Raw genomic sequence first — 57,671 nt, 5'->3', positions numbered from 1 at the left:
CGCCTCCGTCTTCCTGTACGCGGGATCCATCGCGCCCGGCTGGGTGAAGCTCACCGACGGCACCCAGAAAGAGGTCACGATCATCGACGCCTTCGAGGCGGTCGGCGCGTGCAAGGCCGGAACGATGAGCGAGGAGGACCTCAAGCGCATCGAGTGCGCGATCGCTCCCGGCGAGGGCGCCTGCGGCGGCATGTACACCGCCAACACCATGGCCTCGATCGCGGAAGCCCTCGGCATGAGCCTGCCGGGCTCGGCCGCACCGCCCAGCGCTGATCGACGCCGGGACTACTTCGCCCATCGCTCGGGCGAAGCGGTCGTGAATATGATCCGTCTGGGCATCACCGCCCGCGACATCATGACGAAGAAGGCCTTCGAGAACGCCATCGCGCTGCTGATGGCCTACGGCGGCTCCACCAACGCGGTGCTGCACCTGCTCGCCATCGCCCGCGAGGCCGAGGTCGACCTGACCCTCGACGACTTCAACCGCATCGGCGCGAAGGTGCCGCACCTCGCAGACATGAAGCCGTTCGGCAAGTACGTGATGGCCGACATCGACCGCCACGGCGGCGTGCCCGTCGTGCTCAAGGCGCTGCTCGATGCGGGCCTGCTGCACGGCGATGCGCTCACCGTCACGGGCAAGACGATGGCGGAGAACCTGGCCGAGCTCGACCCCGACCCGCTCGACGGCGAGGTCGTGCACCAGCTCGACGACCCGATCCACGCGACGGGCGGGCTCACGGTCCTGCACGGCTCTCTCGCGCCCGAGGGCGCCGTGGTGAAGACCGCGGGCTTCGACGCCGAGCTGTTCGAGGGGCCGGCGCGGGTGTTCGACCGCGAGCGCGCCGCGATGGACGCCCTCACCGAGGGCGCGATCTCCAAGGGCGACATCGTGGTGATCCGGTACGAGGGTCCGAAGGGCGGACCCGGTATGCGCGAGATGCTCGCCATCACGGCGGCCATCAAGGGCGCCGGGCTCGGAAAAGATGTACTACTATTGACGGACGGACGATTCTCGGGCGGCACAACCGGCCTCTGCATCGGCCACATCGCACCTGAGGCGACGGACGGAGGTCCGGTCGCCCTGGTCCGCGACGGAGACCTGATTCGGGTCGACATCGCTGCACAAACGCTCGATCTGCTGGTAGATCCCGCTGAGCTCGAGGCCCGACGAGAAAGCTGGGCCCCGCTTCCCCCGCGATACACGCGCGGTGTTCTGGCGAAGTACGCGAAGCTCGTGCGGTCGGCCTCTGAAGGGGCCGTCACCGGTTAGCCCTCACACGGTCCGAAATCGGCCGGATCCCTCGCTGCCGCGAGGATCCCGCCGGTGCGACACCCGCCCGGGTTCCTCCGCGAATCGTCAGGATCCCGCCGCCATCGCCCGATACCTCTATTGAGAAAGCAAGCAATGACCTCGGAATCGAGTGCAATTCCCTCACCAGCCACCGCGGCTCCGCGCGGCGAGCGGATGACCGGCGCCCAGGCTGTCGTGCGCAGCCTCGAAGCGCTCGGCGTCAGCGACGTCTTCGGCCTGCCCGGCGGAGCTGTGCTGCCCCTCTACGACAGTCTCATGGACGCGGATACGCTGCGCCACGTGCTGGTGCGCCACGAACAGGGCGGCGGCCACGCCGCGGAGGGCTTCGCGGCCGCCGGCGGCAAGGTCGGTGTCTGCATCGCCACCTCGGGCCCCGGAGCCACGAACCTCGTCACGGCGATCGCCGACGCCTACATGGACTCGGTGCCGCTGCTCGCGATCACCGGCCAGGTGTTCTCGCACCTCATGGGCACGGACGCCTTCCAGGAGGCGGACATCGTGGGCATCACCATGCCCATCACCAAGCACTCCTTCCTCGTGAAGCGCCCCGAGGAGGTTCCCGCAGCGATCGCGGCGGCCTACCACCTCGCCTCGACAGGTCGCCCGGGCCCCGTGCTCGTCGACATCACGAAGGACGCGCAGGAGGGCGAGTTCGACTTCGTGTGGGATCCCCGCGTCGAGCTCGCCGGCTATCGCCCCATCACCAAGGCCAACAGCAAGCAGATCCAGGCTGCTGCAGACCTCATCGCTGCGGCCGAGCGCCCCGTGTTCTACGTGGGCGGCGGTGTCGGCCGCGCCGGAGCCTCCGAGGAGCTCCTGCAGCTCGCCGAGCTCGTGGGCGCACCGGTCGTGACCACGCTCATGGCGCGCGGCGTGTTCCCGGACTCCCACCCGCAGCACCTCGGCATGCCGGGCATGCACGGTACGGTGCCCGCGGTGCTCGCGCTGCAGGAGTCCGACCTGCTGATCACGCTCGGTGCTCGCTTCGACGACCGGGTCACCGGCAAGGCCGCGCTCTTCGCGCCCGACGCGAAGGTGATCCACGCCGACATCGACCCCGCCGAGATCGGCAAGATCCGCTCGGCCGACGTGCCCATCGTGGGCGATGCCGCCGACGTGATCTCCGATCTCATCGCGGCCGTCTCCACGGCCAAGGTCAGCCGGGAGTTCGCGGACATCACCCCCTGGTGGGATCGCCTGCGCCTGCTGCAGGAGAAGTTCCCGCTCGGCTACCAGGAGAACAGCGACGGGCTGCTCGCGCCGCAGTACGTGATCCAGCGCATCGGCGAGCTGACCGGCCCCGAGGGCGTGTACGCCGCCGGCGTGGGGCAGCACCAGATGTGGGCCGCCCAGTTCATCAAGTACGAGCGCCCCAACGCGTGGCTCAACTCGGGCGGCGCCGGCACGATGGGCTACGCCGTTCCCGCCGCGATGGGAGCCAAGGTCGCCGAGCCCGACCGCACGGTGTGGGCGATCGACGGCGACGGCTGCTTCCAGATGACGAACCAGGAGCTCGCCACCTGCGTGGTGAACAACATCCCCATCAAGGTGGCGGTGATCAACAACTCCTCGCTGGGCATGGTGCGTCAGTGGCAGACCCTCATCTACAACGGTCGCTACTCCAACACCGAGCTCAACACCGGGCACGGCTCGCAGCGCGTGCCCGACTTCGTGAAGCTGGGGGAGGCCTACGGCTGCCTCGCGCTGCGCGTGGAGCGCGAGGATCAGGTCGACGACGCGATCAAGCTGGCGCTCGAGACGAACGATCGCCCCGTCGTCATCGACTTCGTGGTGAGCGCCGACGCGATGGTGTGGCCCATGGTGCGCCAGGGCACCTCCAACAGCGATATCCAGTACGCCCTCGAGCACAGCCCCGAGTGGGGGGAGGAGTAATCATGAGCCGCCACGTACTCAGCCTCCTCGTCGAGGACAAGCCGGGTCTGCTGACCCGTGTCGCCGGGCTCTTCGCCCGCCGCGGCTTCAACATCGAGTCGCTCGCCGTCGGGCCGACCGAGATGCGCGGACTGTCACGCATCACGGTGGTCGTGGACGAGGACGAGGTGCTGCTGGAGCAGGTCACCAAGCAGCTCAACAAGCTCGTCAACGTGATCAAGATCGTGGAGCTCGACGAGTCCACCTCGGTGCAGCGCGAGCACGTGCTCATCAAGGTGCGCGCCGACAACCAGTCGCGCTCGCACGTGCTCGAGGCCGTCACCCTCTTCCGCGCTCGCGTGGTCGACGTCGTGCCCGACGCCCTCACCATCGAGGTGACCGGCGACAGCGGCAAGATCGATGCCTTCCTCAAGGTGCTCGAGCAGTACGGCATCAAGGAGATCGCGCAGTCGGGCCTCATCGCCATGGGGCGCGGCTCCAAGTCGATCACCGAGCGCGTCTTCAAGAATTGACGGCCGGCGAAGCCAGCCGTCATCCTGCGGCCGCGAAGCGGATCGCAGGATCCACAACTGAACAGTCATCCTGCGCGAGCGAAGCGAGTCGCAGGATCTCGATCCAGAACATAACCGAACAAGAATCAGATGAGATTCTGCGACTTCGCGCAGAATGACGTCTTAGAACCACACAACACAAGGAGAACCCAGTGGCAGAGATGTACTACGACGCCGACGCCGACCTCTCGATCATCCAGGGCAAGAAGGTGGCCGTTGTCGGCTACGGCTCCCAGGGTCACGCGCACGCCATGAACCTGCGCGATTCGGGTGTCGAGGTCGTCATCGCGCTCAAGGAGGGCTCGAAGTCGATCCAGAAGGCCGAAGAGGCCGGCTTCGAGGTCAAGACCGTGGCCGACGCGGCCGAGTGGGCCGACCTCATCATGATCCTCGCGCCTGATCAGCACCAGCGCTCGATCTACAACGAGTCGATCAAGAACAAGCTGACCCCGGGCAAGACCCTCGCCTTCGCCCACGGCTTCAACATCCGCTTCGGCTACATCGAGGCGCCCGAGGGCGTCGACGTGATCCTCGTCGCCCCCAAGGCCCCGGGCCACACGGTGCGTCGCGAGTTCGAGGCCGGCCGCGGCATCCCGGACATCATCGCCGTCGAGGTCGACGCCTCGGGCACCGCCTGGGACACCGCGATCTCCTACGCAAAGGCCATCGGCGGCACCCGCGCCGGTGTCATCAAGACCACCTTCACCGAGGAGACCGAGACCGATCTCTTCGGCGAGCAGGCCGTGCTCTGCGGCGGCACCTCGCAGCTCGTGCAGTACGGCTTCGAGACGCTCACCGAGGCCGGCTACCAGCCCGAGATCGCCTACTTCGAGGTGCTGCACGAGCTGAAGCTGATCGTCGACCTCATGTGGGAGGGCGGCATCGCCAAGCAGCGCTGGTCGGTCTCCGACACCGCCGAGTACGGCGACTACGTGTCGGGCCCGCGCGTCATCGACGCCAGCGTCAAGGAGAACATGCAGGCCGTGCTCGCCGACATCCAGTCGGGTGCGTTCGCGAAGCGCTTCATCGAGGATCAGGACAACGGCGGCAAGGAGTTCATCGAGCTCCGCACCAAGGCCGAGCAGCACCCGATCGAGACCACCGGCCGCGAGCTGCGCAAGCTCTTCGCCTGGAAGCAGACCGACGAGGACTACGTCGACGGTTCGGCCGCGCGCTGAGATCGGTTCGACGGTGGTGCCGTCGACGTAGTCGATAGGTCTGTGTCTTCTGCTGAAGACCGCGAGCGGTCTTCACGGGTCGACGGTTCGGCCGCGCGCTGAGATCGGTTCGACGGTGGTGCCGTCGACGTAGTCGGGAGGTCTGTGTCTTCTGCTGAAGACCGCGAGCGGTCTTCACGAGTCGACGGCAGCGCCGCGCACTGATCGAAGCATCGCCTGACGAGAAGGCGCCCGGGGTTCATCCCCGGGCGCCTTTTGCGTGCCCGGAACCCGGTTGCGACGTTGCTATTCAGTGATACTATGTACTGGTAGTAAGTGTCAGTGAGTAGTGGAGGCTCTCGGCGTGAGCAAGCAGATGACGGAGATGCTCAAGGGCGTGCTGGAGGGCGTCGTCCTGGCGCTCCTCGCGGTGCGCCCGGCATACGGCTACGAGATCACCGCGGGTCTGCGCGAGCGGGGGTTCGCCGATATCGCGGAGGGCACGGTCTACGCGCTGCTCGTGCGGATCGAGCAGCGCGGCATGGTCGACGTGGAGAAGGTGCCCTCGGAGAAGGGGCCTCCGCGCAAGGTCTACACGCTCAATGTGCGGGGCCGCGACCGGCTCCGGGAGTTCTGGACGAGCTGGGACTTCCTCGCCGAACGAATCGAAGAGCTCCGCGGAGAGGGAGGATGAAGATGCCTGCAGCATGGATCGAGAAGGTCACGGGATCGCTCGAGCAGAAGAAGCAGTACAAGCAGTACAAGGCGCGCGTGAAGGCGCTGCCCGAGAGCTACCGGGTCTCGGTGGAGGCGCTGGATCGCTACCTGATGACGTTCGGCGGCATCACCTCCGGCGACACGCTCGTGGCGATGCTCGAGGACCTCATCGAACTCTTCGAGCAGAGCGCGGCGAGCGGCACGGCGATCCGGGACATCGTGGGCGAGGATCCGGTGGAGTTCGCCGAGACGTTCCTCGAGAACTACTCGGAGGATCGGTGGATCAGCAAGGAGCGCCGCCGGCTGACGGCCGCCATCGAGCGAGCCGTCTCGATCGAAGAGGCCCCCTGATGTCGGAGCCATCGGGGAGCGACCCCGCGATACGGGTGAGCGGACTGCAGAAGTCGTTCAAGGACCTGCACGTGCTGCGGGGCATCGACCTCGAGGTGGAGCGGGGCGGCATCCTCGCGCTGCTCGGTTCGAACGGAGCGGGCAAGACGACGCTGGTGCGGATCCTCTCGACCCTGCTGCGCGCCGACGGCGGTTCCGCAGAGGTGAACGGATACGATGTCGCCGCGGAGGCCCCGCGCGTGCGCGAGTCGATCAGCCTCACCGGGCAGTTCGCCGCGGTCGACGAGACGCTCAGCGGCCGGGAGAACCTCGTGATGGTCGCACGGCTCAGGCATCAGGACGATCCCCGCACGATCGCGGACGAGCTGCTCGCCCGCTTTTCGCTCACCGACTCCGGGGCGCGGAGGGCCGCCACCTACTCGGGAGGCATGCGCCGTCGCCTGGACATCGCCATGAGCCTCATCGGCGATCCCGCCGTGATCTTCCTCGACGAGCCGACGACGGGCCTCGACCCGCAGGCGCGCGTCGAGGTCTGGCGGGCTGTCGCCGAGCTCGCCCGGGGCGGCACGACGGTGCTGCTCACCACGCAGTATCTCGAGGAGGCCGAGCATCTCGCCGACCGCATCGCGATCCTGCACCGGGGCCGTATCATCGCCGACGGCACGCTCGACGAGCTCGAGCGGCTGCTGCCGCCCGCGAAGATCGAATACGTGGAGAAGCGCCCCACCCTGGAGGAGATCTTCCTCTCGATCGTCGGGGCCGATGGAGGGAGCGCCTCATGACCGCGCACGTTCTCGGCGACACGGCGGTGCTCACGGGCCGGTCTCTGCGCCACGTCCTGCGCAGTCCGGACACCATCATCACCACGGCCATCATGCCGATCGCCTTGCTGCTGCTGTTCGTCTACGTGTTCGGCGGCGCCATCGACACCGGGCAGGGGGCGGGAAGCGGAGGCTACGTGGACTACCTGCTGCCGGGGATCCTGCTCATCACGGTCGCCTCCGGCATCGCGTACACCGCGTTCCGGCTCTTCACCGACATGCAGAGCGGCATCGTCGAGCGGTTCCGATCCATGCCGATCGCCCGCTCCAGCGTGCTGTGGGCGCACGTGCTCACCTCGCTCGTCGCGATCCTCGTGTCGCTCGTGGTCGTCACCGGAGTCGCCCTCCTCATGGGATTCAGGTCGAGCGCCGGGGTGCTCGCGTGGCTCGCGGTGGTGGGCATCCTCGTCCTGTTCACGCTCGCTCTGACGTGGATCGCAGTGATCCCGGGTCTCACCGCGAAGACCGTCGACGGGGCGAGCGCGTTCTCCTATCCGCTGATCTTCCTGCCGTTCCTCAGCTCCGCGTTCGTGCCCACGGGCTCCATGCCCGGACCGGTGCGATGGTTCGCCGAGCATCAGCCGGTGACGGCGATCGTCGAGTCGATCCGCCGACTGCTCGCGGGGCAGCCGGCCGATGCGGGCATCTGGATCGCGCTCGCCTGGTGCATCGGCATCCTGCTCATCGCCTACGCGATCGCGATGGCGATCTACCGGCGCAAGGCGCTCTAGCGCGGTCAGCGCGGGGTGTGGCCCCGAGATCCCGATTCTTGTCGCAGAGGCTCCCCGAAGGCGGCGGAAATCGGGATCTCGGAGAAGAGGAGCGGGTGAAGCGGCGGCGGGATCACGTGCGGCGCTTGGTGCGCGCGGTGGCCTCCGCGGTCCACGGATCCTCGGGCCACGGGTGCTTCGGGTAGCGACCTCGCATCTCGCGGCGCACCTGCTGGTAGGGGCCGTTCCAGAACGACGAGAGGTCGTCGGTGACGGCGAGCGGTCGACGCGCGGGGGAGAGCAGGTGGAAGAGGATCGGCACCCGGCCGTCGACCAGCCGAGGCGTGCGAGCGAGGCCGAAGAGCTCCTGCAGCTTCACCGCGACCACGGGGCGGCCTGCGGGATCGGCATCGCCGTCGTTGCTGCCGCGCGGGGCCGGGTAGTCGATCCGCACGGTCGATCCGGAGGGCACCGCGAGGCGCTCGGGCGCGAGCTCGTCCAGGCGCGCCGCCTCGGGCCACGGCAGCATGCGGCGCAGGGCCGCGGCCGTGTCGACGCGGTGCAGAGACGCATCGGGTCGCAGCCGCGCGAGATCCGGTCCGAGCCAGTCCTCGATTCCGCGCAGCAGCGCTTCCTCGTCCATCGCGGGCCACGGATCGCCGAGCTCTCGATGCAGCAGCGCGAGGCGCGCGCGCAGCGCCGACCCGGAATCCGACCACTCCAGCGCAGCGAGGCCCGACTCTCGCAGGTGGGCGGCGAAGGCCGGACCGGTATCGTCGCCGGTCGGGGCCAACGGCGTCGAGGCGAGGAGGACGGCGCCGAGCCGGCGCTCCTCCCGCACGCGTACGCGGCCCTCTTCGATGCGCGACGAGCGCACGCGGGCGACGAGCGCGTCTCCGATCCTCAGCGCGTCGTCCGCGGAGAGGGGCGCGGCGAGTCGGATCACCGCGCCTGTTCCGTCGGCGATGCGCCCCTCGGCGCGCTGCACCTCCCGCACCGCGATCCACTCGCTTCCGAGGAGCGCGCTGCCCTCGGGCAGGGCCGCGCGCGTACCGCTCGCGAGGAGGTACGCGCGGGATCCCTCGCCGACCCGGCGTGCGATCCACTCGGGGCGGGCCAGAGCTACGACGATGCCGGGGAGGTCGCCGCGCGGTCCGCCGGTCGTGGCGCGTGCGGCGGCGTCCGTCCCACCGGTTGAGCGGAGTGCGTTGTGCCCTGTCCCGCCGGTTGAGCGGAGCGCAGCGGAGTCGAAACCCGGGGTGCCCGGCCCCCCGACCTCCCTCGCCCCGCTTGCGCGCGACACCTGCTCGCCCGCGATGCGTTCGAGCCGCCGGCTCTCGCGGCGCCAGCGCTCCGCCCCCGGTGCACGGCCGGAGCGCAGCTCGCGCAGCAGCCGCGGCAGGTCGGCGCCCGGGTCGCGATGGTCGTCGGAGACCGCTGCGACGACCTCCGCGACCGACCGGGCATCGCCCAGCTCGGCGGCGCCCTGGAGCAGTGCGCGAGCCTCTCGGACGCCCACGGGCAGCCGTGAGACCCGAGTGCCCAGCGGGGTGGGGCGGCCGGCGTCGTCGATCAGCTGCAGTGCGTGCAGCACGGCCACGGCCTCTCGCATGGCCGGGGCCGGAGGGGGCGTCGGCAGGGCGAGCCCCGCTCCTCCCGGCGTGCCCCATGCGGCGAGCAGCAGCGCCGCGTCGGTGAGATCGGCGGAGGCGATCTCGGGGGCAGACTCGGCCGGCATACGGGCGAAGTCGGTCTCCGAGTAGACGCGCACCGCGCGCCCCGGCGCCTGGCGCGCCGCGCGCCCGGCCCGCTGCTCGGCGCTGGCCCGCGAAGCGCTCACCGTGACGAGCCCGGTCATGCTCCGCGCGCGATCGCGCCGCACCTCGCGCGAGAGACCGGAGTCGATCACCAGACGCACGCCCGGCACCGTGAGGGAGCTCTCGGTGAGCGCGGTGCTCACCACGATCCGCGGAGGATCCCCGGCCCCTCGTCCCCGCACCGCGCGATCCTGCTCGCGCGCCGGGATCCGGCCGTGCAGGGGGAGCACTTCGACTCGCTGACGCTCGCTCAGCACAGGCACTTCGACTCGCTGGCGCTCGCTCAGCACAGGCACGTCGACTCGCTGGCGCTCGCTCAGCACAGGCACGTCGACTCGCTGGCGCTCGCGCAGCAGCCGGACCACCTCGTCCACCTCCCGCGCACCCGGAACGAACACGAGCGCGTCGCACCCCTCGGCCCGCTGGGCAGCGGCGGCGACGGCCGCCAGATGCGCCAGATACTCCCGGGTCACCCCGCGCCGGTCGAGGCGCGCGCCGTCGAACGGGGCGTAGTCGACCTGCAGCGGATGCAGCGCCGACGGGATCCCGACGACCGGTGCGGTGCCCGATCCCGAGCCGCCGCCGGCCGATCCGAGCAGCTCCGCGATGCGATCGGCGTCGAGCGTGGCGGACATCGCGACGACCAGGAGGTCGTCCCGCAGTGCACGAAGCTCCGCGACCATGCCGAGCAGCAGGTCGCCGTCGACCGAGCGCTCGTGCACCTCGTCGAGGATGACCGCCCCGACACCCTCGAGCGACGGATCGGCGAGCAGACGGCGCAGCAGCACGCCCGGAGTGAGCGCCTCGATGCGGGTGTCCGAGCCGGTGCGCCGCTCACCGCGCACCGTGAACCCGACCGGGCCGCCCAGCGCGCTCCCATCGAGCTCCGCGATGCGCGTCGCCGCGGCCCGCACGGCGACGCGCCGCGGCTGTGTGAGCAGCACCCGATCCGGTCCGTCCCCGCGCTCCGCGAGGAGGTTCGCCACGAGCGGCGGCACGAAGGTGGTCTTGCCGGTGCCGGGCGGCGCGGTGACGACCATGGCGCCCGATTCCGCAGCGCGGCGCAGCTGCTCGCACTCCTCCGCGACGACGAGGCCCGCGCCGATGCGGTCGAGGTCGAAGCGGGGCGGGGTCACACGACCATCCTAGGAGCGGGCGCTTCGCCCCGCGTGCCCGCCCGTCCGTCCGCGGGGGCCGCGATTACCCTTCGGCCTGCGAGCGGAGGTGCCTCGCGTGAGCCTTGGCGAGCTCCTTCGCGCGATCCCGGGCCTTGTGCAGCGCCGCCTCCTGGCGCTCCAGCTCGCGCACGCGCTGCTGGGTGCGCTTGCGCAGCTCCACGTGCGCGCGCAGCTCCGCCTCCGCCGCCTCGTAGATCTCCTGCGGGGAGAGCTCGGGGACGGGCGGCGCGCCCTCCGGCTGCTCGGGCATTCCCGCAAGCGTGGCCTCGAGGCCGGTGAGCAGCACGTCGGTGGAGAACTCGAGGATCGCGTCGGCGTCCTCCTGCACCGGCTCGGCCGATGGAACGGAAGGCCGGGCAGGGCCTGCGCCGCCTCCGGACGGGTCATCGCCGAAGTAGCTGCCGTTGCGCACGAGGGGTGCGACGTGGGGGAAGAGCGCCGGCGTCACGGCCTCCTCGATGAGGGCCCGTGTCGCCGCGTTCATCTCGCTCCCGGCGAGCACCTCGCGCTCCACCGCGGCGTGCCCGCGCGCGAACGCGGAGAGGAGGATGAGTACCGCGAGCTTCGTCTGAGCCGGTGCCGGGAAGCCGCGCATGGCGCGCAGGCCGAGGTCCGCGGCGCGCAGCTGGCCGGGCATCAGGTGGATGTCGGGGCTGAGCGGGATGTCGAGCACCCAGGGGTGCCTGCGGTACATCCCGAGAAGTTCGCCCAGGAAGGCGCGCATCTCGGCCCGCCAGTCCTCCGCGTCGACCGTCAGGGGCTCCGCGCCCAAGGCGGCATCGAGCATCAGTCGATACAGCTCGTCCTTGGTCGCCACGTAGCGGTAGAGCGCCATGGTGCTGAACTCGAAGGCCTGCGCGACCCGCTGCATCGTGACCGCTGCGAGCCCCTCGGCGTCCGCGATCCCGATCGCGGCGTCGACGATGCGCTCGAGCGTGAGCTCGCGTTTAGGGCCGCGCTGGGGGGCCGCCGCGAGCCCCCATGCGAGCGCGAGCGTGCGCGATACCTCTGCTTCGTCCATGTGCTCCTCCTCGCGTCCACCGTATTCGATCATAACTGTGTGACACATCTACTGTTTATGGTGCATACTGTTTATGAACAAAGCTGTTGCGATTCGCGCGACGGCAGGACGCCGAGGAGGAATGATGACATCCACCATCGAGATCGAGGATCTCGACAAGCGCTACGGCGGAAGAGCCGTGCTCGACGGGCTCTCGCTGGAGATCTCGGGCGGGATCTTCGCGCTGCTCGGGCCCAACGGTGCCGGTAAGACGACGCTCGTCTCGATCCTCACCACACTGCTGCGCCCCGCGGCCGGCAGTGCCAGGATCCTGGGCCACGACGTCGTGCGCGAGGCTGCGACGGTGCGCCGGCTCATCGGCGCCACGGGGCAGTACGCCTCCGTCGACGAGGCGCTCACCGGACGGGAGAACCTCGTGATGATCGCGCGGCTGCTCGGCCATTCGCAGCGGGACGCGCGGCGTCGCGCCGCCGAGCTGCTCGAATCATTCGAACTCACGGAGGCGGCCGATCGGCGGGTGGCGGGCTACTCCGGCGGCATGCGTCGGCGCGTGGACCTCGCCGCCTCGCTCGTCTCGACCCCGGCCGTGCTGTTCCTCGACGAGCCGACCACCGGACTCGACCCCGCGAGCCGAGCGCACCTCTGGGACGACATCGCGGCGCTCGCCGCCGAGGGATGCTGCGTCTTCCTGACGACGCAGATGCTCGACGAGGCGGAGGCTCTGGCCGACCGGGTCGCGATCCTGCAGCACGGCAGGATCGTCGCCGACGGCACGGTGGCGTCGCTGACGGCGCTCGTGGGCGAGGAGACCGCGGTACTGGTGGATCGGGACGGGACGGTGCGGCGCACGTTGGAGGTCTCGGGCACCGCCGCCGGTATCGAGCACGCGCTCGCGGGACTCTCGGAGGACGAGCGGGAACTGCGGCTCGAGCTGCGCAAACCGACGCTGGATGACGCGTTCCTCGCACTCACGGGGCAGCACGGTGATCTCGGCGATGGACGGAACGACGAGCGGCAGGAGGTCGCAGCATGAGTATCACGATGCATCAGGGGACGGGGCCCATCGCGGCGAGCAAGGTCTTCGTCGGGCGCAGCATGCGGCACAGCCTGCGCGACGGCGAGGGGCTGATGATGGCGATCGTGCTGCCCGTCATGCTCATGCTGCTGTTCACCGTCGTGTTCGGAGGCGCGATCGACGCGGGCGGGGAGTACGTCGACTTCGTGCTGCCCGGCATCATCGTGCTCTGCTCGGGTTTCGGGGCGGCCTCGGTCGCGGTGTCGGTCAACCGCGATGTGACGGGAGGCGCGATGCAGCGCTTCCGCAGCCTGCCGACACCCGCGGCGTGCTGCCTCGTAGGGCACGTGGTCGCGAGCGTGCTGCGGAATCTGCTGGCCACCGCGATCGTGGTGGGCGTCGGCCTGCTGCTCGGCTTCCGGCCGGTGGCGGGACCGCTGGAGTGGGTCGCGGCGGCGGCGCTCGTGCTGGCGTGGATTCTCGCGGTCACGGTGGTCTTCGCCGCGATCGGTCTGCTCTCGTCGAGCCCGGAGGCCGCGAACGGCTACGGTTTCGGACTCCTGTTCCTGCCGTACCTGTCGAGCGCCTTCGTGCCGCTCGACACCCTGCCGGACTGGCTGCGCCCGTTCGCGGCCGGGCAGCCCGTCACGCCGCTCACCGACGCGATCCGGGCCCTGCTGCTCGGCGGCGACCCCGGCGGGCAGGCGTGGTTCGCCCTCGCGTGGTGCGCAGGCATCGTCGTGGTCGGCGCCGTCGTCATCGCGTGGCGATTCCCGCGCCGCTGAGAGAGCGGCGGCGCGGGGTGCGGTGGGGCGTCAGCCCGCGGTATCCTCTTCGAGATCTGTGGGATCCTCCGCCGGCTCCGGCTCGACGGCCGGCGCGTCGCCGCTCAGCTCCGCCTCGACCGCGTCGACCTGCTCCTGGGTGTAGCCGCAGTAGTTCACGGCCTCGCGCTGCCAGTAGCTGACCAGACGGTCCTTGCCCGCCTCGTGCGCCGCGGCGACCGTGCCCTCGTAGATCTGGCCGTCCTGCGATTCCTTGTTCACGTCCGGCACCGCGTCGCAGACGTGGAACACCGAGCCGCCCTTCACCCAGAAGACGCGATCCTCCCCGGTGAGCTGCTGCACGATGTTCGTCTCCTCGGCGTACTGCTCCTGCGAAGGGGACTGATAGGAGATGCCGAAGGCCGCGGCGATGAGCAGCACCACGATGCCGACGCCGCCGGCGAGGGCCTTCTGCTTGCCGTCCATGTTCTTGTTGAGGAAGATCAGGATGATGAGCGGGAGGAAGGCGATGATCGCCACGATCGCGCCCAGCTGGTTCTGCACGAAGAAGCGCACCCGATCCCGCTTCGAGGCGGGATCGAGCCGATTCGCCTGCTTCCAGCACAGCGATCCGGCCACCGACAGCACGCCGGTCACCACGATCGCGCCGATGAGCAGCCACATGTTCACGGGCACCTGCTTGAGCACCCAGAAGATCGCGAACACCTCGATGCCGATCGCGACGATCCAGGCGGCCCACGAGATCCAGCGCAGCCGGGTCGCCTTCGCCTTGGCCTCCGGCTCCGGCGTCCACACCGGCTCGTCGCCGTCGTGCTCACCGGCTTTCCCGCGGGCCTGAGACGAAGTCTTCGAGCTCTCGACGCGGACGACCTTCTTCTTCGGCGATTCGGCCATATTCGCTCCTTGCGCATTCGATCCTGGCGTTCAGCATAGGGCGTCCCGCGCGCTCGCGCGCCACCGATCCTCTCCGGGGTCTCCGAGCCGGGTGTCGCTAGGGTGGAAACATGCGAAAGAAGACTGCCCGCGAGGCGCGCGAGAGCGCACTCGCGAGCGGCTGGACGGTGGAGGCGGATCCGGATCCCGCCGCAGCTGTCGCGGGCATCGCCGATGCCCCGGCCGACCCCCACCCGGACGCCGTGGACGCCCCCGGACCCCTCGATGACGCGACATCCGAGGGGGATCCTCGCCCGCAGATGAGCAACGGGGCGCTCGTGCTGCTGGGCGTCTTCGGCGGGCTGTACCTGCTCTATTCCTGGATCTGGTTGAGCTGGGCGCGGTACTACGCCGGAATCAACGCCGAGCTCACCGCGGCGAGCGGCTCGCTGGGCGGCGTGCTGCAGCAGATCGTGTTCTGGGCGGCGCCGCTCGCGCCGCTGCTGTGGTTCCTCGCGGCGCTGCTGCTGAACCGCGGGGCCGGCACGCGCCGCTTGGCGCTCTGGATCGTGATCGGAGCGGTCGTCCTGCTGCCCCTGCCCGTATTCGCGGGGGGTGGTGCCTGATGGCACGACGGATCTTGGCATGGGGCATCGGGGTGCTGCTGACCGGCCTCTACGCCTCGACGGTGGTCGCGGGCGTCGGCAACCTCGTGCTGCTGCCGCAGATGGCATCTGCGATGGGGCTGGGGATCACTCCGAGCGGCTGGTTCTGGCTGGGATTCGGAGTGCTGATGCCGGTGGTGGTGTACGTGCTCTCGCTCGTGATCGGCAGGGGGCGCTCGGCCGCGCTGCGGCTGCTGGTGATCGCTGCGGGTCTGGGCGTGGTCGCCGTGGTGCAGCTCGAGGTGATGCACCTCGTGCCCCAGTCCGGTTTCTTCGCATGACGGTACCGGCGTCTCGGTACCGCTGCGCGGGGTAGACTGAAATCCCGGTGCCGTGCGCCGGGTCATTTTTGCCGCTGACTCCGAAGGAACCGTTTGATGTCTGCGCCGGTCGTGCTGATCGCCGAACAACTCTCGCCCGCCACCATCGCCGCACTCGGCCCGGACTTCGAGGTGGTGAACGTCGACGGTACCGACCGCGACGCTCTGCGCTCGGCGCTCGCGACCGCAGACGCAGTGCTCGTGCGCTCCGCCACGCAGATCGACGCTGAGGCGCTGAGCTGGGCGCCGCAGCTGAAGATCGTCGCCCGCGCGGGTGTCGGCCTCGACAACGTCGACATCAAGGCCGCGACCCAGGCCGGCGTCATGGTCGTCAACGCGCCCACGTCGAACATCATCAGTGCGGCCGAGCTCACCGTCTCCCACATCCTCGGGCTCGCGCGGCACCTGCCGCGCGCGCACGCCTCGCTGTCCGCGGGGGAGTGGAAGCGCTCCTCCTTCACCGGCATCGAGCTCTACGAGAAGACGATCGGCATCATCGGCCTCGGCCGCATCGGTGCGCTCGTGGCCGAGCGCCTGCGCGGCTTCGGCGTCGAACTCGTCGCCTACGACCCCTACATCACCGCGACACGGGCCCAGCAGCTCGGTGTGCAGCTCGTCACGCTCGAGGAGCTCGTCGAGCGAGCCGACTTCCTCACGATCCACATGCCCCGGACTCCTGAGACCCTCGGCATGATCGGTGCGGAGCAGCTGCGGGCTATGAAGAACACCGCGTACGTGGTGAACGTGGCGCGCGGCGGCCTGATCGACGAGGCGGCGCTCGCCGAGGCGCTCGCGACCGGCGAGATCGCCGGTGCTGCGCTCGACGTCTTCGTGCAGGAGCCCCCGGCCGACACCTCGCTCACCGGCCTGCCGAACGTCAACGTCACCCCGCACCTCGGCGCCTCCACGGAAGAGGCCCAGGAGAAGGCCGGCGTCTCGGTCGCGAAGTCGGTGCGACTCGCGCTCGCCGGAGATCTCGTGCCGGATGCCGTGAACGTGGCCGGCGGCGTCATCGACGAGTACGTGCGCCCGGGGCTGCCGCTCACCGAGAAGCTCGGCCAGGTCTTCGCGGGTCTCGCGGACGGCCCGCTCGCCTCGCTCGACATCGAGGTGCACGGCGAGCTGGCCGAGCGCAACGTCGAGGCGCTGCGCCTCGCTGCGCTCAAGGGCATCTTCTCGAAGGTCGTCAGCGAACCGGTCTCCTACGTCAACGCACCCCTGCTCGCCGAGCAGCGCAATGTCGAGGTGCGCTTCAGCGTCGACGAGTTCTCCGAGAGCTACCGCAACGTCGTCACGATCCGCGGCTCCCTGACCGACGGCACCCAGGTCTCGGTCTCGGGCACGCTCACCGGCCCGAAGCAGATCGAGAAGATCGTCGAGGTCAACGGCTACGAGGTCGAGCTCCCCATCCCCGAGCACCTCATCGTCTTCAGCTACACCGATCGTCCGGGCATCGTCGCCGTCTACGGCAGCCTGCTCGGCGAGGCCGGCGTGAACATCGCCGGGCTGCAGATCGCCCGGGACGAGAAGAAGGGCACCGCGCTCTCGGTGCTCTCCGTCGATGCGCCGGTCGAGGAATCGATCATCGGCAGCCTGCGGGAGGCCATCGGCGCCGAGCGCCTCGTGACGATCGACGTCGACGCGCTGTAAGTAACGTGCCGCACTGAGGGCCCTGCTTCCGTTCGGAGGCGGGGCCCTCAGCGCGTCTCCGCGCCGATCGCCGTGAGTGCTGGGGCTCCGTGGGTTCAGTCGTCGAGCCTCGCGAGCACGTCGACGGCTGCGCGGGTGTACTCGCCGATCCACCGGTCGTGAATGCGCTTGATCGGCAGCGGCGCGAGAGCCAGCCTGCGCGTCTTCCCGACCCGCCTTCCGGTCAGGAGCTCCGCCCGCTCCAGCACGCGGATGTGCTGGAGCACGGTCGTGCGATCGAGCTCGGGGAAGGCGTCGCAGACGTCTCCGGTGCTGCGGGGTTCGGTGCGCAGCAGGTCGAGGATCCGGCGACGGGTGGAGTTCGCGAGGGCCTTGAAGACGGCGTCATCGCGGGAATCATCCGAAGTCGTTCCCTTTTCCTCGCTCATGTGATAAAAATATCACATGAATGCGAATGCGGGCGCCGCTGACGCGCCACTCGAGGAGCTGTCGTTCACCGTGACCGGCCACGTCTCGAAGACGCCGCACGAGGTCTTCGAGGCCGTGGCTGATCCCGAGCAGCTGTCCCGGTACTTCACGACCGGGGGAGCGCGGGGGCGGCTCGAGTCGGGGGCCGAAGTCTCGTGGGACTTCGACGATTTCCCCGGCCGTTTCCCGGTCGAGGTCGTCGAGGCGGTGCCCGACGAGAGGATCGTCATCCGATGGGCGGGCGACGAGTCTGCGACCGCGTCGACGACGGAGACGACGTTCCTGTTCGAACCGGTCGACGGCGGATCGCGAACGCTCGTGACCATCACCGAGAAGTCGTGGAAGCCGACGACGAAGGGGGCAGCGGGCGCTTTCGGCAACTGCATGGGGTGGACCGGAATGCTCGCGGCGATGAAGGCCTGGCTGGAGCACGGGATCAACCTGCGCGAGGGCTTCTACAAGTAAGGGGTGAGCATGCCTGCCGAAGTGGTCGAAGTGGAGTTCCTCGCCTTGATCGAGCACGGCCGGCGCTTCTTCACCCGCAAGGGAGTCGAGTTCGCCTTCGGCGAGCGTCTCGCCGGAGTCTGGGAGGACGACGGTCCGAGCAGCCACGCGGCGGTCGTGCCGCTGGAGGATCTGGAGCGCGAGTTCCCGAAGCACCTCGACGGTCCGGATGCGGGCTGGGTGCGTGGGCTCGTCTTCCGCGCGCTCGCGGGAGACGACCCGGCACGGCTGCGCGAGGAGGCGATCGCCGAGTACACCTCTCGTCACGGTCGAGCGCCGCGCGCGCAGAAATGGCAGGTGCGTCGAGGGGCTCCGGACCAGCGCTGACTGCGATCCCGCTGTGAGTGCGTCCCACCGCCGACGCCGCGTTCTCGGGGTTTGCCGGGGGCCAGTGGTAGTCTGATCGTGCGGGTGCACACCCGCGTCAACGAAGAATCGAGCGCGTCGACTGGCGGGCTGGTCTTCGGTGGTGGATCCCTCTGCGGTGCAGAGTGGCCTTCTACTGAACATCAGCGCCCGTGCGTCGCAAGAGTGCAGCGGGGCTGCCTGTCGCGCGCTCACGTATGTGAAGGAGATCCCGTGGAGGGTCCTGAAATCAAGTTCGCCGAGGCCGTGCTCGACAACGGCAAGTTCGGCAAGCGCACCATCCGCTTCGAAACCGGCCGCCTCGCGCAGCAGGCGCAGGGCGCGGTCGCCGCGTACCTCGACGAGGAGACGATGCTCCTCTCGGCCACCAGCGCGTCGAAGAACCCGAAGGATCACTTCGACTTCTTCCCGCTGACCGTCGACGTCGAAGAGCGCTCGTACGCCGCGGGCAAGATCCCCGGCTCGTTCTTCCGCCGCGAGGGCCGCCCCTCGACCGAGGCGATCCTCGTCTGCCGTCTCATCGACCGTCCGCTGCGTCCGTCGTTCGTCGACGGCCTGCGCAACGAGGTCCAGATCGTCGTCACCGTGCTGTCGATCGCCCCGGGCGAGTTCTACGACGCGCTCGCGATCAACGCTGCCAGCGCATCGACCCAGATCTCGGGTCTGCCGTTCTCCGGCCCGATCGCGGGTGTGCGCCTCGCGCTCATCGGCGACCAGTGGGTCGCGTTCCCCAACGAGGCGCAGCTCAAGGAGGCCGTCTTCGACCTGATGGTCGCCGGCCGCGTGGTCGTCGATAAGAACGGTGCCGAGGACGTCGCGATCATGATGGTCGAGGCGGAGGCCACCGAGGACTCGTGGAACCTCATCAAGGCCGGCGCCACCAAGCCCGACGAGGCAGTGGTCGCGCAGGGCCTCGAGGCCGCGAAGCCGTTCCTCTCGCAGCTCGTCAAGGCGCAGGAGCAGCTGGCCGCGCAGTCGGCCAAGGAGATCCAGGAGTACCCGGTCTTCCTGCCCTACACCGACGAGGTCTACGCAGCCGTCGCCGAGCTGGCAGAGGCCGAGCTCGCGGGGATCTACCAGATCGCCGATAAGCAGGAGCGTCAGGACGCCGACGACGCGCTGAAGGCGCGCGTCAAGGAGGCCATCGCCGCCAAGGTCGCGGAGGGTGCGCTCGACGCGTCCGCCGAGGGCCAGGTCTCGGGCGCCTACAAGTCGGTGACGAAGAAGATCGTGCGCGGTCGCATCCTCACCGAGGGCGCCCGCATCGACGGCCGCGGCCTGCGCGACATCCGCGCGCTCGATGCCGAGGTCCAGGTGATCCCGCGCGTGCACGGCTCCGCCATCTTCCAGCGCGGAGAGACCCAGATCCTGGGCGTCTCCACGCTGAACATGCTGAAGATGGAGCAGCAGATCGACTCGCTGTCGCCCACGACCAGCAAGCGCTACATGCACCACTACAACTTCCCGCCCTACTCGACCGGTGAGACCGGCCGTGTCGGCAGCCCGAAGCGTCGCGAGATCGGCCACGGCTTCCTCGCCGAGCGCGCGCTCGTGCCGGTGCTGCCGGCGCGCGAGGAGTTCCCCTACGCCATCCGCCAGGTGTCCGAGGCGCTGAGCTCCAACGGCTCGACCTCGATGGGCTCCGTGTGCGCGTCGACCCTGTCGCTGCTCAACGCCGGTGTGCCGCTCCGCGCGGCAGTCGCCGGCATCGCGATGGGCCTCGTCAGCGACGAGGTCGACGGTGAGACCCGCTACGCGACGCTCACCGACATCCTGGGCGCCGAGGACGCGCTGGGCGACATGGACTTCAAGGTCGCGGGCACCTCGGAGTTCGTGACCGCGCTGCAGCTGGATACCAAGCTCGACGGTATCCCGTCGGACGTGCTGGCCGGTGCGCTGTCGCAGGCCAAGGAGGCGCGCACGACGATCCTCGACGTGCTCGGCCAGGCGATCGACGCTCCCGACGAGATGGCGCCGACCGCGCCCCGCGTCATCAGCGTGCAGATCCCCGTCGACAAGATCGGCGAGCTGATCGGCCCCAAGGGCAAGACGATCAACGGCATCCAGGACGAGACCGGCGCCGACATCTCGATCGACGACGACGGCACCGTGTACATCGGCGCGGTCGACGGCCCCTCGGCCGAGGCTGCTCGCGCGCAGGTCAACGCGATCGCCAACCCGCAGAACCCCGAGGTCGGCGAGCAGTACCTCGGCACCGTGGTGAAGAACGCCGCTTTCGGCGCCTTCGTCTCGCTGCTGCCCGGCAAGGACGGCCTGCTGCACATCAGCGAGGTGCGCAAGCTCGCCGGTGGCAAGCGCATCGAGAGCGTGGACGACGTGCTCTCGATCGGCCAGAAGATCCTCGTGAAGATCACGAAGGTCGACGACCGCGGCAAGCTCTCGCTCGAGCCCGTGCTCGAGGAGGCGGCTGCCGAGGAGGCTCCCGCCGCCGAGGCCGTGCCGGCTGAGGCCGCTGCCGAGTAACCGGCTCTGATCCCGATTCGGGATCCGCGAGCGCCCGTTCTCCCGCTCCGGGAGGGCGGGCGCTCTGCTGTGTGCGGCCCGTGCCGGGGGGGGGCTTACGCCCGGCCGATTGAGCTTGTCGCCTGCTCCGCCGATTGAGCCTGTCGAAATCAAGGGCTGTTCGCGCTGATTGAGCTTGTCGAAATCAAGGGCTGTTCCCGCTGATCGAGCTTGTCGAAATCAAGGGCTGTTCCCGCTGATCGAGCCTGTCGAAATCAAGGGCTATTGGTCTCGTGGTGGTGGTGATGCTTCGCGCACAGGCGCCGGAAATCGGTCAACTTTCTTGAGTTATCCCTAGGTGTTTTCCCTGCTCAACTGGGAAAATTGGGTATGTCCTTCTTCTCCGAGATCACGGCCGGTATCGCGGCGATCCGCGCGCTGACCGGCGAGGTATCGGACACGGCACTGCTGCCGGCCGCAGTTGCCCGCCTCGACGACGCGGGTGCCGTGGAACTGCTGCAACTCGCCTCGACTGTGGGGCAGATGGCGGAACGGCTGCGAGTGGTCGCCGCGGGCGTGGTCGCGCAGCGCTCCACCAGGGAGGCCGGACATGCCGGGCTCGCGCAATCCCAGGGGCACCGCAACGCGGTCGCCCTGGTGCAGCAGGTTACCGGGATGAGCCGCAGCGAAGCCGCGAGGCAAGTCCGCGTCGGCACCACCCTCTACGACAGCGCGGGTGCCGGTGCTGCCTGCGCCGGTGCTGCGGGTGCTGATGCCGGCGCCGGTGAGCTTGAGGCTTCCGTCACCTCGGCGGGCCGCACAGACACCGCGAACGCGGAGCAGTGCACAGGCGCGGCGCCGGGAACAGTCGCACCGTGGCATGCGTGCTTGGGACGTGCGCTGTTGAATGGAGCGATCTCCGCTGCACAGCACGACGCGATCCTGCGCGGACTCGGGCGGCCGCCGGAGCACAGGTGTGGACCGCAGGCAGCCGCGCAATCAGCGCAATCAGCGCAATCCGTGCAATCCGTGCAGCCTGTCGAGCATGATTGCGTTCGGGAAGCCCTGGAAGACGCAGCGCGGTGGTCGGCGGCGGCCGATCGGCTGGTCTCAGAAGCGAGTCATCGCACGGTGGAGGATCTTGCACAGGCGTCGAGATTCGTGCGGGATCAGCTCGACCCCGAGGGAGCCGAAGCACGCTATCTCGCCCGGTACGAGCAGAGGTCATTCCGAATATGGATCGATCGGGACGGACTGCATCGTGGGTCCTTGGTGTGCGACGATCTATCAGCGGCGCGGTTGCGTGCAATCTTCGACTCGGCATTGCGTCCGCGTCGTGGAGGCCCCAGCTTCGTGACCGCGGAGGAGCAGACTCGGGCGAAGGCCCTGATCGAGGATCCGCGGTCGAACGAACAACTCGCGCACGACCTGATTCTCGATCTCATCGAGGCGGGCAGCCTTGCGACGCCCGAGACGGTCTACGGAACGCGGCAAGCCGGTGTGCGTCTCGTGCGGCTCGGAGAATCCGACGGCACCCCTGCCGCCGGACGCTTTGAGGACACTCCCGCGACGGTGCCGAGCGGGGTCGTGGACCAGCAAGTCTGCGCCAGCGGGATCGTGCCGGTGACGATCGATCGTGCGGGGCGTCCGTTGGACGTGGGGCGGGAGCAGCGGCTCTACACGTCCCGGCAGCGCATCGCGCTCGCGGTCCGGGACGGGGGCTGCCGGTGGCCCGGCTGCGACCGGCCTCCTGCCTATTGCGAGGCGCATCACATCGACGAGTGGCAGAAGGATCAGGGCCGCACCGATCTCGACCGGGGTGTGCTGCTGTGCCGCTTCCACCACATGCAACTCCACGCGAACAGCTGGCGCATCACCCGCACCGGCGATGGCACGAGCGCCCGCGACGGCACTGGTGTTGGCTTCGGCGACGGCGATGCCGGCTCTGGGCTTGGGCCTGACTCTGGCTGCTTCATGCTCCACGACCCCGACGGCAGGGCAATACCAATGCGACCCCGACTCGAACTCCGATACGCGTGGGGCGACCTCGGGCCACCCCGGCAGCGCTTCAGGCTTGTCGCATGACTGCCGGGGGAGGAGTCTGTCAGTCGGCTGCTCGCTGCTGCTCGCTGCTGCTCGCTGCTGCTCGCTGCTGCTCGCTGCTGTTCTCAGCTGTTCTCAGCTGCTTCTGCTTGGGCGGCTGGGGTGCAGCGGCGACCGAGCCCGGTCCGTGCGGCAGTAGGCTGGTGGGATGCTCGATCCGATTCTCCTGCCCCTCGATCTGCCCGACCTCGAAGTCGATCTGAGCGGCGGTCTCGTGCGCCGCACGGTGCATCCGAGCGGGCTGCGAGTGCTCACCGAGCGCATGCCCGGCTCCCGCAGCGCCTCCATCGGCTTCTGGGTGGGGGTCGGCTCCCGCGACGAACAGGCCGAGCGCGGCGACGCCCCGGGCAGCCTGGGCTCCACCCACTTCCTCGAGCACCTGCTCTTCAAGGGCACCCCCACACGCGACGCGTACACGATCGCCACGAGCTTCGACCGCATCGGCGCCGAGCACAACGCGCTCACCGCCAAGGAGTACACCTGCTACTACGCGAAGGTGCGCGACGCCGACCTCGACGGCGCCGTGACGGTGCTCGCCGACATGGTCACCAACTCCACCCTCGACACCGCCGAGTTCGAGAACGAGCGGGGCGTGATCCTCGAAGAGCTCGCGATGGCCGCCGACGACCTCGCCGATGTCGCCAACGAACGATTCTTCGAGGCCGTGCTCGGCGAGCACCCCCTCGGCCGTCCCATCGGGGGCAACCCCGAGACCATCCGGGCCGCCCACCGCGACGACGTGAACCACCACTACCGCGAACGCTACGACCCCTCGACCCTCGTCGTCACCGCGGCCGGAGCGATCGATCACGACCGCCTGGTGGATCAGGTGCTCGCCGTGCTGAACCTCTCACCCGAGGAGCGCTGGCATACGGACCGGGGCGCAGCTCCCGAACGCAGGGTGCAGCTGGTCGGTGCCGAACCGTCGGTCACGGCCTCGGGCGACGCAGCAGCCGCAGCAAGCACAGCAGGGCCGGCAGGATCGCTCGGGGCGACCGGGCCCCGCGTCCACCTCACGGAGCGCCCGTCCGAGCAGGTCAACCTCATGATCGGCACCGAGGGCCTGTGCTCCGGCGACCCGCGCCGCTTCGCCTTCGGCATCATGAACTCGGTGCTCGGCGGCGGCATGTCGAGCCGGCTCTTCCAGGAGATCCGGGAGAAGCGCGGTCTCGCGTACACGGCCTACTCCTTCGGAGCGAGCTACTCCGACGGGGGCGTCTTCGGCATGTACGCCGGCACCGCCCCCGAGAAGGCGGCCGAGGTCGCCGAGCTCAGCCGGCTCGAACTGCAGAAGCTGGCCGACGGCGGCATCACCGAGGAGGAGCACGAGCGGGCGCTGGGCCAGATCGCGGGATCGTCGGCGCTGGCGCTCGAGGACTCCGATACGCGCATGGGCCGGCTGGCCCGCGCCGAGCTGGGCAGCGGAGAGCTCTACGACCTCGACACCTCGCTCGAGCGTTTCGAGGCTGCGACGGCTGAGGAGATCCGAGACATCGCGGCGCTGTTCGCCGCGCGCCCGCTCACCGTGGTCGCGGTCGGCGAGGTCGAACGCGCGGGGCTCGGAGCATGACCGCCGGCGGTAGTCTGGAGGGCATGTCGACAACGGTTGCGGTGGCGGGCGCTCGAGGGCGCCTGGGAAGCCTGGTCTGCGAGGTGGTGGAGGAGCACCCCGACTTCGAGTTGGTGGCGCGGTTGAACCGCGCCTCCGACCCGGAAGACGGGGCAGCGGCGAGGATCCTCGTCGACGTCAGCCATCCCGATGCCTCGCCCGGCATCGTCGATCGCGCGCTCGGCCGCGGGCAGCGGGTGATCGTCGGAACGAGCGGATGGTCGGCGGACCGCCTCGAACAGCTGCGCGAGCGCGTCGCGGCGACACCGGGAGCCGGTGCCATCGTGGTGCCCAACTTCTCACTGGGATCGGTGCTCGGCACGGCGCTGGCCAGCATGGCCGCTCCCTACTTCGACGCGATCGAGGTGATCGAGGCGCACCATCCCGGCAAGGTGGACTCTCCGAGCGGCACGGCCGTGCGCACCGCCGAGCTGATGGCGGAGGCGAGGGGAGGCCGCCCGGTGGAGGCGCCGTTCGCCGAGCAGCCGGCGCGGGGCCAGCTGGTGGCCGGGATCCCGGTGCACAGCCTGCGCCTGGCCGGCGTCATCGCCAAGCAGGAGGTGCGCTTCGGCGGAGCGGGGGAGGTGCTCACGGTCACCCACGACACCCACTCGAACGAGTCGTACCGGGCCGGTATCCGCGCCGCACTCGACGCCGCGGTGACCGCCGAGGGGCTCACGGTCGGGCTCGATCGCGTACTGGGGATCGGCGCGTGAGCCCACGCCTGCGCGCCATCATCGGCGTCGCCATCATGAGCGCGCTGCTCGTGCTGTACTTCGTGTTCGCCGGCATCCGCGCGTTCGCCCTGCTCGCCTCGGCTCAGCCGGTACCGGTGATCATGGGCGCCGCGATGCTGATCCTGCCCCTGATCGGCGTCTGGGCGCTGCTGCGGGAGCTGCAGTTCGGGCGCAGCGCCACCCGGCTCGCCGACAGGCTCGCAGCCGAGGGTCTCCTGCCCGATGAGCCGGTCGCGACGCATCCCTCCGGACGCCCCATGCGCGAGGATGCCGACGCCGCGTTTCCCCGCTATCGCGACGAGACCGAGGCGGATCCCGAGTCGTGGCGGGCATGGATGCGCCTGGGAATCGTGTACGACGCGTGCGGGGACCGGAAGCGGGCGAGAGCGGCGATCCGACAAGCAATCTCTCGAGAACGCAACGATGTTGGTGATCCCCCGGAGACCGGTTAGGGAAATCTGGAGTTCAGGCCTACAATCGTCGGCGGACGACAGCGGGTCGGGGCCCGGATGACCCCGTGGAGATACTCGCTGCCGAAATGCGCGAACACGCCATGATGCGTGGGAAAGCAGCGGGAAACACATGGCCAAATACGACCTCACAGCTCCCGATCCGGCGACACGCACGCTGGACTCGGTGACCGGTATCAGCAAGAAGGGTCTTCCCTCGGGCACCGTCGGGGTGCTCGGCGCCCTCGTCATCGGACTCTCCGTCTGCGCCCCGGCGTACACGCTGACCGCCGCGGTCGGCCCGGCCGCGAGCGAGGTCGGCTACCAGACTCCCGCCATCTTTCTCATGGGCTTCATCCCCATGCTCCTCGTCGCGCTCGGCTACCGCGCGCTGAACTCCGCGATGCCCGACTCCGGCACCTCCTTCACCTGGGCGGTCAGGGCCTTCGGCCCGTGGGTCGGCTGGATGGCCGGATGGGGCCTCATCGCGGCCACGGTGCTCGTGCTCTCGAACCTCGCGGGCATCGCGGTCGAGTTCCTGTTCCAGTCGATCAGCATCATGGTCGGCAACCCGGCGATCGCCGAGATCGCCGAGAACAAGTTCATCAACATCCTCGTCTGCCTCGGCTTCATGGCGATCGCGACGTTCATCTCCTATCGCGGCATGACCTCGACCAAGGTGTTCCAGTACGTCACCGTGCTCTTCCAGATGGCGGTTCTCGTGTGGTTCATCGTGGCGATGTTCGTCGGTGCGGCCGATCCGGCGAACACCGAGGGCCGCACGCCCGAGCTCTCGTGGTTCAACCCGCTCGAGGTCGACAGCTTCAGCGCGTTCGCCGCGGGCATCGCCGTGTCGATCTTCGTCTACTGGGGCTGGGACACCGTGCTCACCATGGGTGAGGAGACGAAGCCGTCGAAGGGTCGTCTCTCGACCGAGAGCAAGGCCGCGATGATCCTCGTCGGCATTCTCGTGGTGCTGTACGTCGGCACCGCCGCCGCGACCGTCGGCTACGCCGGTCTGGGCGACGGCCCGACCGGCCTCAACAATCCCGACATCGCCGAGAACGTGTTCGCCGCGCTCGCACACCCGGTCATGGGGCCCGCCGCGATCCTGCTGTCGCTCGCGATCCTCGTGAGCGCGATGGCCTCGATCAACTCGACCGCGATCTCGCCCGCGCGCACGCTGCTCGCGATGTCGCACTACCGCGCGCTGCCGCAGTCGATCAAGCGGATCCACCCCAAGTACAAGTCGCCGTACGTCGCCCTGCTGTGGTCGTCGCTCGTCGCCTCCGTCTTCTACGCCGTCATGCGCTTCATCAGCGAGGACGTGCTCTGGGACACGATCACCGCGCTCGGCATGATGGTCTGCTTCTACTACGGCATCACCGCTCTTGCGAGCCCGTGGTACTTCCGCAAGACCGCGCCCAAGGAGGGCGTGGGATCGGTGATCTCCAAGATCGTGCTGCCCGCCATCGGCGGCATCCTGCTGCTCATCGTCTTCGTGCAGACCACGATCGACAGCATGGACCCGGGCTTCGGATCCGGCAGCAACATCGGCGGCATCGGGCTCGTGGGCATCATCGGCGTCGTGGTGCTGGGCCTCGGCGTGGTGCTCATGGTCATCCAGTCGCGGGTGTCGCCCGACTTCTTCAAGGGCAAGGTGCTCGCGAAGGCGGACGCCAGCAACGACACCTCCGCGATCGAGGTGTTCGACGACGGGCTCGGCAGCTGAGGGCGATCCCGGTTCCGCGCATCGCGCCGCGCTCGGTGCGCCGTGCGCATCGCGCCGCGTCCGCGGAGCCGGGCCTCCGCCTCGATCGGCGCAGCGCAGCGCGCCGGGATCCCGCCTCCGGCCCCCACGCTGATTGAACGAAAGGCCATTCCGTCTGGTTCAATGATCTCGTGTCCGGGCTCCGGCTCGAGTGCGAGGCCCGCGGACACTGGATGCGAGGCGAGGTGAACCAGTGCTGATATTCCGGATACCGCAGTCGGATCGCTCCGTCGCGACCGCGGCCTACCTCTTCGCGGGCGCGCTGTTCGCAGCGCTCAACGTGACGGTGTTCCGCGTCGGTGAGAACCCGCGGATCGACGTGCTGGTGACCGCGGTGCTCGCGACGCTGGTCGGTTGCGGGGTGCTCATCCGCGGCCGGCGGTTCTCGGTGACCGCGGCCGGAGTACTGATGACGCTCGTGACGGTGTTCGTCGTGCCGACGGTGGCGTTCACGCCGACCGAGGTCAGGGCCCTGAACTTCGGTCTGCTCTTCTTCCCGTTCTTCATCTACGTCGTCTGGTTCCTCCCGATGCGGGTGGCGCGGCTGCTGGGCTATACCTGGTTGCTGCTCTACGTCGTGATCGTCGTCGTGCGGTTCGGCGAGCCCATGTATCCGGCGCTGACCACGCTTGCGCTGACCGGCGGGGTGCTGGGTGAACTGGTCGGCCGCTTCAAACGTCGCCTCGAGCACGCGTCGATCACCGACCCGCTGTGCGATGTGTGGAACAAGCGAGGCTTCGAACGGCTGCTGCCCAGGGCCATCTCGAGCGCGGAGCGCACCGGGCGTCCGCTCTCGCTGCTCTATCTGGATCTCGACGAGTTCAAGACGATCAATGATCGGCTCGGGCACGGCGAGGGGGATCGTGTGCTGCGGGAGTTCTCGCTCGCGATGCAGGAGCGCGTGCGGCAGGAGGACGTCTTCGCGCGCTTCGGCGGAGACGAGTTCGCGCTGCTGCTCGTCGACTGCGATGCCGAGCAGGCGCAGCTCACGGGGGAGCGGCTGCAGCGCGAGGTCGATGCGACTCCCTGGTCCTTCGGCATCTCCGAGTGGAACTCCGGCGAACGTCCGGAGGAGTTCATCTCGCGGGCCGACATGCGGATGCTGAACGAGAAGCAGGAGCGCCGAGGTGCCGCGCGCGGGTGATCGCCGGGCCGGCCGGGCCCGCCGCGCGGGTGACCGGTCGAATCCGCTCGCGGGCCTGAGCCGGTTGCCCGGGCTTCGGAGGTAGACTCGGGGCGTGACTGCGAACCCGATCCCGACCCCCTACGAGGACCTGCTGCGCGAGGTCTACGAGCACGGCACCCCCAAGTCGGATCGCACCGGCACGGGCACGCGCAGCCTCTTCGGGAGGCAGCTGCGGTACGACCTCTCCGAGTCCTTCCCGCTTATCACGACGAAGCGGGTGCACTTCAAATCGGTGGCCGTCGAACTGCTGTGGTTCCTGCGCGGCGAGGGCAACATCTCGTACCTCGAGGAGCACGGCGTCACGATCTGGGACGAGTGGGCCGACGAGAACGGGGATCTCGGCCCCGTCTACGGCGTGCAGTGGCGCTCGTGGCCCGCGCCGAACGGCGAGCACATCGATCAGATCGCGAATGTGATCGAGCAGCTGCGCAGCAACCCCGATTCGCGGCGCATCATCGTGTCGGCGTGGAATGTCGCCGAGCTCGATGAGATGGCGCTCGCCCCGTGCCACGCCTTCTTCCAGTTCTACGTCGCCGATGGCAAGCTGTCGTGCCAGCTCTACCAGCGCTCCGCCGACATGTTCCTCGGGGTGCCGTTCAACATCGCCAGCTACGCCCTGCTCACGCTCATGGTCGCGCAGCAGACGGGACTCGAGCCCGGCGAGTTCGTGTGGACCGGCGGAGACTGCCACGTCTACGACAACCACGTCGAGCAGGTCGAGCGTCAGCTCGCCCGCGACCCCTTCCCGTATCCGCGCATCGAGATCCGCAAGGCCGATTCGATCTTCGACTACACGCTCGAGGACTTCGAGGTGGTCGACTACCAGCATCACCCGGGCATCAAGGCCCCGGTGGCGGTGTGAGGATCGCCGGTTGAGCGAGCGGAGCGAGTCGACACCGGGCACGCCTCGCATCGGGATGATCTGGGCCGAGGCCCGGGGCATCGGCGGTCGCGGCGCGATCGGCCGCGGGGGAGAGATGCCCTGGCATCTGCCCGAGGATCTCGCGCACTTCCGTCGCACGACGACGGGTGCACCCGTGCTCATGGGGCGCCGCACCTGGGAGTCGCTGCCCGAGCGCTTCCGGCCGCTGCCGGGCCGCGAGAACGTGGTGGTGACGCGGGATCCCGAGTTCGACGCGCCCGGGGCGACCGTGGCGCACTCCCTCGACGAGGCGCTGGCCGCGGTGCGGGATCACGGTGCGGAGCTCGGCTGGATCATGGGAGGCGGGCAGCTGTACCGCGCTGCGATGCCGTTGGCCGACGAACTCGTGGTGACGCGCATCGAGCTCGACGTGCCCGACGCCGACACCTTCGCCCCGGAGATCCCCTCCGACTTCACCCTCCGGGAGGAGACCGGACCGGAGACGTCTTCGACGGGCCTGCGCTACACCTTCCAGCGCTGGGTGCGGAGGTCTCCTGGCAACAGAGGCTGAGCGGAGCCGATGGGGAAGAGAGCGCTTCGGGGCCGCGTGGCGCGCCAGCGACGCGCGAGGGGTCCCCGTTCGAGCGAACGCCGTCGGCTCTGCTCGGCCGGAGAGCGCCCGAAACCGCCAAGGTCAGCGGAGTCCGGTAGCCTAGTGAGGTGGCAATCCAGGAAAACCCCTTCGGTCAGGTACTCGTCGCACTCGTCACTCCGTTCCAGGCGGACGGCGAGGTCGATTGGACCGCGACCGAGAAGCACATCGACGACTGCATCGCGAGCGGTGCCGACGGCATCGTGGTCACCGGTACCACCGGTGAGACCTCCACGCTCACCGACCCCGAGAAGATCAAGCTCGTCGAGGTCGCGAAATCGGTGTCGAGCGGTCGCGCGAAGGTGATCACGGGCGGCGGATCCAACGAGACCGCGCACGCGATCGAGCTGTACCGGGCCAGCGAGAAGGCCGGGGCCGACGGCGTGATGATCGTCACCCCGTACTACAACAAGCCGACCCAGGCGGGCCTGCTCACGCACTTCCGCATGGTCGCCGACGCCACCGAGCTGCCCGTCATCCTCTACGACATCCCCGGCCGTACGGGCGTGCCGATCAAGTACGAGACGATCCTGCGTCTCGCGAAGCACCCGAACATCCTGGCGGTGAAGGACGCCAAGGGCGACTTCAGCGAGGTGAGCCGGGTGCTCAACCAGACCGATCTCCTGTACTTCTCGGGCGACGACGCGAACGTGCTGCCGCACCTCTCGATCGGGGCCACCGGCCTCATCGGCGTGACGGCGAACATCGCTGCGGCGCCCTACCGCGCCATCATCGACGCCGTCAACGTGGGCGACCTGCACACGGCCCGCGACATGCATCAGCGGCTCGAGCCGCTCGTGCGCGCCGTCATGACCCACGTGCCCGGCACGGTGGCGGCGAAGTACATCCTGCACGGCCTGGGCCGCATCGGCAGCCCGCGCGTGCGCCTGCCCCTCGTCGGCCCGGAGGAGTGGGAGGCGGCCCTCATCGAGGACGAACTCGCGCTCGTGACCGACGTGCCGGGCATCGACCTCTCGAACTTCAGGCCGGACCGCAATGCGGCTGCCGGCGGTGCCCTGCCCAAGATCGCAGGCACTACCCGCTAACGAAGCGGCCCCCTGAGCCTGTCGAAAGGGGGCGACAGATAGCCGCTCCCCTCGACAGGCTCGGGGAGCGGACAAGGAACACATGACGAACCCCCCTTACGCACCTCCCGCTCTCGAGCAGGGAACCCTTCGCATCACGCCGCTCGGCGGTCTCGGCGAGGTCGGTCGCAACATGACCGTCTACGAGATCGACGGCAAGCTGCTGATCGTCGACTGCGGCGTCTTCTTCCCCGAGGTGCAGCACCCGGGCGTCGACCTGATCCTGCCCGACATCACCAAGATCGAGGATCGCCTCGGCGACATCGTCGCCGTCGTGCTCACGCACGGCCACGAGGACCACATCGGCGGTGTGCCGTACCTGCTCAAGCTGCGCGAGGACATTCCGCTCGTCGGCTCCAAGCTCACGCTCGCCTTCGTCGAGGCGAAGCTCAAGGAGCACCGCATCCGCCCGGTGACCCGGGTGGTCGCCGAGGACGATCGGGTGCAGTACGGACCGTTCGACCTCGAGTTCATCGCGGTGAACCACTCGATCCCCGACGCGCTGGCCGTGGCGATCCGCACCGACGCCGGCCTGGTGATCGGCACGGGCGACTTCAAGATGGATCAGCTGCCCCTCGACGGCCGCATCACCGACCTGCGCGCGTTCGCGCGGCTCGGCGAGGAGGGCGTCGACCTCTTCATGACCGACTCGACGAACGCCGACGTGCCGGGCTTCACCCCGCTCGAGAAGAACATCGGGCCGGTCATCGAGCAGGTCATCGCGAAGACGCCGGGCAAGGTCGTCGTCGCGAGCTTCTCGAGCCACGTGCACCGCGTGCAGCAGGTGCTCGACGCGGCGCACGCGAACGGGCGGCGCGTGGTGCTGCTGGGCCGCTCGATGGTGCGCAACATGAAGATCGCGGCCGATCTCGGATACCTGGAGGTTCCGGAGGGCGTGCTGGTCGACCTCAAGAAGAGCGGCGACATCCCAGACCATCGCATCGTGTACATGTCGACCGGGTCGCAGGGCGAGCCGATGGCCGTGCTCAGCCGCATGGTCAACCGCGAGCACCAGGTCGAGGTGGGCGCGGGCGACACCGTGATCCTCGCCTCGAGCCTCATCCCGGGCAACGAGACCTCCGTCTACCGCGTGATCGACGGCCTCATCAAGCTGGGTGCCAACGTGGTGCACAAGGGCAACGCGAAGGTGCACGTCTCCGGTCACGCCGCGGCGGGCGAACTGCTCTACTGCTACAACATCGTGCGCCCGAAGAACGTCATGCCCATCCACGGCGAGTACCGCATGCTGGTGGCGAACGCCGCGCTCGCGATCGAGACGGGCGTGCCGCAGAACCGCACCGTCATCGCCGAGAACGGCACCGTCGTCGATCTCGTCGACGGGGTCGCCCGTGCGGTGGGGCAGCTCGACACCGAGTTCATCTACGTCGACGGCAAGAGCGTCGGCCGGGTCACCGACGACGATCTGCGGGATCGCCGCACGCTCGCTGAGGAGGGCTTCATCTCGGTGATCACCGTGGTGGAGACGACGCTCGGCCAGATCGTGTCGGGTCCCGAGATCCACGCGAAGGGCGTGGCGGAGGACGAGAGCGTCTTCGACAAGATCAAGCCGCAGATCGCGAGCGCCCTCGAGGACGCGATGAAGGACGGCATGACGGATCATCACCAGCTGCAGCAGATCGTGCGTCGCACGATCGGCCGCTGGGTGGGCACCAAGCTGCGCCGCAAGGCGATGATCGTACCCGTAGTGGTGGTGGTGTAAGGCGTGGTGGGATCCCTCGCGGATACCTCCTCGGCCGGTGCCGTGGCGCGCCTCGCGAGCGAGGCCGAGCGGACCGGCTGGGACGCGCTCGTCGCGGCGAATCCGGGCGGGGGCGAGGTCTGGATGGGCGAGTCCTATCTCGGCGTGAAGCGCGAGCAGGGGCGATACCGCGACTATCGCGTGGTCGTGGAGCGGCCGGGGCGTCCATCCGTGGCCGTCGGCGTGCTCGCGAAGCGCGTCCCGCTGCTCGGGGAATGGTGGCATCTGCCCGCCGGGCCGGCCGGAGAGGACACGGCGGCGGTACTCGAGGCGGCCTCGGCGGTCGCGGGTCTCGCGCGTTCGCGGGGAGCATTCCTGCTGAAGATCGAACCGCGGTTGGGGCTGGACGCCCGGGACGCGATTCGCGCTGCCGGATATCGCGATACCGTGCGGATCATCCCCAACCCGTCGACCGTGCTCGTCGGTCTCGGAGAGCCGGGCCGCTCGGATGAGGAGCTGCTCGCGAGCCTCGGGAAGAAGGCCCGCAACTCGATCAACCGCGCGCGCCGCGACGGCATCGAGGTGTCGCGCGTGCCCGCCACCGATGAGAACTGCGCGACGCTGTACCGCCTGCTGCGGGAGACCGCCGAGGGCCGGTTCGTGCTGCGCTCCGAGGCGTACTACCGGGCGTTCTGGCAGCGCTTCGAGGCTGACGGATCCGGCCGGATGTTCCTCGCGCACCGCGCCGGTGCTGACGGAGCACCCGAGCTGATCGCGGGCGCCTATGCGATGGCGCTCGGCGACAAGACCACCTACAAGGACGGCGCATCGGTGCGCGCCAAGTCGGCGTACGGCGCTTCGCACGCGCTGCAGTGGGAGGTGCTCCGCTGGGCCGCCGAGCGCGGCGCGCGGGTGCACGACCTCTGCGGGGCCCCGCCCTCGGATCGTGCGGACGACCGCGACCATCCGCTGCACGGCGTGGGCCAGTTCAAGCGCTCCTTCGCCCCCGAGATCACCGACTACGCCGGAGCCTTCGACCTCCCGCTGAAGCCGCGGGCCTACGCCTTCTGGGTGAAACTGGGGGACCGCCTCGCGCGCCGCTGGTCGCTGGCGGTCAGAAAGGACCCGTACTACTGATGGCCGCGGGAATCATGCGCGCGAGCGCGGTGATGGCATCGGGCACGATGGTGTCGCGCATCCTCGGGCTCGTAAAGGCCGTGCTGCTCGCGTACGCGATCGGCTCGGTCGGCGCCGTCTCAGCAGACGCCTTCGCCAACGGCAATCTGCTTCCGAACACCCTGTACATGATCCTGCTCGGCGGCATGCTGAACGCCGTGCTCGTGCCGCAGATCGTGCGGGCCGCCCAGAACTCCGACGGCGGCAGCGGCTATATCAACAAGATCCTCACGCTGATCTCGGCGGTGCTGTTCGGCATCACGGTGCTCGCGATGCTCGCGGCCCCCTGGATCGTGCATCTGACGGCGATTCCGTGGGACGCGGATCAGCGTGCGCTCGCGACGGCGTTCGCCTACTGGTGCCTGCCGCAGATCGTGTTCTACGGCCTCTACACGGTGCTGGGCGAGGTGCTCAACGCACGTAGCGTGTTCGGCCCGTTCACCTGGGCGCCCGTGCTCAACAACGTGATCGGGATCGCGGGCATCGTCGTCTTCATCGCGATGTTCGGCGCTGATCCCGAGGGCGAGCGCACGGTCTTCGAGTGGGATCCCCTCTCCATCGGCGTGCTCGCGGGCAGCGCGACGCTCGGCGTCATAGCGCAGGCGCTGATCCTCTTCGTCTCCTGGCGTAAAGCGGGCATCCACTATCGCCCCGATTTCAAATGGAAGGGCATGGGCCTCGGGCGTACAGCCCGAATCGCCGGCTGGAGCCTCGCGACGATCACCGTGATGCAGCTCGGCGGACTCGTGACGAACAACATCGTCGCGATCGGGACCGGTCACGGTCCTTCGACGAGCGCCATGCAGAACGTCTGGCTCATCTTCATGATGCCGCACTCGGTGATCGCGGTGTCACTGGCAACGGCCTACTTCACGCGGCTCTCGGAGTGGGGGCAGACGGGCCGCATGACGGAGTTCGTCGCGGACTTCTCGGCGTCGGCAAGGCAGATCGCGCTCGTCATGGTGCTCGCGGCGGCCGCGATCTTCGCCGCGGCGCCCTTCGTCGCCCGCATCATCAACTTCGGCGCGACGCAGTTGCAGGTCGACCAGTTCTCCCAGGCGCTGCAGGCCTACGTGGTGAGCCTCGCCGCCTACAGCTTCCTCTTCGTCGTGCAGCGCGCCTTCTACGCGCTCTCCGACACGCGCACGCCCTTCGTGTTCACGACGATCCAGATGGGCATCGTGATCGCGCTCTCGCTGCTGCTGATCTTCGCACCCGAGGCGATGATCGGCATGCTGTTCGCCCTCGTCTGGTCATTCGCGACGATCGTGCAGGCGCTGCTCGCGACCTGGCTGCTGCGCCGCAAGATCGGATCGATCGACGGGCGCAGGATCGCGCAGAGCCTCGTGCGCTACGTGCTCGCGGCGATCCCGGCCCTCGTCGCAGGCCTGCTCGTGACCTGGCTGCTGCGGTCGGCGGTCCCCGGGTTCGACGCCGTGCTCGCGATCCCCTTCGCCGTTGCGGTCGCCGCGGTGGTCGGCGCGGTGTACGTGATCCTGCTCGGCCTGCTGCGCTCCCCGGAGCTCGCCGAGCTCACCGGCTTCATCTCACGCAAACTCGGAAGGAACCGCTCGTGACCTCCCTCTCGGTCGTCCCCTGCACGGATCGCGCTCTCTGGGACGCGACGGTGAGGGATCTCGGCGGTCACCCGCTGCAACTGTGGGGGTGGGGCGACCTCAAGTCGGCCCACCGCTGGAGCGCCGAGCGAGTGCTCGTGCGCAACGGCTCCGGATCCGACGCCCCCGTCGTCGCGGCCTGCCAGCTGCTCACGCGCTCGCTGCCCGGCCCGCTGGGCGGATTCGTGTACGCCCCGCGCGGTCCGGTGCTCGTGCGGAGCCAGGAGGATCCGGAGCGCCCCGCCGCCTCGCCGACGCCCGCGGAGGTGGCGAACGCCGTGGCCGACCACGTGCACGGCTCTCGGCGTGCCGTCGCGGTCTCGATCGAGCCCGATGAGGACGCGGGGGAGTTCCCGCTCGGCGATCGGTGGCGCGAGGCGGGGACGCCCGTGCTGCCGGCGCGAACGCTGATCCTCGACCTGCGGCGCACGGAGGACGAACTGCTCGCCGACATGTCGAAGAAGCACCGGCAGTACGTGCGCAAGGCGGGGCGCGAGGAATCGCTGTCGATCCGGCCGGTCGAGACCCTCGAGCAGCTGGACGCGTGCCTCGATGTGTACCGGGAGACGAGCGAGCGCGCCGACTTCGGGCTGCACGAGGACTCCTACTACCACGACGCCTTCACCATGCTGGGGGAGGACTCGCCGGTCTGGGCCGCGTACGTCGAGGACCAGCCCGTGGCGTTCCTGTTCATGGCGAAATCGTCCCGCACCGCGTTCGAGCTCTACGGAGGCATGAACGACACGGGGCAGCGGCTGCGCGCCAACTACGCGCTGAAGTGGCACGTGATCCGGCACATGAAGTCCATCGGGATCGAGCGCTACGACTTCGGCGGGCTCATCAACGACGGCGTCACGACGTTCAAGAAGGGATGGGCCTCGCACGAGAACCTGCTCGCGGGGTCGTGGGATCGCCCCGGCCCGGGGTACCGGATCTGGACCGAAGGGATGCCCCTCGTCAAGCGTGTCGTGCGCAAGCTGCGTCGACGCTGAGCGGTTCCGCTTCCGCCGCCGATTGAGCGGAGCTCGGGGAGCTTGGGGAGCCGAGATCGAGTGACTTCGGAGCTGCGGTTTCGACTCGCTCGTTCCTCGCTCGCTCAACCGGCGGATCGTCGAAACCCGCGCCGGTTCTGCTGGTTGAGCGAGCGAAGCGAGTCGAAACCCGCGCCGGTCCCATGCGCGTCATCCCGCTGCCCCGCGAGCGGATTCCGGGATTCCGGGATTCCGCCCCGATCCTCCTGATTCCGCGGGGGCCGGAGCGTCACCTCGCGAATGTCCGAGGTCGAAAGTACCCTCGTAATATGGCCAGCAAAGCTTCGTCGCGCGAAAAATCGGGCAAGACCACGGCACGGGGTTCCCGTTCCGCGGGCACCCGTGCGACCGCGAGAACAAAAGTGCTCGCCGAGCCCGAGCCCACCGAGGGCGTGCTGGTGCGCGCCTGGAACGGTCTCGCGCACGGAGTCGGCGGTGCGGCGCGCGCCTTCCGGCTCGAACCCCTCGCTCCCGAGGACCGCCGCGATGGCGTTCCCATGCTGCTGATGCTGCTCGCCGTGATCGGCGCGGTGGTCGAGTGGTTCTTCATCGGTCAGCCCGTGGCGGTGCAGCTCGATGCGTGGACCTTCGGCGGCCTCTTCGGACGCGTCGCGTTCGGCCTGCCCATCATCATGGTCGGCTTCGCGCTGTGGCTCTTCAACCATCCCTCGAGCGTCAACGACAACCGCCGCATCGCGATCGGCCTGTTCCTCGCGATCACGAGCATCGCCGGGCTCTCGCACATCTACGGCGGGCAGCCGATCCCGCGCGCCGGCATGCCGGCTCTCGCAGAGGCCGGCGGACTGCTCGGCTGGATGATCGGGGCTCCGCTGCTCTTCCTCACCGTGTGGGTGGCCACACCGGTGCTGTCGCTGCTGCTGGCGATGTCGGTGCTGATCATCACGAAGACGCCCCCGGGGCGCATCATGCGTCGACTGCGAGAGGCGTACGATTTCCTCTTCGGAGTGGTCGACGGGGAGACCGGCGATGCCGCGAAGGCTGAAGCACCTGAAGCCAAGAAGTCGCGCCGCTCGCGGAAGAAGGAGCAGGATACGCTCTTCGACCTCGAGGACCAGGAGGGGGACGGCTCCTCCGTGCCCTGGTGGCGACGCACCGACACGGGTCGCGAGGAGGATCCGGACTATGCGGGCGACCGCGCCGGACTCGACTCCGCGCTCGGGGGCTCGGCCGCCGATGCGGATGCCGACGGGGCCTTCGAGTCGGCGCTCGCCCCTGAGGCATCGACCGATGTCTTCCCCTCAGACCTCTTCGACGAGCTCGACCAGGCGGAGGCCGCGGTGCAGGCTGCCGGCGGTTCGCGCGCCTCGGGACTGAGCGACGATTCGTGGGATGACTACGCGGCGGCCGCCGATGAAGGGGCAGCTGCCCCGGTCGAGGCCGCACCCACGGTGCCCTTCGCAGTCGCACCGCCGCACGACCCCGCGGCGAGCCGCGCCGAATACCGCCTGCCCGACCAGTCGGCGCTCGCGGCGGGCGACGCGCCCAAGACCCACACCGATGCGAACGACCAGATCATGGCGGCGATCGCCCGGGTGTTCGAGGAGTTCCGGGTCGATGCCAAGGTGTCGGGATTCTCGCGCGGCCCGACCGTCACGCAGTACGAGGTGGAGCTCGGCCCGGGCGTGAAGGTGGAGAAGGTCACGGCGCTCTCCAAGAATCTCTCGTACGCGGTGGCCTCGAACGAGGTGCGCATCCTCTCGCCGATTCCCGGCAAGAGCGCCATCGGCATCGAGATCCCGAATAAGGACCGCGAGAACGTGGCCCTCGGCGACGTGCTGCGCTCGAACAAGGCTCAGCGCAGCCCCCACCCCATGACGATCGGCGTCGGCAAGGACGTCAAGGGCGGTTTCGTCGTGGCGAACCTCGCGAAGATGCCGCACTTGCTCGTGGCGGGAGCCACGGGTTCGGGCAAGTCGAGCTTCATCAACTCGATGATCACGAGCATCCTCATGCGGGCGACGCCGGCCGAGGTGCGCATGGTGCTCGTCGACCCGAAGCGGGTAGAACTCACGGTCTATCAGGGCGTCCCGCACCTGATCACGCCCATCATCACGAACCCCAAGAAGGCGGCGGAGGCGCTGCAGTGGGTCGTGAAGGAGATGGACATGCGATACGACGATCTGGCGAGCTTCGGGTTCCGCCACATCGACGACTTCAACGAGGCGGTGCGCTCGGGATCGATCGTGCTGCCCGAGGGCAGTCAGCGTGTGCTCAAGCCGTACCCCTACCTGCTGGTGGTGGTCGACGAGCTCGCGGATCTCATGCTCGTCGCGCCGCGCGATGTCGAGGACTCGATCCAGCGCATCACGCAGCTCGCCCGCGCCGCCGGCATCCACCTGGTGCTCGCCACCCAGCGCCCCTCGGTCAACGTGGTCACCGGTGTCATCAAGTCGAACGTGCCGAGCCGCTACGCCTTCGCCGTGGCCTCGGGCACCGACTCGCGAGTCATCCTCGACGAGGTGGGCGCCGAGCGGCTGATCGGACAGGGCGATGGCCTCCTGCTGCTCAACGGGGAATCGACGCCCATGCGCGTGCAGGGCGCCTGGGTGGGCGAGGCCGAGATCGCCCAGGTGGTCACGCACGTAAAGGCCCAGGCGCAGCCCGAGTACCGGGCCGATGTGGCGCAGGCCGCCGAGAAGAAGGAGATCGACGAGGACATCGGCGACGACCTCGAGGTGCTGCTCGCCGCGATCGATCTCGTGGTCACCTCCCAGTTCGGGTCGACCTCGATGCTGCAGCGCAAACTGCGCGTCGGCTTCGCGAAAGCGGGCCGCCTGATGGACCTCATGGAGTCCCGCGATATCGTCGGGCCTTCGGAGGGGTCCAAGGCGCGCGACGTGCTCGTGACGCCCGAGCAACTGCCGGAGGTGATCGCCCGGATCAAGGGTGGGTCGTCGACGAACTCCGCTCCGGCCGCATTCGCCGTGCCGGCTGCGCCCGCCGCACCGGCTGCGCCTGCGCAACCGGTGACGCAGGTGCTGCCGCAGCCGCCGGCGTCCGCGGACGCAGTCGGGGCCGCGGGGGATTCCGCGACCGATGTGATCGAGCCGCTGACCGAGTCGGACGGCTTCGGCGACGCGCGCTACGACGATCCGATCGCTCAGTATCAGGCAGGCCTTGAAGACGTCGAGGGCGATGACGACGAAGACGCGTGGCAGCTGACGGGGCGCGATTGAACCGTCTCTGACCAGCGGTATGCGGCCGGCAGCGCCGACCACCAACACCGATCATCAGCACTGATGAGCAGCGCTGATGAGCAGCGCTGATGAGCAGCACTGATGAGCAGCACCGAGGAGCAGCATGACCGTTCTGGAAGAGCAGCCCGAGTTCCGCGAGCCGGAACCCTCGGATGCCGCTGAGGTCCCGCATTCGTCTTCGACATGGATGTGGAGCGTGACCGGTGCACTCGCGGTACTGGTGCTCGGCGGGGCCGGAATCGCGGTCGCGGTCGATGCGCAGAACAACAATCCTGCAGAGGTGCGAGACGTCGCCCTGCAGTACATCGCAGCCGTTGCGGGCGGAGAACTCGATGTCGCCGAGTCGCTCTTCTCGGGTTCGACCACGGGGGCGTCCGACGTGGCGCTCGCGGAGGACGTCCTCGGCTCGGCGGAGCACATCGGGGACACCGAGTTGCGCAGGCTCCGCGTCGACTTCGACGGGGGCCGAGCCGCGGGCGATGTCCGGTTCGAATTGGACGGCACCGAATACACCGATCGTGTACAGCTGCGTCGGGACGATGACGGCGAGTGGCGGGTGACCGGCGGGCTTCGCTACGAGGTGTTCCTGGACTCCGACTCCAGCGGCGCCCTCGCGTTCCGCGGCATGGACGGAGCCTTCCCGAGCGGCACCGACGCGCTCGCGGTGTATGCGGGAAGCTACACGTTCGTGTCGCACAACAGGTACTTCACGACGAGCGAATACGCCGAGTTCGTCGTCGCCTCGCCCGACAACTCGATCTACGCCCCCGACTGGCTGCGCCCGGGGCCGGGCTACGAGGCGGAGGTGCAGCGGCAGATCGCGGAGTCTTTCGAGGAGTGCGCTGCAGCCGCGTCCCTGTCCGCGATGAGGCACTGCGGCATCGATGCGCCGGAACCCGACTCGCGGTTCGCGGATCCGTCAGGGGTGGAGGTGCGCGCCGAGATGACGCGCTCACCGACGGCGTTCGTGGATCCGAGCTCCGTCTCGTGGGCGATGCTCGACGATCGGGGTGCGTTCACGATCACGTACTCGGGCCGCGACGACGAGGGCAATCGCATCAGCCGCGAACGGACGGCTTCGGCGCAGGACGCCGACCTGTGGATCACCGCGGTGAGCGACGGCATCGAGGTCGAGATCCAGAGCTACTAGCACCCGCCGGGACGACCCGCTCAAGTAGGCTGCTGATATGACCGGCTCCGAGCAACCCGCCGCCGCGCCCAGCAACTGGAACGCGCCCAACATCATCACGGTCGCGCGTATCGTCGCGACGCCGTTCTTCGTATGGATGCTGCTCGCCGACGACGGCGCGAACGGGCCCTGGCGCTGGGTCGCCGCGGTGTTCTTCGTCGTGGCCATCGCCACCGACGCGTGGGACGGATATCTCGCCCGCTCCCGCGGCCTCATCACCGATCTGGGCAAGCTGCTCGATCCGATCGCCGATAAGTTCCTCACCGGCTCGGCGCTCGTGGGGCTTTCGATCCTCGGCGAACTGCCGTGGTGGGTGACCATCGTCGTGCTGGTTCGCGAGATCGGCATCACGATCCACCGCCTCATGATCGCTCACGACGTGGTGGTCGCCGCGGCGTGGATGGGCAAGCTGAAGACGGTCGCGCAGTCGGTCGCCATCACGCTGGCCCTCCTGCCGCTCGCGAGTGTGCTCGGGCCGATCGCTCCGGTTGCCTACTGGGTGAACGTCGTGACGATGACCGTCGCCGTGCTGCTCACGATCCTGAGCGGCATCGATTACGTCCTCGGCTTCGTTCGGGCCCGGAGGAGCGCCCGGTGATGTCCGGCGCTGCCGAGGCCGCCGAGGTGCCACGGGTCGCAGATCGGGCTGCGGCTGCGGGAGCGATCGAGTGGGCCGCTGCGCGCGGACTCCGTATCGCGGTCGCGGAGTCGCTGACGGGAGGGCTGCTCGCAGATGCTCTGGTAAAGATTCCCGGCGCATCGCGGTCGTTGTCCGGCGGGATCGTCGCCTACGACACCTGGTTGAAGCACTCGCTGCTGGGCGTCGATCTCGAGTTGCTGCGGGAGAAGGGGCCCGTGGACGAACTGGTGGCGAAGCAGATGGCAGCCGGCGTGCGCGCGGCTTGCGCGGTACCGGCGGAGGAGGGTGCATCGCCGAAGCCCGCGGATATCGGCGTCTCCACGACGGGAGTGGCCGGCCCCGATCCGGATCCCCAGACGGGACAGCCCGCCGGAACGGTCTGGGTCGCGGTGAGCGCGGGCGAGCGAACGCGTGCGAAGCGTTTTGCCTTCTCGGGGGACCGGGCCTCGATCCGAGAGGCCACCGTGCGAGCCGCTTTAGAACTCCTGGCGGCCGAAACCTCGGAACTCACTAAAATCTGAGTCAACCTGGCTCAGGTTCAGCGAAGTTTCAGGAATAGACCCGCTAATCTCGGGGTTACTCCCAGTGACACCGATCAAACTGGAACGGTGTTCCCGCAGCGGCAATCCGCTTGCAAGCGGGTATGGTGGAGGCACGACCCCGGTCGTGCGAGTGAAGGAGGGCCCACATGGTGCTGATGCGTCAGGAAATCGGCGACGTGCTGCGTGACTTCCGTCTGCAGAAGGGCCGCACGCTGCGTCAGGTCGCTGGAGAGGCGAGCGTTGCACTCGGATACCTGAGTGAGGTCGAGCGCGGACAGAAGGAAGCGTCGAGCGAGATTCTCGCTGCGGTCGCCGATGCGCTCGATACCCCGCTCTCCGTGATCATGGGTGAGGTGAGCGAACGTCTTGCGGTGGTCGAGGGACTCTCGATACCGCTGACCGATCGTGTGCCCGACACGGTTCCGGCCGATCTGGTCTCGGGCTATGCGCCCGAGCTGGTGTCGTAGCCCGGTGCGACGAGCAGGCTTCCGCGCGGCGTTCGCGCGGTCCGAGCGCCCGGCCCGCAAGGGCCGGGCGCTCCGCCGTTTGCGAGAGCTGACCGTATCGTGAGGCTGAGCGAATTTCGGCGTGCGTGCGTTGCGGAGTTCGGGGAGGACTATGCCGGTGTGCTGCTGCGGGATCACTGGCTCGCGGCGCTCGGTGGTACGGCGAACGAGGCGCTCGAGCGGGGCATTGCGGCGCGCGCGGTCTGGGAGGCGCTCTGCGTCGATCTCGGCGTGCCGGAGCAGCGACGCTACGGACGCGGCCTGCGCGACCCTCAGAACTGATCCGGCTGCTCGCGACATGCGCGGCCGTAGTGGAAATGCAGCGCATTTCCGTAGGCCGCGAGATCGCCGCACACGGCGGCGAAATGGGGGCTGGTCGCGACACGCGTGGCCGTCGGGGAAATGCAGCGCATTTCCGTAGGCCGCGAAATCGCCGCACACGGCGGCGAATGGGGGCTGGTCGCGACACGCGACTCCTTCTTCTTCGAATATGTGTTCGAAAGGTGCTATCTTCGTGCACAGGTGAGTTGAACTGCTCTCTCATCCACAGATTGACCGCTCGGCCCGTCAGTGTCAGTGGTTCCTTCTAGGGTGTGAAGCAGTCGGCCATCGATGCCTTGTCCGCCCCGTTTCGGAGTCAGGACAGTCGGTAGGCAGCAACCCAGCGGCGCGGGCCGCGCACACAAGAAGGAGCAGGACCATGGCAGCACCCAAGGATCGCGAGAAGGCGCTCGAGGCTGCGCTCGCGCAGATCGACAAGAACTTCGGCAAGGGCGCGATCATGCGCATGGGAAGCCAGGAGCGGGCTCCGGTCGAGGTCATTCCGACCGGCTCGGTCGCGCTGGATGTCGCGCTGGGCATCGGAGGCCTGCCGCGGGGGCGCATCGTCGAGATCTACGGCCCCGAGTCGTCGGGCAAGACCACGCTCACGCTGCACGCCATCGCGAACGCGCAGCGCGCGGGCGGCATCGCCGCGTTCATCGATGCCGAGCACGCGCTCGATCCGGAGTACGCGCAGAAGCTGGGCGTCGACATCGATGCGCTGCTGGTCGCGCAGCCCGACACGGGCGAGCAGGCGCTCGAGATCGCAGACATGCTCATCCGCTCCGGCTCGGTCGACCTGGTCGTCATCGACTCCGTGGCGGCGCTCGTGCCGAAGGCCGAGATCGACGGTGAGATGGGCGACAGCCACGTCGGTCTGCAGGCCCGACTCATGTCGCAGGCGCTGCGCAAGATCACCGGCAGCCTCAACGCCACGAAGACCACGTGCATCTTCATCAACCAGTTGCGCGAGAAGGTCGGCGTGTTCTTCGGCAGCCCCGAGACCACCTCCGGCGGCAAGGCGCTCAAGTTCTACGCCTCGGTGCGGCTCGACATCCGCCGTATCCAGACCCTGAAGGACGGCACCGACGCCGTGGGCAACCGCACCCGCGTCAAGGTGGTCAAGAACAAGATGGCTCCGCCCTTCAAACAGGCCGAGTTCGATATCCTCTACGGAATCGGTATCTCGCGCGAGGGCTCACTCATCGACTACGGGGTGGAGCACGGCTTCATCAAGAAGAGCGGGGCCTGGTTCACCTACGACGGCGACCAGCTCGGGCAGGGTATGGAGAACGCCCGTCGCTTCCTCATCCAGCACCCCGACGTCGCGTTGGAGATCGAGGAGAAGATCCTTACGAAGCTCGGCGTGAACGGACGCAGCGAGGAGACGGCTCAGGCAGAGGCGCCGGTTGCTCCGGTCGTCGAGGCCCCGCAGCGCGCGAGCGCCTAGGGCCATGGCGGTTCGGTTTCTGCCGGATCCCGGCGAGCGACCCGCTGAGGCGGTTCAGGATCGCGGCGACCTCGCCGAGGTGATCGAACTGCGCGCGCTGCTGGCGCGACGCGAGTGGAGTGCTCGGGCCGAGAGCGCGGTTGTCTCGGGGGAGTCATCAGGTATCTCGGGAGAATCCCCGGGTGTCTCGGGGGAGTCCTCGGGTGTTCCGTGCGACTCGTCCGATATCCCGGGGGAATCCGTGGATGCCTCGGGCGAGGCGCCGAGTGTCCCCGGCCTCCGCGGGACCGCTTCGATCGCGGGACCGTGGGGAGAGACGCCGGGCTCGCCCGCGCAGCTGGATGACGCGGGCTCCTCCGCGACTGAGCGGGAGGGGCCTTCCGCCAACGAGGACGGGGTGCGCATTCTGGCGCGGCGAGCGAGATCGAGCGGTGAGCTCCGCGACGAGCTGCTGCGTCTGGAGCACGATCCGCACGAGGTGGAGAACGTCATCGCGGAGTTCGAGGGCAACCACTACCTCGACGACCTCGGGCTCGCCCGGGCGGTGACCGAGAAGCTGCGCGACACCAAACGCGCGAGTCGATCCCAGATCCGGCTCAAGCTGCGGGACCGCAAGCTGCCTGACGCGGTCATCGATGAGGCCGTGGGTGAACTCGACACCGACGAGGAGTTCGCGATCCTGCGCGAGACCGCGCAGGATCGCGCGCGCAAGCTGACCGGCCTCGACCGTCAAACGGCGGAACGGCGACTGCTCGGGTTCCTCGCCCGGCGCGGCTGGTCGGGAGAACCGGCGATGCGCGCAGCACGAGATGCGCTCGACGGCGCCTCCCGGGGAGGCGGCGCGAGCGGTGGGGTGCGCTTCCGCTAGGCACCGCCCTCGGGTCCACCGGGACTCTGCCTGACTCATCAGCCGCGCCGGGGATACTCCGGGGTTCCTATCGAGCCGCCGTTCGTGCCTGTGCCCGCCTGCGCGGTCGCCTGCGCGGTCGCCCGCCCGTCTGCGCGGTCGGCTCCGGTCGGCGCTCGGCCGGATCGCGCGTCGGTAAACTGGAGCGCATGAGTCTCGCTACCGCCGAACCCACCGTGATCGCGCCGTCGCCCGCTGCGCTGCGACCCGATGGCAGTCCACGGAGCTACACCGTGCGCACGCTCGGCTGCCAGATGAACGTGCATGACTCCGAGCGCATGTCGGGCTCCCTCGAGGCCGCCGGCTATGTGCCGGCCGACGATCCCGAGCGCGCCGACGTCGTCGTCATCAACACCTGCGCCGTGCGCGAGAACGCGGCCAACAAGCTCTACGGCAACCTCGGCTACCTCGCAGGCGTGAAGCGCGAGCGCGAGGGCATGCAGATCGCGGTCGGCGGCTGCCTCGCGCAGAAGGACCAGGGCACCATCGTGGAAAAGGCCCCCTGGGTCGATGTGGTCTTCGGGACTCACAATATGGGTTCGCTGCCCCAGCTGCTCGAGCGCGCCAGACACAACGCCGAAGCTCAGGTGGAGATCCTCGAGGCGCTCGAGATCTTCCCCTCCACGCTGCCCACGAAGCGCGACTCGGCCTCGAGCGGCTGGGTGTCGATCTCGGTCGGGTGCAACAACACCTGCACCTTCTGCATCGTGCCCTCGCTGCGCGGCAAGGAGAAGGATCGTCGCCCGGGCGATGTCCTGGCCGAGGTGCAGGCGCTCGTCGACGACGGCGCCATCGAGGTGACCCTCCTGGGCCAGAACGTCAACACCTACGGCGTCGAGTTCGGCGACCGGCAGGCCTTCGGCAAACTGCTGCGCGCCATGGGCGAGATCGAGGGGCTGGAGCGAGTGCGCTTCACGAGCCCGCACCCCGCCGCGTTCACCGAGGACGTGATCGCAGCGATGGCCGAGACCCCCAACGTCATGCCGCAGCTGCACATGCCGCTGCAGTCGGGCTCGGACACGATCCTCAAGGCGATGCGCCGCTCCTACCGCTCCAAGAAGTTCCTCGGCATCCTCGACGCCGTGCGGGAGCGGATCCCGCACGCCGCCATCACCACCGACATCATCGTCGGTTTCCCCGGCGAGACCGACGAGGATTTCGAGGACACCCTGCGCGTGGTCGAGCAGTCGCGCTTCTCGAGCGCCTTCACCTTCCAGTACTCCATCCGTCCGGGTACGCCCGCGGCCACCATGGAGGATCAGATCCCGAAGGCGATCGTGCAGGAGCGCTACGAACGGCTGATGGCGCTGCAGGAGCGTATCTCGCTCGAGGAGAATCAGGCGCAGATCGGCCGCACCATCGAGGTGCTCGTGTCGGTCGGCGAGGGGAAGAAGGACGCCGAGACTCGTCGCCTCTCGGGCCGGGCGGAGGACAACCGCCTGGTGCACTTCGCGGTGCCGGAGGGCGCCGAGGAGCCGCGGCCGGGAGACGTCGTGACCGTCGAGGTCACCGCTGCGGCCCCGCACTTCCTGATCGCCGACACCCCGGCCGCGCACGCCGACGCCGGAACTGACCAGCCGGGCGTCTACGCCGTGCGCCGCACGCGGGCGGGCGACGCCTGGGATCGCCGGCAGGCCGACAGCTGCGGCGTTCCCTCGCCCGCAGCGCCCGGCGCGCCGAAGTCCGTCGGGCTCGGCATGCCGACCATCCGCACCATCACCGCGCGCTGACGTGACCCGATCAGCGACCCCGGGCGCGCCCGACCCCCGCCTGTGGGTGATCGTCGGTGCGACGGGCACGGGCAAATCGGCGCTGTCCCTCGATCTCGCCGAGGAGCTCGCCTCTGCCGGTCGGCGGGTGGAGATCGTCAATGCCGATGCGATGCAGCTGTATCGGGGGATGGACATCGGAACGGCGAAGCTCCCACCGGGGGAGCGGCGCGGGATCCCGCACCACCTCTTCGACGTGCTCGATCCGGGCGAGGAGGCCGCGGTCGCCTGGTACCAGTCGCTCGCGCGATCGGTGATCGAGCGCCTCAACGCGAGCGGCTCGGACGTGATCCTGGTCGGCGGCTCGGGGCTCTACGTGTCGAGCGTGCTCTTCGACTTCCGATTCCCTCCGCGCGACGATGCGCTGCGAGCCCATCTCGAGGCGGAGCTCGCAGCAGACGGGGTCGCGTCGCTGCTCGAACGGCTGCGTGCGCTGAGCCCTGAGACCGCGAGCGCCGTCGATGCCCGCAATCCGCGTCGTGTGGTGCGCGCCCTCGAAGTGGCGCTGCTCGGCGGCGATGCGCGGGTGACGCTGCCCGAGGACCCGCGACTGTGGCGTCCTGACACCAGCATCCTCGGCGTGCAATGCGAGCGCGCGACGCTCGTCGAGCGGCTCGATCGGCGCGTCGAGCGGATGTGGGCCGATGGGTTGCTCGACGAGGTGCGCGGGCTGATCCCGAACGGCATCGCGGAGGGGAAGACCGCGAGCCGCGCCATCGGATACGCGCAGGCGCTCGCGCAGCTCGAGGGCCGCATGACGGAGGCCGACGCGATCGCGGAGACGCAGGCGCTCACCCGTCGCTACGCGCGGCGCCAGGTCAGCTGGTTCAAACGCTACCCGGGGGTCGAGTGGCTCGACGTGCCGGCGGCCGGGCGGACCGGGCTGTGAAGCAGGTCGGAGCGGGCTTCGGGATCCGCGAGTTCGACGCCGCGGATACGGACGCGGTGGTGGCGCTGTGGGAGTCCTGCGGTCTGACGCGCCCGTGGAACGATCCTCGCGCCGACATCGCCCGCAAGCTGCGCGTGCAGCCGGAGCTCTTCCTCGTGGCCGAGAGCGCCGCCGGCGCTGACGGTTCCGCCGGCACCGTGATCGGCTCGGTAATGGCCGGGTACGACGGGCACCGCGGCTGGCTCTACTACCTCGCGAGCGCCCCGGAACGGCGCGGCGAGGGTGTCGGCCGGGCACTGGTCGCCGAGGCCGAGCGTCGCCTCGTCGCAATGGGGTGCCCGAAGGTGCAGCTCATGGTGCGGACCGAGAACGACGCGGTCGTCGCGTTCTACGACGGGCTCGGATACGAGGTCTCGGACGTTCTGGTGAGCGGCAAGCGGCTCATCCAGGATTGACGCGGGAGCGTTCCGCGCGCCCGTAGACTGGAGGAATGACCACGCTCTCCTTCACCAAGGGCCACGGCACGGGAAACGACTTCGTGCTCTTCACCGACCCGGAGGGGGAGCGCGCCCTCACGCCCGAGCAGATCCGCTTCCTCTGCGACCGCCGCTTCGGCATCGGCGCCGACGGGGTGATCCGAGCCGTGCGCTCCCGCGCCATCCCCGGGGGTGCCGCGATCCTCGAAGAGGAACCCGAGGCCGAGTGGTTCATGGACTACTGGAACGCCGACGGCACCCCCGCTGAGATGTGCGGCAACGGGATCCGCGTCTACGCGCACTACCTCATCTCGGAGGGACTCGTGGCACCCGAGCGTCGGGACACGCTGCCCATCGGCACTCGCGCCGGGGTGAAGGACGTGCTCGCGGGCGTCTCCGGCTACACGGTGGATCTCGGCCGCTGGCGGCTCGCGCAGGAGCGGCTCGTGGCCGCGCACGGTCTCGACGTCGCGCGCCCCGGGCTCGGGATCGACCTCGGCAACCCGCACGTGGTCACCGCGCTCGCGCACGTCGGCGAACTCGAGGGCCTCGACCTGCATCGGGCGCCGGCACTCGATCCCGCGCCCGCCGCGGGGGCGAACGTCGAGTTCGTGGTGCCGGAGGATCCGCTCGTGAAAGACGGGGTCGCCCGGATCCGCATGCGCGTGCACGAGCGGGGGGTGGGTGAGACGCTCTCCTGCGGCACGGGTACCGCGGCCGCCGCTCTCGCCTTCCGCCACTGGGGCGGGGAGGGTATGCCGAACCACTGGAGCGTCGAGGTTCCGGGCGGCCGCCTCGCCGTGCGCATGTTCCCCACCGAGGAGGGCGAGCACGTGTCGCTGAACGGTCCCGCGGAGCTCGTCTACTCCGGGGAGATCGAACTGCCGTAAGCGGCGGGGAGGGGCGCACGCGGGATGACGAGGGTTCCGCAGGCGCGCGGAAGACGTCCGGCGGCCCGCTCCCGGCGTCGGGAGCGGGTCACGCGGACCTCTTCGTCCCAGATCCGCGCCCCGACGGCACCGCAGCCTACGACAGATCCGTGACGACCACGCGGGCGATCTTCGGATCCTTGAGCGAGGCGTAGCCCTCGTTGATCTCGGAGAGCGAGATCTCCTTAGAGACCAGCGAATCGAGCTCGAAGCGGCCCTCGAGATACAGCCTCGCGTACAGCGGAATGTCCCGCTTCGCGTTGGTGGATCCCATGTAGACCCCCTCGATGCGCTTCTTGCCGGTGAGCATTCCGATCGACGAGATCGAGAGCGCCGCAGTGGGGTCGAGCACGCCGATGAGATAGAGGCCGCCGCCGGGCGCCACCATCTCGAGGGCCTGCTCGGTCACCTGCGCGATGCCCACGAAGTCGAAGACGGCGTCGGCGCCGACTCCGGTGATCGCGCGCACCTCGGCGACCGGATCCGCCTGCGCGGAGTTGATCACGTGCGTCGCCCCGAAGCTCTTCGCCCGGTCGAGCTTGTCGTCCGCGATGTCGACGGCGATGATCGTGGCGGCGCCCGCGGTGACCGCGCCGTTGATCGCGTTGAGGCCGACCCCGCCGAGGCCGATCACCACGACCGTGTCGGAGGGCTGCACGTTCGCCGTGTTCAGCACGGCTCCGGCTCCCGTCACCACGCCGCAGCCGAGGAGCGCCGCCTGGGGCCACGGCATCTCCTCGGGAACGGGGGCGAGCTGGTTCTCGTGCAGCAGGATCTGCTGGGCGAAGCCGCCGATCGCCATGCCCTGAGCCACCGGGGTGCCGTTCTCGGTGATGCGGGGTGCCTCGCCTTCGCCGCGCAGCGTGGCGTCGGGGTCGAGACAGATCGTGGTCTTGCCCGCGATGCAGTTCGCGCAGAGTCCGCAGTACTGCACCAGGCACGCGACGACGTGGTCGCCGACCTGGAACTGCGTCACACCCGGCCCGACTTTCGTCACGACACCCGCGGCCTCGTGGCCCAGCACCATCGGGGCGGCGTAGCCGAGGTCGTGGTTCGCGGCGAGCTCATCGGAGTGGCAGAGGCCCGACGCCTTGACCTCGACGAGAACCTCGCGGCCCGTCGGCTCGGCGAGGTCGACCTCGGCGACCTCGAAGCCCTTGCCCAGCTCTCTCACGATCGAAGCTTTCACCGGTTCGTTCCTTTCTTCGGGGTCCGTCGCCCGTTGGTCGACGGGGTCATGAGCGCCCGCTGCCGTACATCCACGGCGGCATGAGCGTGAAGAGGTGCTGCGCCAGGGTCTCCTCGTCGGCAGCGACCGTGCCGAGGAGCCAGGCGGCGATGAGATTGGTGGCAGCGCCTGCGACGTAGGTGGACGCGAGGTCGGAGCGGATGCCGGCGGGCGGCGAGCAGAACAGATCGATGTGCCGCCGGAGAGCCCGTTCGATCGCGACCGCGGTGTCCTCGCCGATCCCGGTCGTGCCCGCGACCGAGAACGCCAGTCGGTAGAGATCGCGATTGGCTGCGAAGTGGCTGACGAGGTCGCGCTGCGACTGCAGCATCGCCGCCCGCGGGTCGGAGACGAGATCCGCCTCGGCAGCCCGGGCGATCGCGTCGAAGTGGAGCTGCTGCAGCCGGAGCGCGAAGTCGGCGAGATCCGCGAAGTGCACGTAGAACGCCGATCGGCTCACGCCGGCCTGCTGCACGAGCGAACTGACCGAGATCGGCAGGCCCTGCAGGCCCATGCGCTCCGCGGCCGCGAAGAGGTCGTTGCGCACGCGCTCGGCCCGGGGATCGCTCGAGCGCCTCGTGCGCCGACGCGCGCCTTCCTGCGGTGCTTCCTCGCCCATGGCCACAGGCTAGCAGCTTCGTGGACAGGTGTCTACGAAATCCAGAACGCCCCGATCCGCCCCGATCCGCCCTGCCCTGTCCCGATCGGCCCCGGGTCGGCCCGGATCCGCCCCGCCCCGCTCTTCGCGCGTCAGTAGTTGCTGCCTCGCCAGTGGCGGTTTCTAGTGGTCAGGGCAACAGTATGTTTTCGATGACTTCGGCTGGTTTTGCGAACTTGAGTCGTTTGCGGGGCCGGTTGTTCATCTCCCACTCAACATAGTCGAGGTCTTCTTGGCTGTAGACGCTCAGATCGGCGCCTTTGGGGAAATACTGGCGGAGCAGCCCGTTCGTGTTCTCGTTCGTGGGGCGCTGCCAGGGCGAGCGCGGGTCGCAGAAGTACACGTCGATGTCCGCGTCTATCGCGATCCGCGCGTGGTCCGACATCTCTGTGCCCTGGTCCCACGTCAGAGTCCTGCGGAGCACGTCGGGGAGGGCTTTCATCTTCCGAATCAATCCCTCGGTGAGGGCCTCGACCCGGTTCTTCGCAGGATCCATCCACACCAGCAACAGATAGTTCGAGTGACGCTCCACGACCGTCCCGATCGCGCTCTTGCCGTCTTTCCCGATGATCAGATCGCCTTCCCAATGCCCGGGAACAGCCCGGTCGGCAACTTCCGCGGGACGCTCAGTGATATTCACCATGTTCGGGATCCTGCCCCGTCTCATCCCAGACTGACGTCGGGGATGACGCAGGGTCCGCCCGGTCCGCAAACATTGCTCGATCTCACGCTTCAGTCCGCCCCTGGGGAGCAAGTAGATCGCCTGGTAGATCGTTTCGGGGGACACATGCATCTCCGGCCGGTCGGGGAACTCTCGCCGTAACCGGCCGGCGATCTGTTCTGGTGAACGCTTCAGATCCAACTCTGCCTGCACTCGTTCACGCAACGGACCCGAAACCGCCAACTTACTCACTTTCGGACGCCTTGCCCGCTCGTACGCATACGCCTGTGCCCGCGTCGCACGATATGTCCCCCAGTCGTTCATGTTCCGCCGCAACTCCCGCGAGATCGTCGACGGAGAACGGCCCAACGCGCGCGCGATCGCTCGCACCCCCAGATTCGCCCGCTGACCGGCCTGGATCTCGATACGTTCCTCGAACGTCAACGAACTCACCCGGGCAGACACCCGCGGACGCACACCCCCGTGTTCTCGAAAGTGGAGCCGGACCGTCGACGCACCCCACCCCACCACCAGGGCGATCTCTTCCGCCACCAAACCCTTCGCGCGAAGATCCCACACCAGGTTCACCTCATCGGGCTTCATCTCATTCGAATACTTCACCACTGCAACCACCCCTCAATCCTCAGGCGTTGCACCCACCGCAAGAACCCGCCGCAGGTTTGGTGACAACTACTGGCGCGCGAAGGAGGTTCTTGGGGGAGGGGGCGGTTGCGGGTGGCGCCGTTCCGTCGCTCCGCGTGCGGGGAGGCGCGAGGGCGCCCCGCGCCTGACCGAACGGGACGCGCGTTCGCTCTGAAGCAGGCTGGCCCCTCGGGGATCCCGTTTGCAATGCGGCAATAAGTTTGTATTATGGTGTTGTTCGGTAAGGACGTACCAACGATGAAGTGGGAATCATGACACGCAACGAGGCGCGCAGGGCGGTGATATGCCCCTGCCATGACGTCACGGTCGGAGATATCGAAGACGCGATCGCTCATGGACACACGGATCCCGAGACGGTCAAGCGCGCGACTGCCGTCTACATGGGGGCCTGCCAGGGGAAATTCTGCTCACCGCTGGTGCAGCGGCTCTTGGCCGAGCGCGGTGTCGAGCGGGTCGGTGCGCAGCGGCGCCCCGCCGCACGGGTCCCCGTGGTGCCCGTCGCCCTCGGCGCGCTCGTGCTCGGGGACGAGGAGGTCGCCCAGCTCGGCGGGCCGTCGGAGCAGCCCGGCGTCGAACAGCGGGCGGGGGACAACTGATGCCGCTTCCTGGAGTCTCCACGGAGTCGCTGCGGGCCGGCTACGACACGGTCATCGTCGGCGCCGGTGTGCAGGGTGTCGCGATCGCCTACGAGCTCGCGCGCCGCGGTCACACCGACGTGCTCGTGATCGATCGTTCCTGGCCCGGCGGCGGCGCGAGCGGACGCAACGGAGAACTGATCCGATCGGCTTTCGCCTCGCGCGAGTGGTGCGAGCTCTTCGAACTCTCGAGGCAGAAGTGGCTCGGCCTCTCGCAGGAGCTCGACATGAACGTGCTGTTCAACCGCACCGGCTACGCGGTCGTGGCCTCTACCGAGGCGCAGTGGGAGCAGTGCCGCGTGGACCACGGCTTTCAAGCGGGCCTCGGGATCCGCACCGAGCTGCTCGACGAACGGGACGCGCGACGAGTGCTGCCCGCCGCGAATCCCGAGCTCGTCCGCGGAGCGGTGCTCCAGGAGCAGGCCGGTTTCGCGCATCATGACTCGGTGGTCGCGGGATACCTCGAGAACGCGGCCAGACTCGGCGCGCAGATCGTGGCGGGCGAAACCGTGGTCGGTCTGCTGCGGCGGGATGACGCGGTGGTCGGAATCCGCACAGCGAGCGGCCGGGAGGTGCGTTCGCGCCTCGTCGTGAACGCCGCAGGCGGGCAAGCGCTCGAGATCAACGCCATGGCGGGGCTCGAAATGCCGCTCGTCGCTGCGCGGCTGGAGATGATCGTGACCCAGCCGGTGCGACCCTTTCTGAAACCCGGCGTGGCCGCCCTGGACCTTCTGGGCTACTGCCACCAGACCGGTCGCGGCGAGTTCGTCGGCGGGACGGAACTGGCGCGCGTCGACGAGAGCACCAGCCTCAACGGCACCTGGGCGATGCTGCAGGACATCGCGACGAAGTTCGTGCGCCTCTTCCCGATGCTCGCCGGTGTTCGACTGCTGCGGCACTGGGCAGGAACGGTGAGTCAGACCCCGGATCTCGCGCCAGTGCTCGGCCCGGTGCCGGGCATCCCGGGTTTCCTGCTCAGCGTGGGCTGGGTCTACGGGTTCATGGGGGCGCCGGGTGCGGCTGAACTGCTCGCGGAGCACATCATCTCGGGGGAGACCGACCCGCGCATGGCGCCCTTCAGCATCGAACGCACGCGAACGGGTGAGTGGATCCGAGAAGGATCGCTCGTCGTCGATGCGGATCTGGAGGACGAGGCACGATGAGCACCGATCCGGAGCTGAGCTTCACATTCGAGGGTCGCCGCGTCGAGGCGCGCCCAGGTCAGTCGATCGCCGGTGCGCTGCACGCGACCGGCGTTCGAACGATATCCCGCGGGATCAAATACCACCGACCGCGCGGGTACACCTGCGGGTTCGGAGCCTGCGGCGACTGCCCGCTCAAGATCGACGGCATGCCCGCAACGGTCTCCTGCACGACCCCGGCGCGCGGCGGTGAGGTCGTACAGCGCGAGGTCGGTCTTCCGAACAGCGGCTTCGACCTGCTGCGTGCGGCCGACCTGATGCGTCCGTATCTGAGAGCAGGCTTCCAGTTCTCGTTGTTCGCGCGACAGCCGCGGCTGTCGAAACTCGCGGGCTCCCTGCTCGGCGTGCTCGCGGGTGCCGGTCGCGCCCCGAGCGCGGAGGCGATCGAACGGGCGTCGGCCACTCGCATCGTCGATCGCGAAGCGGACGTGCTCGTGATCGGGGGCGGTGCGAGCGGGCTGACCGCCGCGATTGCCGCGGCTGACGCCGGAGCACGGGTGGTGCTCATCGATCAGGAGCTCATCGGCGGCCGCAGCCGGGTGCGAACGGAGCCCGTGCGGGTCGGAACTGCCGAATCGCGGGCATCGGATCTCGTGGAGGGACTGCTGCACCGGGCCCGCGACCACGCGGGCATCGAGATGCTGCGAGGATCGGCGATCGGGATCATCGACGGGCTCGTGCCCGTCGTCGACGCCGACGGCCCGCTGCGCTACGATCTGCGACCGACCACGGTCGTGATCGCGACCGGGAGCTACGAGACTCCGCTCCTCGTCGAGGGGCACGACCTCCCCGGTGTCATGCTCGCGGACGGCGCGCTGCGTCTTGCTGCGATCGAGGGCGTCCGGCCCGGCAGACGGGCGGTCGTCGTGGACGGCGATCCTCGCTCCTCCGCCGTCGCCGAGGAGCTCCGTCGTCACGGAGTCGAGGTCGTCGCGACGGTACCGGTCGCGGACGTTCGCCGGGTGACGGGCTGGTCGCGCGCCTCGGGGGTGAGCGTCGCGGCTGGGGCCGACGGAGCAGACGGAGCCGACGGAACTCACGGAGCCGGTACGGTATCGCGGCGGCGTCGCATCCGAGCGGACCTCGTCTGCATGGTGGGTCCGCGCCGCGCCGCCGAGGAACTGGCCCTCCACGCGGCATACGGAGAAGCCGGCTCGCACGAGGAGGTGCTCACGGATGCCGCGGCCGTCGCCGGAGCGCGGCCCGGCGGCGAACGCGTCTCCATCGTCGGATCGGCGAGCGGTGACGCATCCTACTCGCTCGACGAGGCCGCGGCCGCGGGCGCTCGCCTCGCTGCGGTGGCGTTGCGCAGCGTCCGCGGATCGACGAGCCACGGCCCATCCCCACGAACTTCCGAGTAACCACAACGATCTCCACCACAGCGGAGTGAAGAAGGAGAACACCCATGAACACCATCGGCAGAACACTCTCGGCGACCGCCCTCGTAGCGGCCGGCGCCCTCGTTCTCACGTCGTGCGCGGGCAGCGGCGAGGACGGCGGAGGAGGTGGCAGCACCACCATGACCGTCGTCTCCTACGGCGGGCCGTACCAGGAGGCGCAATCCGCCGCATTCTTCCAGCCGTTCTCGGAGGAGAGCGGGATCGAGGTCGTCGAGGACAGCCCCACCGACTACGCCCAGCTGCGCAGCATGGTCGAGAGCGGTCGGCCCACCTGGGACCTGGTGCTGGTCGCGAACGACTTCGGCACGACCGCCGACGCCGAGTACCTGGAGCCCATCGACTACAGCGTCGTCGATGCGGACCAGCTGATCGCGGGCGCTGCGCAGGAGTATCGCGTAGCCGCGGACATCGAGGCGACGGTCCTCGCCTACCGTGCGGATGAGTACGACGCCGGGCCCGGCTCCTGGGAGGACCTGTTCGACACGGAGCGATTCCCGGGCAAGCGCATGTTCAACAAGCTCGTCTCGGGCGGTGTGCTCGAAGCGGCGCTCCTCGCCGACGGCGTGGCTCAGGAGGACCTCTTCCCCCTCGACGTCGACCGGGCGCTCGCGAAGCTCGACACGATCAAGGACGACATCGTCTGGTGGGAGACCTCGGCTCAGTCGCAGCAGTTGCTGGCGTCGGGCGAGGCATCGATGGGCCTCGCCTGGGTCGGTCGTGCGGTCGACGCCGGCAAGGAGGCACCGGTCGGCATCAGCTGGGACGCGTGGCTGCAGGTCGACGCCTACTGGGTGATTCCGAAGGGAGCGCCGAACGCGGAGAACGCGCAGCAGGCGCTCGGCTTCCTGCTGCAGGAGGAGCCGCAGCTCGAGTTCGGCCGGCTCTCGGACTACGGTCCGGTGCATGCCGCCGCGGCCGAGAACCCGGAACTGCAAGAGAACGAGAACCGTCCGACCAACCACCTCGACACGCAGATCGCCATCGACGACGAGTGGTGGGGCGAGCACCAGCAGCAGACTGATCGGAAATTCCAGGAATGGTTGCTCAGCTGACGGTGCGGCGGTCCGCGGAAGCGCGGTGGGCGGGCTGGATACTGCTGCTCCCCGCCGCGCTCCTGCTCGCGCTCTTCTTCGTCGTTCCCCTGGGGCTGATGGTCCAGACGAGTCTGCGTGACGGTCTCGGCACGTACCGCGAGATCTTCACCTCGCCGATCTACGGGCTGGTGCTGGGCAACACGCTGCGCACCGCCGTGCTCACCACGCTGTTCTGCCTGCTGCTCGCGTATCCCTACGCGTACGTGCTCACCCGAGTCGGGTCCCGTATGAGGCTCCTCATGCTGGGCATCGTGCTGCTGCCGTTCTGGACGAGTCTGCTCGTGCGTAGCTTCGCCTGGGTCGGGCTGCTGCAGGACTCAGGGATCCTGAACGGAGCGCTCCGCGCGCTCGGGATCATCGACGAACCGCTGCAGCTGATCCGCACCCCGCTGGGGGTGCTCATCGGCATGGTTCACGTGCTGCTGCCGTACATGGTGCTGCCCCTCGTCACCACGATGGGCCAGATCGACCCGTCCGTGCTGCGTGCCGCGGGGAGCCTGGGCGCGGGCCCGTTCCGCCGGTTCTTCCGTGTGTTCCTGCCGCTCAGCCTGCCTGGAGTGCTCTCGGGCAGCGTGCTCGTGCTGGTGCTCTCGCTCGGGTTCTACATCACCCCGGCCCTGCTGGGCGACGCGCGCGACGCGATGATCGGCGAAACCATCGTGCAGGAGGTCACCCGCTACG

General features: G+C 68.9%; 53 protein-coding genes (2 of these 53 running past the window's edge). 46 read left to right on the top strand and 7 right to left on the bottom strand.

Going from position 1 to position 57,671, the window contains the following annotated elements; all coding sequences use genetic code 11:
* The 8 genes from ilvD to AMS65_RS08050 form a co-directional block, all read left to right on the top strand.
* Window positions 1-1,270, top strand: the 3' portion of a protein-coding gene (gene ilvD / locus AMS65_RS08085; protein ID WP_053383630.1) for a dihydroxy-acid dehydratase. It extends 425 nt beyond the left edge of the window; only the last 1,270 of its 1,695 coding nucleotides appear in the window; its start codon lies beyond the left edge, outside the window; the stop codon is at window positions 1,268-1,270.
* A gap of 195 nt (window positions 1,271-1,465) precedes the next feature.
* Window positions 1,466-3,205: an acetolactate synthase large subunit gene (locus tag AMS65_RS08080; protein ID WP_394324721.1), complete on the top strand. Its 1,740-nt coding sequence runs from the start codon at window positions 1,466-1,468 to the stop codon at window positions 3,203-3,205.
* A 2-nt stretch (window positions 3,206-3,207) separates the two neighbouring features.
* The gene (ilvN, locus tag AMS65_RS08075; protein ID WP_053383628.1) at window positions 3,208-3,717 is read left to right on the top strand and encodes an acetolactate synthase small subunit; all 510 of its coding nucleotides are present in this window, start codon (window positions 3,208-3,210) and stop codon (window positions 3,715-3,717) included.
* Window positions 3,718-3,917: 200 nt separating this feature from the next.
* Window positions 3,918-4,934 carry a ketol-acid reductoisomerase gene (gene ilvC / locus AMS65_RS08070; protein ID WP_394324722.1) on the top strand — a complete coding sequence of 339 codons (1,017 nt, stop codon included), beginning with the start codon at window positions 3,918-3,920 and terminating at the stop codon, window positions 4,932-4,934.
* Window positions 4,935-5,277: 343 nt separating this feature from the next.
* Entirely contained in the window at window positions 5,278-5,607 is a 330-nt protein-coding gene (locus AMS65_RS08065) for a PadR family transcriptional regulator (protein WP_053383685.1), read from the top strand.
* A 2-nt stretch (window positions 5,608-5,609) separates the two neighbouring features.
* The gene (locus AMS65_RS08060) at window positions 5,610-5,981 is read left to right on the top strand and encodes a DUF1048 domain-containing protein (protein WP_053383626.1); all 372 of its coding nucleotides are present in this window, start codon (window positions 5,610-5,612) and stop codon (window positions 5,979-5,981) included.
* Window positions 5,981-6,763 carry an ABC transporter ATP-binding protein gene (locus tag AMS65_RS08055; protein ID WP_053383625.1) on the top strand — a complete coding sequence of 261 codons (783 nt, stop codon included), beginning with the start codon at window positions 5,981-5,983 and terminating at the stop codon, window positions 6,761-6,763. Before AMS65_RS08060 ends, AMS65_RS08055 begins: the two co-directional genes overlap by 1 nt.
* The gene (locus AMS65_RS08050) at window positions 6,760-7,533 is read left to right on the top strand and encodes an ABC transporter permease (RefSeq protein WP_053383624.1); all 774 of its coding nucleotides are present in this window, start codon (window positions 6,760-6,762) and stop codon (window positions 7,531-7,533) included. The genes AMS65_RS08055 and AMS65_RS08050 overlap by 4 nt, the downstream gene beginning before the upstream one ends.
* 112 nt (window positions 7,534-7,645) lie before the next feature.
* Here the strand turns inward: AMS65_RS08050 and AMS65_RS08045 are convergent, their stop codons facing one another.
* Together AMS65_RS08045 and AMS65_RS08040 are read right to left on the bottom strand one after the other, a co-directional pair.
* Entirely contained in the window at window positions 7,646-10,465 is a 2,820-nt protein-coding gene (locus tag AMS65_RS08045) for an ATP-dependent RNA helicase (RefSeq protein ID WP_053383623.1), read from the bottom strand.
* Window positions 10,466-10,529: 64 nt separating this feature from the next.
* Window positions 10,530-11,528: a TetR/AcrR family transcriptional regulator gene (locus AMS65_RS08040; RefSeq protein ID WP_053383622.1), complete on the bottom strand. Its 999-nt coding sequence runs from the start codon at window positions 11,526-11,528 to the stop codon at window positions 10,530-10,532.
* Window positions 11,529-11,652: 124 nt separating this feature from the next.
* Here AMS65_RS08040 and AMS65_RS08035 point away from each other — a divergent pair, with 124 nt between their 5' ends.
* Together AMS65_RS08035 and AMS65_RS08030 are read left to right on the top strand one after the other, a co-directional pair.
* Entirely contained in the window at window positions 11,653-12,561 is a 909-nt protein-coding gene (locus AMS65_RS08035; RefSeq protein ID WP_306455225.1) for an ATP-binding cassette domain-containing protein, read from the top strand.
* A complete protein-coding gene (locus AMS65_RS08030) occupies window positions 12,558-13,328 on the top strand; it encodes an ABC transporter permease (protein ID WP_053383620.1) in 771 nt (256 codons plus the stop codon). The genes AMS65_RS08035 and AMS65_RS08030 overlap by 4 nt, the downstream gene beginning before the upstream one ends.
* 30 nt (window positions 13,329-13,358) lie before the next feature.
* Here AMS65_RS08030 and AMS65_RS08025 read toward each other — a convergent pair whose 3' ends face one another.
* Window positions 13,359-14,222: a hypothetical protein gene (locus tag AMS65_RS08025; RefSeq protein ID WP_053383619.1), complete on the bottom strand. Its 864-nt coding sequence runs from the start codon at window positions 14,220-14,222 to the stop codon at window positions 13,359-13,361.
* A 110-nt stretch (window positions 14,223-14,332) separates the two neighbouring features.
* Here AMS65_RS08025 and AMS65_RS08020 point away from each other — a divergent pair, with 110 nt between their 5' ends.
* From AMS65_RS08020 to serA, 3 genes are all read left to right on the top strand, one after another.
* A complete protein-coding gene (locus AMS65_RS08020; protein WP_053383618.1) occupies window positions 14,333-14,827 on the top strand; it encodes a hypothetical protein in 495 nt (164 codons plus the stop codon).
* Window positions 14,827-15,147 carry a hypothetical protein gene (locus tag AMS65_RS08015; protein WP_053383617.1) on the top strand — a complete coding sequence of 107 codons (321 nt, stop codon included), beginning with the start codon at window positions 14,827-14,829 and terminating at the stop codon, window positions 15,145-15,147. The genes AMS65_RS08020 and AMS65_RS08015 overlap by 1 nt, the downstream gene beginning before the upstream one ends.
* Window positions 15,148-15,243: 96 nt before the next feature.
* A complete protein-coding gene (gene serA / locus AMS65_RS08010) occupies window positions 15,244-16,836 on the top strand; it encodes a phosphoglycerate dehydrogenase (RefSeq protein WP_053383616.1) in 1,593 nt (530 codons plus the stop codon).
* A 95-nt stretch (window positions 16,837-16,931) separates the two neighbouring features.
* On the opposite strand, the gene AMS65_RS08005 is transcribed toward serA, so the two are convergent.
* Complete coding sequence (locus AMS65_RS08005) at window positions 16,932-17,264, bottom strand: ArsR/SmtB family transcription factor (RefSeq protein WP_053383615.1); 333 nt, start codon at window positions 17,262-17,264, stop codon at window positions 16,932-16,934.
* A gap of 16 nt (window positions 17,265-17,280) precedes the next feature.
* On the opposite strand from AMS65_RS08005, the gene AMS65_RS08000 reads away from it, so the two are divergent.
* The 28 genes from AMS65_RS08000 (at window position 17,281) to dapF (ending at window position 49,410) form a co-directional block, all read left to right on the top strand.
* Window positions 17,281-17,769, top strand: a complete 489-nt coding sequence (locus AMS65_RS08000) for an SRPBCC domain-containing protein (RefSeq protein ID WP_053383614.1) — start codon at window positions 17,281-17,283, stop codon at window positions 17,767-17,769.
* 9 nt (window positions 17,770-17,778) lie between these two features.
* Complete coding sequence (locus tag AMS65_RS07995; RefSeq protein ID WP_157502143.1) at window positions 17,779-18,135, top strand: hypothetical protein; 357 nt, start codon at window positions 17,779-17,781, stop codon at window positions 18,133-18,135.
* A 252-nt stretch (window positions 18,136-18,387) separates the two neighbouring features.
* Complete coding sequence (locus AMS65_RS07990; protein ID WP_053383612.1) at window positions 18,388-20,658, top strand: polyribonucleotide nucleotidyltransferase; 2,271 nt, start codon at window positions 18,388-18,390, stop codon at window positions 20,656-20,658.
* Between the two features lie 486 nt (window positions 20,659-21,144).
* Window positions 21,145-22,722, top strand: coding sequence for an HNH endonuclease signature motif containing protein (locus AMS65_RS07985; protein WP_241489381.1), 1,578 nt, complete (start codon window positions 21,145-21,147; stop codon window positions 22,720-22,722).
* A 166-nt stretch (window positions 22,723-22,888) separates the two neighbouring features.
* Window positions 22,889-24,310: a M16 family metallopeptidase gene (locus tag AMS65_RS07980; RefSeq protein ID WP_053383610.1), complete on the top strand. Its 1,422-nt coding sequence runs from the start codon at window positions 22,889-22,891 to the stop codon at window positions 24,308-24,310.
* Window positions 24,311-24,333: 23 nt separating this feature from the next.
* Window positions 24,334-25,065, top strand: coding sequence for a 4-hydroxy-tetrahydrodipicolinate reductase (dapB, locus tag AMS65_RS07975; protein ID WP_053383609.1), 732 nt, complete (start codon window positions 24,334-24,336; stop codon window positions 25,063-25,065).
* A complete protein-coding gene (locus AMS65_RS07970) occupies window positions 25,062-25,538 on the top strand; it encodes a tetratricopeptide repeat protein (RefSeq protein ID WP_241489380.1) in 477 nt (158 codons plus the stop codon). Before dapB ends, AMS65_RS07970 begins: the two co-directional genes overlap by 4 nt.
* Window positions 25,539-25,668: 130 nt before the next feature.
* Entirely contained in the window at window positions 25,669-27,267 is a 1,599-nt protein-coding gene (locus AMS65_RS07965; RefSeq protein WP_053383608.1) for an APC family permease, read from the top strand.
* Window positions 27,268-27,499: 232 nt separating this feature from the next.
* A complete protein-coding gene (locus AMS65_RS07960; protein WP_053383607.1) occupies window positions 27,500-28,450 on the top strand; it encodes a GGDEF domain-containing protein in 951 nt (316 codons plus the stop codon).
* Between the two features lie 94 nt (window positions 28,451-28,544).
* Complete coding sequence (locus AMS65_RS07955; protein ID WP_053383606.1) at window positions 28,545-29,354, top strand: thymidylate synthase; 810 nt, start codon at window positions 28,545-28,547, stop codon at window positions 29,352-29,354.
* A gap of 10 nt (window positions 29,355-29,364) precedes the next feature.
* Window positions 29,365-29,925 (top strand): dihydrofolate reductase, encoded by a 561-nt coding sequence (locus AMS65_RS07950; protein WP_306455224.1) that lies wholly within the window; start codon window positions 29,365-29,367, stop codon window positions 29,923-29,925.
* 149 nt (window positions 29,926-30,074) lie between these two features.
* A complete protein-coding gene (dapA, locus tag AMS65_RS07945) occupies window positions 30,075-31,052 on the top strand; it encodes a 4-hydroxy-tetrahydrodipicolinate synthase (protein ID WP_053383605.1) in 978 nt (325 codons plus the stop codon).
* Between the two features lie 82 nt (window positions 31,053-31,134).
* Complete coding sequence (locus AMS65_RS07940) at window positions 31,135-32,811, top strand: ribonuclease J (protein ID WP_053383604.1); 1,677 nt, start codon at window positions 31,135-31,137, stop codon at window positions 32,809-32,811.
* 3 nt (window positions 32,812-32,814) lie between these two features.
* The gene (locus AMS65_RS07935; protein WP_083451559.1) at window positions 32,815-33,927 is read left to right on the top strand and encodes a lipid II:glycine glycyltransferase FemX; all 1,113 of its coding nucleotides are present in this window, start codon (window positions 32,815-32,817) and stop codon (window positions 33,925-33,927) included.
* Window positions 33,927-35,543 carry a murein biosynthesis integral membrane protein MurJ gene (gene murJ, locus AMS65_RS07930; RefSeq protein WP_053383603.1) on the top strand — a complete coding sequence of 539 codons (1,617 nt, stop codon included), beginning with the start codon at window positions 33,927-33,929 and terminating at the stop codon, window positions 35,541-35,543. The genes AMS65_RS07935 and murJ overlap by 1 nt, the downstream gene beginning before the upstream one ends.
* The gene (locus tag AMS65_RS07925) at window positions 35,540-36,574 is read left to right on the top strand and encodes a lipid II:glycine glycyltransferase FemX (protein ID WP_053383602.1); all 1,035 of its coding nucleotides are present in this window, start codon (window positions 35,540-35,542) and stop codon (window positions 36,572-36,574) included. Before murJ ends, AMS65_RS07925 begins: the two co-directional genes overlap by 4 nt.
* A 308-nt stretch (window positions 36,575-36,882) precedes the next feature.
* Entirely contained in the window at window positions 36,883-39,810 is a 2,928-nt protein-coding gene (locus tag AMS65_RS07920; RefSeq protein ID WP_053383601.1) for an FtsK/SpoIIIE family DNA translocase, read from the top strand.
* A 124-nt stretch (window positions 39,811-39,934) separates the two neighbouring features.
* The gene (locus AMS65_RS07915) at window positions 39,935-40,981 is read left to right on the top strand and encodes a hypothetical protein (protein WP_053383600.1); all 1,047 of its coding nucleotides are present in this window, start codon (window positions 39,935-39,937) and stop codon (window positions 40,979-40,981) included.
* 37 nt (window positions 40,982-41,018) lie between these two features.
* On the top strand, window positions 41,019-41,618 hold the full coding sequence (gene pgsA / locus AMS65_RS07910) for a CDP-diacylglycerol--glycerol-3-phosphate 3-phosphatidyltransferase (RefSeq protein WP_053383599.1): 600 nt from the start codon (window positions 41,019-41,021) through the stop codon (window positions 41,616-41,618).
* Complete coding sequence (locus AMS65_RS07905; RefSeq protein WP_053383598.1) at window positions 41,618-42,181, top strand: CinA family protein; 564 nt, start codon at window positions 41,618-41,620, stop codon at window positions 42,179-42,181. Before pgsA ends, AMS65_RS07905 begins: the two co-directional genes overlap by 1 nt.
* Window positions 42,182-42,348: 167 nt before the next feature.
* Complete coding sequence (locus AMS65_RS07900; RefSeq protein ID WP_053383597.1) at window positions 42,349-42,669, top strand: helix-turn-helix domain-containing protein; 321 nt, start codon at window positions 42,349-42,351, stop codon at window positions 42,667-42,669.
* A 99-nt stretch (window positions 42,670-42,768) separates the two neighbouring features.
* Complete coding sequence (locus AMS65_RS07895) at window positions 42,769-42,990, top strand: DUF3046 domain-containing protein (RefSeq protein WP_053383596.1); 222 nt, start codon at window positions 42,769-42,771, stop codon at window positions 42,988-42,990.
* Window positions 42,991-43,408: 418 nt separating this feature from the next.
* A complete protein-coding gene (gene recA, locus AMS65_RS07890) occupies window positions 43,409-44,479 on the top strand; it encodes a recombinase RecA (protein ID WP_053383595.1) in 1,071 nt (356 codons plus the stop codon).
* Between the two features lie 4 nt (window positions 44,480-44,483).
* Entirely contained in the window at window positions 44,484-45,347 is an 864-nt protein-coding gene (locus AMS65_RS07885) for a regulatory protein RecX (protein WP_053383594.1), read from the top strand.
* A gap of 188 nt (window positions 45,348-45,535) precedes the next feature.
* Entirely contained in the window at window positions 45,536-47,116 is a 1,581-nt protein-coding gene (miaB, locus tag AMS65_RS07880) for a tRNA (N6-isopentenyl adenosine(37)-C2)-methylthiotransferase MiaB (protein ID WP_053383593.1), read from the top strand.
* Between the two features lies 1 nt (window position 47,117).
* Window positions 47,118-48,044, top strand: a complete 927-nt coding sequence (miaA, locus tag AMS65_RS07875) for a tRNA (adenosine(37)-N6)-dimethylallyltransferase MiaA (protein WP_053383592.1) — start codon at window positions 47,118-47,120, stop codon at window positions 48,042-48,044.
* On the top strand, window positions 48,041-48,499 hold the full coding sequence (locus tag AMS65_RS07870; protein WP_241489379.1) for a GNAT family acetyltransferase: 459 nt from the start codon (window positions 48,041-48,043) through the stop codon (window positions 48,497-48,499). Before miaA ends, AMS65_RS07870 begins: the two co-directional genes overlap by 4 nt.
* A 35-nt stretch (window positions 48,500-48,534) precedes the next feature.
* Window positions 48,535-49,410 (top strand): diaminopimelate epimerase, encoded by an 876-nt coding sequence (gene dapF / locus AMS65_RS07865; protein ID WP_053383591.1) that lies wholly within the window; start codon window positions 48,535-48,537, stop codon window positions 49,408-49,410.
* Window positions 49,411-49,546: 136 nt separating this feature from the next.
* On the opposite strand, the gene AMS65_RS07860 is transcribed toward dapF, so the two are convergent.
* The 3 genes from AMS65_RS07860 to AMS65_RS07850 form a co-directional block, all read right to left on the bottom strand.
* Entirely contained in the window at window positions 49,547-50,638 is a 1,092-nt protein-coding gene (locus AMS65_RS07860) for a zinc-binding dehydrogenase (protein WP_053383590.1), read from the bottom strand.
* 46 nt (window positions 50,639-50,684) lie between these two features.
* The gene (locus AMS65_RS07855) at window positions 50,685-51,296 is read right to left on the bottom strand and encodes a TetR/AcrR family transcriptional regulator (RefSeq protein ID WP_053383589.1); all 612 of its coding nucleotides are present in this window, start codon (window positions 51,294-51,296) and stop codon (window positions 50,685-50,687) included.
* A gap of 169 nt (window positions 51,297-51,465) precedes the next feature.
* A complete protein-coding gene (locus AMS65_RS07850) occupies window positions 51,466-52,599 on the bottom strand; it encodes an IS30 family transposase (protein ID WP_053383680.1) in 1,134 nt (377 codons plus the stop codon).
* A gap of 311 nt (window positions 52,600-52,910) precedes the next feature.
* On the opposite strand from AMS65_RS07850, the gene AMS65_RS07845 reads away from it, so the two are divergent.
* The 5 genes in view from AMS65_RS07845 to AMS65_RS07825 are tightly spaced (at most 44 nt apart) and all read left to right on the top strand, a layout consistent with a single transcriptional unit that may run on beyond the window.
* Window positions 52,911-53,255 carry a (2Fe-2S)-binding protein gene (locus AMS65_RS07845; protein ID WP_053383588.1) on the top strand — a complete coding sequence of 115 codons (345 nt, stop codon included), beginning with the start codon at window positions 52,911-52,913 and terminating at the stop codon, window positions 53,253-53,255.
* The gene (locus AMS65_RS07840) at window positions 53,255-54,457 is read left to right on the top strand and encodes an NAD(P)/FAD-dependent oxidoreductase (protein WP_053383587.1); all 1,203 of its coding nucleotides are present in this window, start codon (window positions 53,255-53,257) and stop codon (window positions 54,455-54,457) included. The genes AMS65_RS07845 and AMS65_RS07840 overlap by 1 nt, the downstream gene beginning before the upstream one ends.
* A complete protein-coding gene (locus AMS65_RS07835; RefSeq protein WP_053383586.1) occupies window positions 54,454-55,857 on the top strand; it encodes a 2Fe-2S iron-sulfur cluster-binding protein in 1,404 nt (467 codons plus the stop codon). The genes AMS65_RS07840 and AMS65_RS07835 overlap by 4 nt, the downstream gene beginning before the upstream one ends.
* A 44-nt stretch (window positions 55,858-55,901) precedes the next feature.
* Window positions 55,902-56,948, top strand: coding sequence for an ABC transporter substrate-binding protein (locus AMS65_RS07830; RefSeq protein WP_053383585.1), 1,047 nt, complete (start codon window positions 55,902-55,904; stop codon window positions 56,946-56,948).
* A protein-coding gene (locus AMS65_RS07825) for an ABC transporter permease (protein WP_083451557.1) crosses the window boundary here: on the top strand, window positions 56,933-57,671 show its 5' portion. It continues 113 nt past the right edge of the window; only the first 739 of its 852 coding nucleotides appear in the window; the start codon lies at window positions 56,933-56,935; the stop codon falls past the right edge of the window. Before AMS65_RS07830 ends, AMS65_RS07825 begins: the two co-directional genes overlap by 16 nt.

Origin of the sequence: Leucobacter celer subsp. astrifaciens (assembly GCF_001273835.1) — a bacterium.
GTDB lineage: Bacteria > Actinomycetota > Actinomycetes > Actinomycetales > Microbacteriaceae > Leucobacter > Leucobacter celer.
This window is presented reverse-complemented; position numbering and strand designations above follow the sequence as displayed.

Bases quoted from the DNA above. Each gene is read 5' to 3' on its own strand.
- AMS65_RS07905 (WP_053383598.1), top strand. From the start codon at position 41,618: ATGTCCGGCGCTGCCGAGGCCGCCGAGGTGCCACGGGTCGCAGATCGG.
- serA (WP_053383616.1), top strand. From the start codon at position 15,244: ATGTCTGCGCCGGTCGTGCTGATCGCCGAACAACTCTCGCCCGCCACC.
- AMS65_RS08080 (WP_394324721.1), top strand. From the start codon at position 1,466: ATGACCGGCGCCCAGGCTGTCGTGCGCAGCCTCGAAGCGCTCGGCGTC.
- murJ (WP_053383603.1), top strand. From the start codon at position 33,927: ATGGCCGCGGGAATCATGCGCGCGAGCGCGGTGATGGCATCGGGCACG.
- AMS65_RS08030 (WP_053383620.1), top strand. From the start codon at position 12,558: ATGAGTATCACGATGCATCAGGGGACGGGGCCCATCGCGGCGAGCAAG.
- AMS65_RS07940 (WP_053383604.1), top strand. From the start codon at position 31,135: ATGACGAACCCCCCTTACGCACCTCCCGCTCTCGAGCAGGGAACCCTT.
- ilvN (WP_053383628.1), top strand. From the start codon at position 3,208: ATGAGCCGCCACGTACTCAGCCTCCTCGTCGAGGACAAGCCGGGTCTG.
- recA (WP_053383595.1), top strand. From the start codon at position 43,409: ATGGCAGCACCCAAGGATCGCGAGAAGGCGCTCGAGGCTGCGCTCGCG.
- dapF (WP_053383591.1), top strand. From the start codon at position 48,535: ATGACCACGCTCTCCTTCACCAAGGGCCACGGCACGGGAAACGACTTC.
- AMS65_RS07835 (WP_053383586.1), top strand. From the start codon at position 54,454: ATGAGCACCGATCCGGAGCTGAGCTTCACATTCGAGGGTCGCCGCGTC.
- AMS65_RS07980 (WP_053383610.1), top strand. From the start codon at position 22,889: ATGCTCGATCCGATTCTCCTGCCCCTCGATCTGCCCGACCTCGAAGTC.
- AMS65_RS08040 (WP_053383622.1), bottom strand. From the start codon at position 11,528: ATGGACGAAGCAGAGGTATCGCGCACGCTCGCGCTCGCATGGGGGCTC.
- AMS65_RS08035 (WP_306455225.1), top strand. From the start codon at position 11,653: ATGACATCCACCATCGAGATCGAGGATCTCGACAAGCGCTACGGCGGA.
- pgsA (WP_053383599.1), top strand. From the start codon at position 41,019: ATGACCGGCTCCGAGCAACCCGCCGCCGCGCCCAGCAACTGGAACGCG.
- AMS65_RS07915 (WP_053383600.1), top strand. From the start codon at position 39,935: ATGACCGTTCTGGAAGAGCAGCCCGAGTTCCGCGAGCCGGAACCCTCG.
- ilvC (WP_394324722.1), top strand. From the start codon at position 3,918: ATGTACTACGACGCCGACGCCGACCTCTCGATCATCCAGGGCAAGAAG.
- AMS65_RS07995 (WP_157502143.1), top strand. From the start codon at position 17,779: ATGCCTGCCGAAGTGGTCGAAGTGGAGTTCCTCGCCTTGATCGAGCAC.
- AMS65_RS07855 (WP_053383589.1), bottom strand. From the start codon at position 51,296: ATGGGCGAGGAAGCACCGCAGGAAGGCGCGCGTCGGCGCACGAGGCGC.
- AMS65_RS08050 (WP_053383624.1), top strand. From the start codon at position 6,760: ATGACCGCGCACGTTCTCGGCGACACGGCGGTGCTCACGGGCCGGTCT.
- AMS65_RS07845 (WP_053383588.1), top strand. From the start codon at position 52,911: ATGACACGCAACGAGGCGCGCAGGGCGGTGATATGCCCCTGCCATGAC.
- AMS65_RS07830 (WP_053383585.1), top strand. From the start codon at position 55,902: ATGAACACCATCGGCAGAACACTCTCGGCGACCGCCCTCGTAGCGGCC.
- AMS65_RS08060 (WP_053383626.1), top strand. From the start codon at position 5,610: ATGCCTGCAGCATGGATCGAGAAGGTCACGGGATCGCTCGAGCAGAAG.
- AMS65_RS08025 (WP_053383619.1), bottom strand. From the start codon at position 14,222: ATGGCCGAATCGCCGAAGAAGAAGGTCGTCCGCGTCGAGAGCTCGAAG.
- AMS65_RS08000 (WP_053383614.1), top strand. From the start codon at position 17,281: ATGAATGCGAATGCGGGCGCCGCTGACGCGCCACTCGAGGAGCTGTCG.
- AMS65_RS08015 (WP_053383617.1), top strand. From the start codon at position 14,827: ATGGCACGACGGATCTTGGCATGGGGCATCGGGGTGCTGCTGACCGGC.
- miaB (WP_053383593.1), top strand. From the start codon at position 45,536: ATGAGTCTCGCTACCGCCGAACCCACCGTGATCGCGCCGTCGCCCGCT.
- AMS65_RS07965 (WP_053383608.1), top strand. From the start codon at position 25,669: ATGGCCAAATACGACCTCACAGCTCCCGATCCGGCGACACGCACGCTG.
- AMS65_RS07900 (WP_053383597.1), top strand. From the start codon at position 42,349: ATGGTGCTGATGCGTCAGGAAATCGGCGACGTGCTGCGTGACTTCCGT.
- AMS65_RS07885 (WP_053383594.1), top strand. From the start codon at position 44,484: ATGGCGGTTCGGTTTCTGCCGGATCCCGGCGAGCGACCCGCTGAGGCG.
- AMS65_RS07850 (WP_053383680.1), bottom strand. From the start codon at position 52,599: ATGAAGCCCGATGAGGTGAACCTGGTGTGGGATCTTCGCGCGAAGGGT.
- dapB (WP_053383609.1), top strand. From the start codon at position 24,334: ATGTCGACAACGGTTGCGGTGGCGGGCGCTCGAGGGCGCCTGGGAAGC.
- AMS65_RS07840 (WP_053383587.1), top strand. From the start codon at position 53,255: ATGCCGCTTCCTGGAGTCTCCACGGAGTCGCTGCGGGCCGGCTACGAC.
- AMS65_RS07920 (WP_053383601.1), top strand. From the start codon at position 36,883: ATGGCCAGCAAAGCTTCGTCGCGCGAAAAATCGGGCAAGACCACGGCA.
- AMS65_RS08055 (WP_053383625.1), top strand. From the start codon at position 5,981: ATGTCGGAGCCATCGGGGAGCGACCCCGCGATACGGGTGAGCGGACTG.
- AMS65_RS08005 (WP_053383615.1), bottom strand. From the start codon at position 17,264: ATGAGCGAGGAAAAGGGAACGACTTCGGATGATTCCCGCGATGACGCC.
- AMS65_RS08020 (WP_053383618.1), top strand. From the start codon at position 14,333: ATGCGAAAGAAGACTGCCCGCGAGGCGCGCGAGAGCGCACTCGCGAGC.